The 41,452-nt window shown below is 71.2% G+C and carries 34 protein-coding genes (1 of these 34 running past the window's edge); 6 read left to right on the top strand and 28 right to left on the bottom strand.

The window, feature by feature from the left end; translation table 11 throughout:
• Positions 1 to 280: 280 nt before the first annotated feature.
• The 15 genes from AB0J02_RS27965 to AB0J02_RS27895 all read right to left on the bottom strand — a co-directional run bounded on the left by AB0J02_RS27965 (position 281) and on the right by AB0J02_RS27895 (position 19,667).
• Positions 281 to 1,051 (bottom strand): ATP-binding cassette domain-containing protein, encoded by a 771-nt coding sequence (locus AB0J02_RS27965; RefSeq protein ID WP_363196534.1) that lies wholly within the window; start codon positions 1,049 to 1,051, stop codon positions 281 to 283.
• Entirely contained in the window at positions 1,048 to 1,854 is an 807-nt protein-coding gene (locus tag AB0J02_RS27960; protein WP_363196533.1) for an ABC transporter ATP-binding protein, read from the bottom strand. Before AB0J02_RS27960 ends, AB0J02_RS27965 begins: the two co-directional genes overlap by 4 nt.
• The gene (locus AB0J02_RS27955) at positions 1,851 to 2,678 is read right to left on the bottom strand and encodes an ABC transporter permease (RefSeq protein WP_363196532.1); all 828 of its coding nucleotides are present in this window, start codon (positions 2,676 to 2,678) and stop codon (positions 1,851 to 1,853) included. Before AB0J02_RS27955 ends, AB0J02_RS27960 begins: the two co-directional genes overlap by 4 nt.
• Positions 2,675 to 3,643, bottom strand: a complete 969-nt coding sequence (locus AB0J02_RS27950) for an ABC transporter permease (RefSeq protein ID WP_363196531.1) — start codon at positions 3,641 to 3,643, stop codon at positions 2,675 to 2,677. Before AB0J02_RS27950 ends, AB0J02_RS27955 begins: the two co-directional genes overlap by 4 nt.
• Positions 3,644 to 3,650: 7 nt before the next feature.
• Entirely contained in the window at positions 3,651 to 5,171 is a 1,521-nt protein-coding gene (locus AB0J02_RS27945) for an ABC transporter substrate-binding protein (protein ID WP_363196530.1), read from the bottom strand.
• A gap of 34 nt (positions 5,172 to 5,205) precedes the next feature.
• On the bottom strand, positions 5,206 to 5,934 hold the full coding sequence (locus AB0J02_RS27940; RefSeq protein ID WP_363196529.1) for a DUF1684 domain-containing protein: 729 nt from the start codon (positions 5,932 to 5,934) through the stop codon (positions 5,206 to 5,208).
• A gap of 132 nt (positions 5,935 to 6,066) precedes the next feature.
• Entirely contained in the window at positions 6,067 to 6,915 is an 849-nt protein-coding gene (locus AB0J02_RS27935) for a GNAT family N-acetyltransferase (RefSeq protein WP_363196528.1), read from the bottom strand.
• A 325-nt stretch (positions 6,916 to 7,240) separates the two neighbouring features.
• Positions 7,241 to 8,398: a flavodoxin-dependent (E)-4-hydroxy-3-methylbut-2-enyl-diphosphate synthase gene (gene ispG / locus AB0J02_RS27930; RefSeq protein WP_363196527.1), complete on the bottom strand. Its 1,158-nt coding sequence runs from the start codon at positions 8,396 to 8,398 to the stop codon at positions 7,241 to 7,243.
• Positions 8,399 to 8,747: 349 nt separating this feature from the next.
• Complete coding sequence (locus tag AB0J02_RS27925; protein ID WP_363196526.1) at positions 8,748 to 10,049, bottom strand: site-2 protease family protein; 1,302 nt, start codon at positions 10,047 to 10,049, stop codon at positions 8,748 to 8,750.
• Positions 10,046 to 11,317 carry a 1-deoxy-D-xylulose-5-phosphate reductoisomerase gene (gene dxr / locus AB0J02_RS27920; protein ID WP_363196525.1) on the bottom strand — a complete coding sequence of 424 codons (1,272 nt, stop codon included), beginning with the start codon at positions 11,315 to 11,317 and terminating at the stop codon, positions 10,046 to 10,048. The genes AB0J02_RS27925 and dxr overlap by 4 nt, the downstream gene beginning before the upstream one ends.
• 79 nt (positions 11,318 to 11,396) lie before the next feature.
• Positions 11,397 to 11,762 carry a hypothetical protein gene (locus tag AB0J02_RS27915; RefSeq protein WP_363196524.1) on the bottom strand — a complete coding sequence of 122 codons (366 nt, stop codon included), beginning with the start codon at positions 11,760 to 11,762 and terminating at the stop codon, positions 11,397 to 11,399.
• Between the two features lie 73 nt (positions 11,763 to 11,835).
• A complete protein-coding gene (locus tag AB0J02_RS27910; RefSeq protein WP_363196523.1) occupies positions 11,836 to 13,776 on the bottom strand; it encodes an acyl-CoA dehydrogenase family protein in 1,941 nt (646 codons plus the stop codon).
• Between the two features lie 196 nt (positions 13,777 to 13,972).
• Complete coding sequence (locus AB0J02_RS27905) at positions 13,973 to 15,418, bottom strand: aldehyde dehydrogenase family protein (protein WP_363196522.1); 1,446 nt, start codon at positions 15,416 to 15,418, stop codon at positions 13,973 to 13,975.
• Between the two features lie 319 nt (positions 15,419 to 15,737).
• A complete protein-coding gene (locus AB0J02_RS27900; RefSeq protein WP_363196521.1) occupies positions 15,738 to 17,411 on the bottom strand; it encodes a PucR family transcriptional regulator in 1,674 nt (557 codons plus the stop codon).
• Between the two features lie 141 nt (positions 17,412 to 17,552).
• Positions 17,553 to 19,667, bottom strand: a complete 2,115-nt coding sequence (locus AB0J02_RS27895) for an ATP-binding protein (RefSeq protein WP_363196520.1) — start codon at positions 19,665 to 19,667, stop codon at positions 17,553 to 17,555.
• 261 nt (positions 19,668 to 19,928) lie between these two features.
• Between AB0J02_RS27895 and gabT the strand changes: the two genes are divergently transcribed.
• Together gabT and AB0J02_RS27885 are read left to right on the top strand one after the other, a co-directional pair.
• Positions 19,929 to 21,263 (top strand): 4-aminobutyrate--2-oxoglutarate transaminase, encoded by a 1,335-nt coding sequence (gene gabT, locus AB0J02_RS27890; RefSeq protein ID WP_363196519.1) that lies wholly within the window; start codon positions 19,929 to 19,931, stop codon positions 21,261 to 21,263.
• Positions 21,264 to 21,697: 434 nt separating this feature from the next.
• Positions 21,698 to 22,243 carry a phosphatase PAP2 family protein gene (locus tag AB0J02_RS27885; protein ID WP_363196518.1) on the top strand — a complete coding sequence of 182 codons (546 nt, stop codon included), beginning with the start codon at positions 21,698 to 21,700 and terminating at the stop codon, positions 22,241 to 22,243.
• On the opposite strand, the gene AB0J02_RS27880 is transcribed toward AB0J02_RS27885, so the two are convergent.
• Both AB0J02_RS27880 and AB0J02_RS27875 read right to left on the bottom strand, forming a co-directional pair.
• Positions 22,197 to 24,029 (bottom strand): glycoside hydrolase family 18 protein, encoded by a 1,833-nt coding sequence (locus AB0J02_RS27880; protein WP_363196517.1) that lies wholly within the window; start codon positions 24,027 to 24,029, stop codon positions 22,197 to 22,199. The genes AB0J02_RS27885 and AB0J02_RS27880 overlap by 47 nt on opposite strands.
• A 121-nt stretch (positions 24,030 to 24,150) precedes the next feature.
• Positions 24,151 to 24,609, bottom strand: a complete 459-nt coding sequence (locus AB0J02_RS27875; RefSeq protein WP_363196516.1) for a hypothetical protein — start codon at positions 24,607 to 24,609, stop codon at positions 24,151 to 24,153.
• A 124-nt stretch (positions 24,610 to 24,733) separates the two neighbouring features.
• Here AB0J02_RS27875 and AB0J02_RS27870 point away from each other — a divergent pair, with 124 nt between their 5' ends.
• Positions 24,734 to 25,108 carry a DUF4440 domain-containing protein gene (locus AB0J02_RS27870; RefSeq protein ID WP_363196515.1) on the top strand — a complete coding sequence of 125 codons (375 nt, stop codon included), beginning with the start codon at positions 24,734 to 24,736 and terminating at the stop codon, positions 25,106 to 25,108.
• A 12-nt stretch (positions 25,109 to 25,120) separates the two neighbouring features.
• Here AB0J02_RS27870 and AB0J02_RS27865 read toward each other — a convergent pair whose 3' ends face one another.
• The 6 genes from AB0J02_RS27865 to AB0J02_RS27840 form a co-directional block, all read right to left on the bottom strand.
• Positions 25,121 to 26,557, bottom strand: a complete 1,437-nt coding sequence (locus tag AB0J02_RS27865) for an FAD-binding oxidoreductase (RefSeq protein ID WP_363196514.1) — start codon at positions 26,555 to 26,557, stop codon at positions 25,121 to 25,123.
• A 40-nt stretch (positions 26,558 to 26,597) separates the two neighbouring features.
• On the bottom strand, positions 26,598 to 27,389 hold the full coding sequence (locus AB0J02_RS27860; protein WP_363196513.1) for an ABC transporter permease: 792 nt from the start codon (positions 27,387 to 27,389) through the stop codon (positions 26,598 to 26,600).
• On the bottom strand, positions 27,389 to 28,306 hold the full coding sequence (locus tag AB0J02_RS27855; protein WP_363196512.1) for an ABC transporter permease: 918 nt from the start codon (positions 28,304 to 28,306) through the stop codon (positions 27,389 to 27,391). The genes AB0J02_RS27860 and AB0J02_RS27855 overlap by 1 nt, the downstream gene beginning before the upstream one ends.
• The gene (locus tag AB0J02_RS27850) at positions 28,303 to 29,460 is read right to left on the bottom strand and encodes an ABC transporter ATP-binding protein (RefSeq protein ID WP_363196511.1); all 1,158 of its coding nucleotides are present in this window, start codon (positions 29,458 to 29,460) and stop codon (positions 28,303 to 28,305) included. Before AB0J02_RS27850 ends, AB0J02_RS27855 begins: the two co-directional genes overlap by 4 nt.
• Positions 29,461 to 29,517: 57 nt before the next feature.
• Positions 29,518 to 30,777, bottom strand: a complete 1,260-nt coding sequence (locus AB0J02_RS27845; protein WP_363196510.1) for a spermidine/putrescine ABC transporter substrate-binding protein — start codon at positions 30,775 to 30,777, stop codon at positions 29,518 to 29,520.
• A 95-nt stretch (positions 30,778 to 30,872) separates the two neighbouring features.
• Positions 30,873 to 32,426 carry a gamma-aminobutyraldehyde dehydrogenase gene (locus tag AB0J02_RS27840; protein ID WP_363196509.1) on the bottom strand — a complete coding sequence of 518 codons (1,554 nt, stop codon included), beginning with the start codon at positions 32,424 to 32,426 and terminating at the stop codon, positions 30,873 to 30,875.
• Positions 32,427 to 32,643: 217 nt separating this feature from the next.
• On the opposite strand from AB0J02_RS27840, the gene AB0J02_RS27835 reads away from it, so the two are divergent.
• Entirely contained in the window at positions 32,644 to 33,207 is a 564-nt protein-coding gene (locus tag AB0J02_RS27835; protein WP_363196508.1) for an NADAR family protein, read from the top strand.
• A 68-nt stretch (positions 33,208 to 33,275) separates the two neighbouring features.
• On the opposite strand, the gene AB0J02_RS27830 is transcribed toward AB0J02_RS27835, so the two are convergent.
• Positions 33,276 to 33,941, bottom strand: a complete 666-nt coding sequence (locus AB0J02_RS27830) for a DUF4190 domain-containing protein (RefSeq protein ID WP_363196507.1) — start codon at positions 33,939 to 33,941, stop codon at positions 33,276 to 33,278.
• Between the two features lie 136 nt (positions 33,942 to 34,077).
• Here AB0J02_RS27830 and AB0J02_RS27825 point away from each other — a divergent pair, with 136 nt between their 5' ends.
• Both AB0J02_RS27825 and AB0J02_RS27820 read left to right on the top strand, forming a co-directional pair.
• Positions 34,078 to 35,142: an adenosine deaminase gene (locus AB0J02_RS27825; RefSeq protein WP_363196573.1), complete on the top strand. Its 1,065-nt coding sequence runs from the start codon at positions 34,078 to 34,080 to the stop codon at positions 35,140 to 35,142.
• A gap of 39 nt (positions 35,143 to 35,181) precedes the next feature.
• Complete coding sequence (locus AB0J02_RS27820; protein ID WP_363196506.1) at positions 35,182 to 35,874, top strand: glycerophosphodiester phosphodiesterase; 693 nt, start codon at positions 35,182 to 35,184, stop codon at positions 35,872 to 35,874.
• Positions 35,875 to 35,990: 116 nt separating this feature from the next.
• Here AB0J02_RS27820 and AB0J02_RS27815 read toward each other — a convergent pair whose 3' ends face one another.
• From AB0J02_RS27815 to AB0J02_RS27800, 4 genes are all read right to left on the bottom strand, one after another.
• On the bottom strand, positions 35,991 to 37,193 hold the full coding sequence (locus AB0J02_RS27815; protein ID WP_363196505.1) for a spermidine/putrescine ABC transporter substrate-binding protein: 1,203 nt from the start codon (positions 37,191 to 37,193) through the stop codon (positions 35,991 to 35,993).
• 96 nt (positions 37,194 to 37,289) lie between these two features.
• Positions 37,290 to 39,881: an MXAN_6230/SCO0854 family RING domain-containing protein gene (locus tag AB0J02_RS27810; protein ID WP_363196504.1), complete on the bottom strand. Its 2,592-nt coding sequence runs from the start codon at positions 39,879 to 39,881 to the stop codon at positions 37,290 to 37,292.
• Between the two features lie 152 nt (positions 39,882 to 40,033).
• Positions 40,034 to 40,525 (bottom strand): DUF1990 domain-containing protein, encoded by a 492-nt coding sequence (locus tag AB0J02_RS27805; RefSeq protein ID WP_363196503.1) that lies wholly within the window; start codon positions 40,523 to 40,525, stop codon positions 40,034 to 40,036.
• Positions 40,522 to 41,452 carry the 3' portion of a gamma-aminobutyraldehyde dehydrogenase gene (locus AB0J02_RS27800; RefSeq protein WP_363196502.1) on the bottom strand. It continues 512 nt past the right edge of the window, so 931 of the gene's 1,443 nt are visible here — the last part of the coding sequence; its start codon lies beyond the right edge, outside the window; its stop codon occupies positions 40,522 to 40,524. The genes AB0J02_RS27805 and AB0J02_RS27800 overlap by 4 nt, the downstream gene beginning before the upstream one ends.

The raw sequence follows: 41,452 nt of genomic DNA, 5'->3' as shown, positions 1-41,452 counted from the left end.
TGATCGGCGACGCCGCATGCACCGGTGGCAGGACACCGGGCCGATGGGCGCAAGGGCGCACCGGGATCAGCCCTGTGCCGGAAGGGGCGGGCATACGCCCTGATCGGCGACGCCGGACGCACGGGTGACGGGACACCGGGCCGATGGGCGCAAGGCCCGGGGGCGCACCGAGATCAGCCCTGTGCCAGCAGCCGCGCGCATACGCCCTGATCCGCGACGCCGGACGCACCGGTGGCAGGACACCGGGCCGATGGGCGCAGGGTGCCGGGGCGTCCCGGGATCAGCCCTGTGCCGGTAGGCGCGGGACGCTTGCCAGTAGGCGGCGTGTGTAGGTGTGCTCGGGGGTGCCGAGGACCGCCGTGGTGTCTCCCGCTTCGACGACCCGGCCGCGCTCCAGAACGACGGTGCGCTCGCAGAGGGCGGCCACCACCGACAGGTCGTGGGAGACCATCACGACCGTCAGGCCCGCCGTCTCCTTCAGCTCGGCCAGCAGATCGACGACCTTCACACGGGTCGTGACGTCGAGTGCGGAGACCGGTTCGTCGGCGAGGAGCACCCGTGGGTCGCAGACCGTGGCCCGCGCGATGGCGATGCGCTGGCGCTGGCCGCCGGAGAACTCGTGCGGGTAGCGGTCCGCGGCGTCCGCCGGTAGCCCCACCCGGCGCAGCGCCTCGGCGACGCGCCGCGCGGCGTCCTCGCCGGTGGCGACGCCGAGGGAGCCGAGGGGTTCGGCCACGATGCGGCGGACCCGTTGGCGCGGGTCCAGTGAGGCGTACGGGTCCTGGAAGACGCACTGGACGCCGCGCCGGAACGCCTTCATCTGCGCCCGGTCGCGCAGCCGCAGCGCGTCCCCGTCGAAGCGCACCGTGCCGTCGGTGGGCCGGGCGAGGCCGAGCAGCATCCGCAGCAGCGTCGTCTTGCCGGCTCCGGACTCGCCGACGAGGGCCAGGCTCCGCCCGGCCTCCACGGCGACGGAGACGTCCCGGACGACCGGTGCCGCGCTCCCCCGGTACGCGTACGACACCGCGTCGAGCTCCAGGATCGGAGTCATCGCGCACCTCCCAGGTCGAGCGCCGATTCCAGTTGCCGTGCGCTGTCCACCAGCGCCTTGGTGTAGGCCTCGCGAGGAGCCCGTACGACGTCGGCGACGGCGCCCGTCTCGACCGCGCGGCCGTCCTTCATGACGAGCACCCGGTCCGTCACGCGCGAGACGACCGCGAGGTCGTGGCTGACGAACAGCACCGCCATGCCGCGCTCGCGCACGAGCCCGTCGATCAGGTCGAGCATCTCGGCCTGCACGGTCACGTCCAGGGCCGTCGTCGGTTCGTCGGCGATCAGCAGCGCCGGGTCGCAGGCGAGCGCCATGGCGAGCGCGACCCGCTGGCGCTGGCCGCCGGAGATCTCGTGCGGGAAGGCGCGGGCGATGCGGTCCGGGTCGGGCAGCCGCACCTGGTCGAGCAGGGCGGTCACCGCGGACCGCAGCGCCGCGCCCTTCAACTGCCGCCGCCTGCGCAGCGGTTCGGCGATCTGGCGGCCCACCCGCATCAGCGGGTCGAGTGCGGTCAGCGGCTCCTGGAAGACGACGGCCGCGCTCCGGCCGCGTACGCCCACCAGGGTCCGCTCGCTCGCGCCGACGATCTGCGTGCCGTCCAGCTCGACACTCCCCGTCACCGTCATGCCGTGGGGAAGCAGCCCGAGCACGGCGAGCGTGGTCAGGGATTTGCCGGAGCCGGATTCGCCGATGAGGCCGAGCCGTTCGCCGCGCGCGATCCCGAAGCCGAGCTCCGAGACGAGCGCGCGCCCTTCGGCGGTGCGGATCGTCAGGCCGGACACCGAGAGCAGGGGTTCGTTCACAGCGCCGCCCTCCCCTTCCGCGCGGTCGGGTCGAGGACGTCGCGCAGCCCGTCCGCGATCAGGTTCACGCCGATGACCAGGAGGACGAGCAGCGCGCCCGGCGCGAGCGCGCCCGCCGGGGCGGTCGTGAACGTCGCCTGGGCCTCCTGGAGCATGCGGCCCCACGAGGCGTTCGGCGGGGGTGCGCCAAGGCCCAGGTAGGACAGGCTCGCCTCGGCCAGGACGGCGAGGCCGAACTGGAGTGCCAGGTTGACCGCGAGGGTCGGCCAGATGTTGGGCAGCACGTGCCCGGCGACGACCCGCGCCCAGGATGTGCCCGAGGTGCGGGAGGCGGTGATGTAGTCCTGCGCCAGGACACGCTTGACCAGGATCCGGGTCAGCCGGGCCACGACGGCGCTCTGCGCGAGGCCGATCGCGAGGATCGCGGAGCCGAGTGTCGCCGAGCGCGCGGCGACGATCAGCATGGCGAGCAGCAGCGTCGGGAACGCGATGAGGATGTCGAGGAGCGCGGAGAGCGTGTCGTCGAACCAGCCCTGCGCGAACGCCGCGAGGACGCCGAGGGCCACGCCGAGCAGCGCCGCGACGGCCACCGCTCCGAGTCCGGCCTGCAGGGCGATCCGGGAGCCGGTCATGAGCTGGGTGAACAGGTCGCGGCCGAGTTTGTCGGTGCCGAGCAGATGCCCGCCGCCGGGCCCGGCGAGCCGCCCGCCGGACGTGTCGTCGCTGTCGTAGGGCAGCCAGAAGAGCGAGACGAGCGCCAGGAGGACCACGAGGCCCGCCAGCACACCGCCCGTCCACAGGGTGACGGATGACTTGCGCTTCATCGGACGCCCCCTCCGGACAGCCGGCCGCGCAGCCGCGGGTCCACGATCCGCTGGACGAGGTCCGCCACGAACCCGATGATCAGCACTCCGAACGTCGATACGAACAGGACGCCCTGGATCACCGGGTAGTCGTGCTGCGCGATCCCGGTCGCGAGCATCGAGCCGAGGCCGGGCAGGGCGTAGACGGATTCGACGACGACCGCGCCGAGCAGTGTGGAGGCCAGTTCGATGCCGAGCACCGAGATGACCGGCACGGACGCGTTGCGCAGCCCGTGCCGCCACATGGCCCGGCCGAACGACGAGCCGAGCGCCCGCGCCGTGCGCAGGTACTCGCTGTCGAGGACGTCGAGGGTGGCCGACCGTACGTAGCGGATCAGGGACGCCGACATCACCAGGGCCACCGTCACGACCGGCAGGACGAGCGAGCGGATCGCCTCGCCCGGGGTGGACCAGGCGTCCTGCGGGAAGCCGCCGGAGGGCAGCCAGCCGGCGTTGAGCGCGAAGACCGCGATGAGGATCATGCCGAGCCAGAACACCGGGACGGCGATGCCGAGTTGGGAGACGCCGCTGAGCAGCGCCCCGTACCAGGTGTTCTTCTTGTACGCGGCCACGAACCCGGCCGGTACCGCGACGAGCACGGCGAGCACGAACGCCGAGAGGGTCAGCGGCACCGTCACGTCCAGGCGCTGCGAGACCTCGGGGCCGACGGGCAGCGAGCTGACGAACGACGTGCCGAGGTCGCCGCTCGCCAACTGCCCGATCCAGTGCGTGAACTGCTGCGGCAGCGGCTGATCGGAGCCGATGGAGTGCCGGGCCGCGGCGATCTGCTCCGGCGAGGCGCCCACCGAGGTGAGCGCGTTCGCCGGGTCGCCGGGCAGCATCCGCAGGAGCACGAACAGCACGATGCTCGCGAGGACGAGGGAGACCAGCAGGAACACCAGTCTTCGCAGGAGGTACCTGACCATGGGAGGGTCAGCTGCTCTTCTTGATGTCGTACGCGAAGAACTGCGAGTTGAGGCCGTTGAGCGGGTAGCCCGACAGCTTCGTGTTCGCGACGACGATCTGCGGATACAGGTACAGCCAGTCGCTGGCCGCGTCCTCGGCGGTCTTGCGGTTGACCTTCTTCAGGAGGTCGGTCTGCGCCTGCGTGCTGGAGGCCTCCTCGGCCTGCTCGACCCACTTCTGGACCTGCTTGTCGTCGTAGCCCCAGTAGAAGTCGGGGTTGCCGTACCAGACGAGGTCGCGGTCGTTGACGTGCTCCTGGAGCGTCGCCGTGAAGTCGTGGTTCTTGTAGACCTTCGTGTACCACTCGTCGGGCGTGATCGTGTTGATCTTGACGGTGATGCCGACCTTGGCGAGCTGCGACTTGATGAAGGTGGCGGCGGTGGGGTGCGGGTCGTAGTTCGGGGTGTCCAGCGTGAAGCTGAACCCGTCCTCGTATCCCGCGTCCTTGAGCAGCTTCTTGGCCTTCGTCACGTCGTACGCGTTGACCTTGGTCAGGTCCTCGTACCAGGGGTCGGTGGGCGGCACCATCGACCCGATCTCCTTGCCGTAACCGCCCCAGACGGCTTCGAGGAGCTTCTTGTCGTCGATGGCGGCGGAGACCGCCTGGCGCACCTTGACGTTCGTGAACGGCTTGGCCTTGTCGTTGAAGGCGAGCAGCAGCTTGGTCGTCGAGTCGCCGTCGTTGACCTTGTAGTTCTGGTTGGACTTGAACTGGTCGAGGGCGTCCGGCGACTGCTCGCTCGTGACGACGTCCACGGCGTTCGTCAGGAGCGCGTTGTTGAGGGCGGTCGCGTCCTTGTAGTAGTGGAAGATCGCCTGCTTGTTCTTGGCGGCGGAGCCCCAGTAGCCGCTGAACCGGTCGAGGCTGAGCGCCGAGCCGCGTGTCCACTTGTTCAGCTTGTACGGGCCCGTGCCGTCTTCCGTCGTCTTCAGGTTCTTCGCGTCGGAGTTGATGATCCAGACGTAGGAGAGGTTGTAGACGAAGGAGATCGACTTCTTCGACAGCGTGACCTTGACGGTCTTCGCGTCCGGGGTGGCGATGTCCTTGATGACTTCAAGGTTCGCCTTGCGCGCGGACTGCGAGTCCTTCGCGATCACCTTCTCCAGGCTGTACTTGACGTCCTCGCTGCTCAGGACCTTGCCGCTGTGGAACTTGACGCCGTCGCGGAGCGTGAAGGTGTATGTGAGCCCATCGTCGCTGACCTTGTAGTCCTGGGCGAGGAGCTTGTCGACCTTGCCGTCGTCGGTGAGCCGGAAGAGGCCTTCGTAGACGTTGCCGTTGAGGGCCTCGGTGACGCCCTGGCCGCCGCCGGCGGTGTTGTCGAGGTTCTGGGGCTCGTAGAGCGAGCCTATGTTGACGGCGGCGTTCTTGTCGTAACCGCCGTTGCCGGAGGCGGAGTTGGCGCCGCCACCGCCGCAGGCGGTGAGGGTGACCGCGAGGGCGACGGTGAGCACGCCGACAGCGAGAGGCTTCTTGGGAAGGTTCATCGGGGGCCTTACGCGAGATGGTGCGGGGAGGGGATCAGTGGGCGGTGCCGGCGGCGCCGTCGCGGAGGACCGGGAGCTTCTCGCCGGCCTCGACGGGCAGGTGGAAGCGGTTCTGCCGCGGCGGCATCGGACAGTTGTACTGATCGGAGAAGCCGCACGGGGGCACGAAGGCCCGGTTGAAGTCGAGGCGTACGCGGCCCTCCCCGGTGTGCTCCACGAAGAGGAAGCGTCCGGCGCCGTAGGTGGAGTCGCCGTTGGTGGGGTCGCCGAAGACGAGCAGCAGGGTGCCGTCGTCGTCGAAGGCGGACAGCGTGTAGGCGATGCCGTCCACAGTGAGGGCGATGTCGCCGGGGACGACCTTCTCGCGGGTGCCGCCGTTGTCCCGGAGGTGCTCGAAGGCCACGAGGCGGGCGCCCTCGACGGGCGTGTACGTGGCGTCGAGGACCCACTTCGGGTCGTACGGGAAGGCGTCGACGCGCTCGAAGTCCTGGATGGCCGGGGAGTTCGCGTCCCAGAGGCGCAGGCCGTGCTCCGGCTCGCCGGTGACCAGGTCGGTGCGCTCCAGGGTGGTGACCGTCACCGTGTCCGGCTGCCCGGCGCGGGCGGCTTCCAGGTCGGGGAGTTCACCGGCGGGCAGCCAACGGGTCTCGACGAGGGCGAGGTTCCCGGTGGGGGCGGTGAGGGAGCGGTACCGCTCGGCACGCCAGGCCTCCCAGCGCCCCTGAGGGTCGTCGGACAGGGCGGCTTCGCCGGAAACAGACATCGTCGGGCACCTACATTCCGTGAACCTTAAACCAAAGCTCTCCCTTTATGGTTCATAAGACTCACTAATGTCAAACGGTGCTAAAGAGATGAGACGGGGCCCACATGCCCCGCACAGAGAAGCGGGAGCGTCCTAGAACAGGACGCTCATGAACGCCCCGACCTCTTCGAACCCCACGCGCCGGTACGCGGCGCGGGCCGGGGTGTTGAAGTCGTTGACGTAGAGGCTGACGACGGGCGCGACATCGGCCAGCGCGTAGCGCAGCACGGCGGCCATGCCGGGGGCGGCGAGGCCGCGGCCGCGGTACTCCGGGGCGACCCAGACGCCCTGGATCTGGCAGGCCTTGTCGGTCGCGGCACCGATCTCCGCCTTGAAGACGACCTTGCCGTCCTCGTCGAGGCGGGCGAAGGAGCGGCCGGAACCGACCAGTTCGGCCACCCGCGCCTGGTAGAGCAGCCCACCGTCACCGGCCAGCGGGGAGACGCCGACCTCCTCGGTGAACATCGCCACGCACGCCGGCATGATCGCGTCCATCTCGTCCTTGCGGATCCGGCGCACATACGGGTCCGGGGCGACTGCGGCGGACATCCGGTCGGTCACCATCAGCGGCTGGTTCGGACGCACGTCGCGGGCGGGCCCCCAGCTCCCCTCCAGCAGCCGCCACAGCTGGGCGGTCGGCTCGGCGGGCCCGACGATCGACGAACAGCGCCGGCCCGCTCGCCGCGCGCGGTCGGCGAAGCCGCGGACGGCCCGGTCGGTGGCGCAGATCGGCACCAGGTTGGCGCCCGCGTAGCACAACGACTGCAGCATGCCGTCCTCGTACCAGCCCCACATCTCGCCGCCCAGCCGCCACGGGTCCAGGCCCGCGATGCGGACGCGGGCCGTCACGAAGGCATTGGTGACCGGCTCGCGGTCGAGTACGGCGAGCGCGGCGTCGAGGTCACTCGGTTCGAGGACCCGGGTGGTGGTCTGAGTCAACACGTGCGGGTGGGCCTTCACCTGATGGGTGGCTGATCTCCGCACTGTACCTGCCGGTCGTATGAGCCGCCTCCGCCTCTGCGGGCCCCTTCCGCGCCGTCGTCTGCCCCGTCGCTCCTCGTCGCGCGGCCGCGGGCCGGTGGGGGCTGGTCGCGCAGTTCCCCGCTCCCCTGAGATGCCGCACGCAGTGCGCGTCTCAGGGGCGCGGGGCTGTGACATCCGCGGCTCCGCCGTGTGGGCGCGACCAGCCACGACGAGAGGCGCGCCCGCCCGCCGGGAAGAACCCGGCGGACGAGCGCGCGAAGAGTCGGACAGGCCCGAGCCGATGTCAGCCCGCGACGGCCACGGACGGCTCGCCGGAGGCCACGCCGTCCTTCTCCATCTGCTCGGCGATCTTCATCGCCTCTTCGATGAGGGTCTCCACGATCTTCGACTCGGGGACGGTCTTGATGACCTCGCCCTTGACGAAGATCTGGCCCTTGCCGTTGCCGGAGGCGACGCCGAGGTCGGCCTCACGGGCCTCGCCCGGACCGTTCACGACGCAGCCCATGACGGCCACGCGCAGCGGGACCTCCATGCCGTCGAGACCGGCGGTGACCTCTTCGGCCAGCTTGTAGACGTCGACCTGGGCGCGGCCGCAGGAGGGGCAGGAGACGATCTCCAGGCGGCGCGGGCGCAGGCCCAGCGACTCCAGGATCTGGTTGCCGACCTTGATCTCCTCGACCGGCGGGGCCGAGAGCGAGACGCGGATGGTGTCGCCGATGCCCTCGGAGAGCAGCGCGCCGAACGCGACGGCGGACTTGATGGTGCCCTGGAAGGCGGGGCCGGCCTCGGTGACGCCGAGGTGCAGCGGGTAGTCGCACTTCTCGGCGAGCAGCCGGTAGGCGTTGACCATCACGACCGGGTCGTTGTGCTTGACCGAGATCTTGATGTCGCGGAAGTCGTGCTCCTCGAAGAGGCCCGCCTCCCACAGCGCCGACTCGGCGAGTGCCTCGGGGGTCGCCTTGCCGTACTTCTGGAGCAGGCGGCGGTCCAGCGAGCCCGCGTTCACCCCGATCCGGATCGGGGTGCCGTGGTCCTTCGCCGCCTTGGCGATCTCCCGGACCTTGTCGTCGAACTGCTTGATGTTGCCCGGGTTCACCCGGACCGCGGCGCAGCCCGCCTCGATGGCGGCGAAGACGTACTTCGGCTGGAAGTGGATGTCCGCGATCACCGGGATCTGCGACTTCCTGGCAATGACGGACAGCGCGTCGGCGTCGTCCTGCGTGGGGCAGGCCACGCGCACGATCTGGCAGCCGGACGCCGTCAGCTCGGCGATCTGCTGCAGCGTCGCGCCGATGTCGGACGTACGCGTCGTCGTCATCGACTGCACCGAGACCGGAGCGTCGCCGCCGACGGCAACCGTGCCGACCTGGATCTGCCGGCTCTTGCGCCGCTCGGCGAGCTTGATCGGTACGTCCGGCATGCCGAGTGAAATCGCAGTCATCTGCTGTGCAACCCCAAGGTATGGATAGATTCCAAGGCTTTCGAGATTACGTCACCGGGCGAGACCGGAGCACACCGAGGATCTGATGCAAGGGGAAACCACCCCTTGGAGGCATACGCAGCAGCCGCGCGTCCAGGACGCGTGCACTCTCAGGGCGACAGAATCGCCGTCTCCCGTCATACGACAGCGAGACCCGCAGAGGTGGCAACTGCCGATACCTGACAGGGGGTCGTACATGGCCTGTGGGGACCATGGGCACGTCGACGAAGCGCGGGCCGGGACGACGACCGGGGCTTCACCACGATGAGTGATGAAGCCCCAGTCGGTTCTCGATTGCCCCGTACTTCCGCTAACTCAGGCGCACCGGATTAACAACGTCCGCGATCAGCACGAGGATCGTGAAGCAGACGAAGATTCCGGCCACCACGTACGCGACCGGCATGAGCTTCGCCACGTCGAAGGGGCCCGGGTCGGGGCGGCGGAACACCCGGGCCAGGTTGCGCCGGAGCGCCTCCCAGAGGGCGCCCGCGATGTGGCCGCCGTCGAGCGGGAGCAGCGGCAGCATGTTGAACAGGAAGAGGGAGAGGTTGAAGCCGGCGACCAGCATCAGCGACATCGCCACCTTCTGGGAGGCCGGGATGTCGAGTCCGGCGATGTCGCCGCCGACGCGGGCCGCTCCGACCACGCCCATCGGGGAGTCCTGGTCGCGCGGGCCGTCACCGAACGCGGCGTCCCACAGGGCCGGGATCTTCGCCGGGAGGGCGACGATGGAGTCGACGGCGTCGCCGACCCGGTCGGTCATCCAGGTCACGGAGTCGCCGAAGTCCTGGTGCACGACTCCGGTGGCGGCGGTGAAGCCGAGGAAGCCGGCCTTGACGTAGCCGTCGGTGATCTGGCCGCTGGAGTCCTTCTTCGCCACCTGGTTCGTGGCGATCTTCGCGTGCAGCGTCAGCCGCTGCCCGTCGCGCTCGACGACGATCGGAACCGTCTTGCCGGCGCTCTCCCGGATCTCGTCGGACAGGGTGTTCCACTTGTCCGTCGCGACCCCGCCGAACGAGACGATCTTGTCCTTGGCCTGCAGCCCCGCGGCCTTGGCCGGGGACTGCGGGTCGGACGCCTTGCAGGTGTCCCGGTCGGCGCTGGCCTGGATGACACACGGAGAGACGGCCTCGACCACGTTCATCTGCTGGGTCACGCCGAAGCCCATCAGGACCGTGAAGAAGAGGCCGACCGCGAGGATCAGGTTCATGAAGGGGCCGGCGAACATCACGATGACGCGCTTCCAGGGCTTGCGCGTGTAGAAGAGGCGGGTCTCGTCGCCGGGCTGCACCTCCTCGAAGGCGGCCGCGCGGGCGTCCTCCACCATGGAGCGGAACGGTGAGGTCGAGCGGGCCTCGATCCTGCCGTCCGCGCCGGGCGGGAACATGCCGATCATGCGAATGTAGCCGCCGAGCGGGATCGCCTTGACGCCGTACTCGGTCTCGCCCTTCTTGCGCGAGAAAAGGGTGGGCCCGAAGCCGACCATGTACTGCGGGACGCGGATGCCGAAAAGCTTCGCCGTCGAAAGGTGGCCCAGCTCGTGCCAGGCGATGGAGACGAGCAGCCCCACCACGAAGACGACTACGCCGAGGATCATCATCAAGGTCGTCATGCACGAGCCTCCGCGGTCGTCATCTCGGTCGTCGCCGTCACTTCACGGGCCCGGGCGCGCGCCCAGGTCTCCGCTTCGAGGACGTCCTCGACGGTCAGCGAAGTTCCCGTTTCCGGTGTGCCGTGTTCCTCCACGACCCGGGTGACGGTCTCCATGATGCCGTTGAACGGCAGGGCGCCCTTCAGGAAGGCGTCCACGCACTCCTCGTTCGCGGCATTGAACACCGCCGGGGCCGTGCCCGCGAGCTCCCCCACGTGCCGGGCCAGGCCCACCGACGGGAACGCCTCGGTGTCGAGCGGGAAGAACTCCCAGCTCGACGCCTTCGTCCAGTCGAACGCGGGCGCCGCGTCCGGGATCCGCTCGGGCCAGCCGAGTCCGATCGCGATGGGGCCGCGCATGTCGGGCGGGGTCGCCTGGAGGATCGAGGACCCGTCGACGTACTCCACCATGGAGTGCACGTAGGACTGGGGGTGCACGACGACCTCGATGCGGTCGAAGGGGATGTCGTAGAGCAGGTGCGCCTCGATGACCTCCAGGCCCTTGTTGACCAGGGTCGCCGAGTTCACGGTGATGACCGGGCCCATCGCCCAGGTCGGGTGCGCGAGCGCGTCCTGGACCGTGACGTCCGCGAGGTCCGCCTTCGTACGTCCGCGGAAGGGGCCGCCGGACGCGGTGACCACGAGCTTGCGGACGTCGGCGCGGGTGCCGGCGGCGAGCGCCTGGAAGAGGGCCGCGTGCTCGGAGTCGACCGGGATGATCTGGCCGGGCTTGGCGAGCCCCTTCACCAGGGGGCCGCCGACGATCAGCGACTCCTTGTTGGCGAGGGCGAGGGTGCGGCCCGCTCCGAGGGCGGCGAGGGTGGGCGCCAGGCCGATCGACCCCGTGATGCCGTTGAGGACGGTGTGGCAGTCGCCGCGGCCGGCGATCTCGGTGGCGGCGTCCGGCCCCGCGAGGATCTCCGGGAGCGGCTCCCCCGGCCCGTACCGCGCGGCGAGCGCCTCGCGCAGCGCGGGTACGACGTCTGCGCGGGCGACGGCGACGGTGCGTACGCGCAGCTGGTGCGCCTGCTCGGCCAGCAGGGCGACCCGGCCCCCGGCGGCGCTGAGTGCGGTGACGCGGAACCGGTCCGGGTTGCGCAGCACGAGGTCGATGGCCTGCGTGCCGATCGAGCCCGTCGAGCCCAGCACGGCGATGTCCCTGGGGGCGTCACCGGGGGCGGGGTCGAAGACGAGGTGCGGGTCGGCGAGCGGCGATGGGCTGTCGGTCATCCCCCTATTGTTGCCTGGCCTTGCTGTGAGGCCGACAGGGTGCCCCCGGATGCCCCCGTACGGGTTCGGGGGTGTGGGGTCAGCGGGTCATCGAGCGGACGTAATGGCTGAGATTGGCGCTGACCATGCCGCGTACGTAGAGGGCCGCGCCGGTGACCAGTACGGGGACGGAGACCGCGAGGACGGCCAGGAGAGTGGGCCAGGGGACGACCGAGCAGGGGTTGAGGATGCGGTCCTCGTAGCCGAGCTCGATCCGTTCGAAGAGCGGGGCGCCACAGTCCGGGTCGGCGCCGAGGACCGCCCACGGCAGGAGGAGTCTGAGCACGACGTAGAGCCAGAGCAGGCCGCCGATCCAGAGCAGGAGCAGGCCCCGGCCGCGCAGGCGCTGGGTCTCGGCGAGGAAGTGGCGTTCCAGATCTGTGCGGTACTTCGCCTCGTCGCGCATGCGGGCCCCCGGTGTCGTGTGACGGATCCGCCGGACTCTACCGGCGGATCCGTCGGCCGCGACGGGGTGGTGATCAGCGGATCGGGCGGTGCACGTCCTCCCGCCGGCCGGGGCCGGGCGTGGCGTCGGCGATCCAGGGGCCTTCGCCGCTCGGGTCGACGACGCCCTGCTCCAGCCAGGTGTACGTACCGCCGAGGACGCCCTTGACGACCTTGTGGTCGAGGTCGTCGGTGTTGGTCCACAGGCGGTCGAAGAGCGCGTCGGCGCGGATGCGGGCCTGGCGGCAGAAGATGTCGGCGAGCTGGTAGGCCTCGCGGCCGTACTCCTCGGTGGTGCGCAGGAGTTCGGCGCGTACGCAGGCCGCGCTGATGGCGAAGAGTTCGGCGCCGATGTCGACGATGCGGCCGAGGAAGCCCTGCTTGGTCTCCATGCGGCCCTGCCAGCGGGACATGGCGTAGAACGTCGAGCGGGCCAGCTTGCGGGCCGAGCGTTCGACGTAGCGCAGATGGCCGGAGAGGTCCGGGTGGCCGGCCGGGTGGAACTCGGCGTAGGAGCGCGGGAGTTGGCCGGGCCCGGTGACCAGCTTCGGCAGCCACTTGGCGTAGAAGCCGCCGGCCTTGGCGCCCGCCTTCGCCTTGTCCGAGAGGGACTTGTCCGGGTCGATCAGGTCGCCGGCCACGGAGAGGTGGGCGTCGACGGCCTCGCGGGCGATCAGCAGATGCATGATCTCGGTCGAACCCTCGAAGATGCGGTTGATCCGCATGTCGCGCAGCATCTGCTCGGCGGGCACGGCGCGTTCGCCGCGGGCCGCGAGGGACTCGGCGGTCTCGAAGCCGCGGCCGCCGCGGATCTGGACGAGTTCGTCGGCCATCAGCCAGCCCATCTCGGAGCCGTACAGCTTGGCGAGGGCGGCCTCGATCCGGATGTCGTTGCGGTCCTCGTCGGCCATCTGGGAGGAGAGGTCGACGACCGCCTCCAGGGCGAACGTCGTCGCCGCGATGAAGGAGATCTTCGCGCCGACCGCCTCGTGGAACGCGACCGGCTTGCCCCACTGTTCGCGCGCCGACGACCACTCGCGGGCGATCTTCAGGCACCACTTGCCGGCGCCCACGCACATCGCGGGCAGCGACAGGCGGCCGGTGTTGAGCGTGGTGAGGGCGATCTTGAGGCCGGCGCCCTCCGGCCCGATCCGGTTCGCCGCGGGGACCCGGACCCGGTGGAAGCGGGTGACACCGTTCTCCAGGCCGCGCAGGCCCATGAAGGCGTTGCGGTTCTCGACGGTGACGCCTTCCGCCGCGGCCTCCACGACGAACGCGGTGATGCCGCCCCGGTGCTTCTCGGACTTCGGTACCCGCGCCATGACGACGAGGAGATCCGCGACGACCCCGTTGGTCGTCCACAGCTTCACCCCGTCGATGACGTAGTCGTCGCCGTCCGGGACGGCCGCCGTGGCCAGACGCGCGGGGTCGGAGCCCACGTCGGGTTCGGTCAGCAGGAAGGCGCTGATGTCCGTGCGCGCGCACCGCGGCAGGAACGCGTCCTTCTGCTCCTGCGTGCCGAACATCTTCAGCGGCTGCGGTACGCCGATCGACTGATGGGCCGAGAGCAGTGCGCCGATGGCCGGGCTCGCCGAACCGACCAGGGCGAGCGCCTTGTTGTAGTAGACCTGCGTCAGGCCCAGGCCGCCGTACTTCGTGTCGATCTTCATGCCGAGCGCGCCGAGCTCCCTGAGCCCGTTGACCGTCTCGTCGGGGATCTTCGCCTCGCGCTCGATGCGGGCCGAGTCGATCTTCGTCTCGCAGAAGTCGCGCAGCTGGGCGAGGAAGGCCTCGCCGCGCCGCGCGTCCTCGTCGGCCGGCATCGGGTGCGGATGGATGAGGTCGAGCCGGAACCGGCCGAGGAACAGTTCCTTGGCGAAGCTGGGCTTGCGCCAGTCCTGTTCACGGGCGGCCTCGGCGACCTGCCGGGCCTCCCGTTCGGAAACCTTGGCCCGGGGCTGGGGTGTTGCGGACATGAGGTTCACCTCGCCGCGCGTCGGTGCACCGGGCCGGCCCGTTACCGACTGGTGCTACTCGATCGTATGTACCCGATTCCGGGCATGTCGGCCAGCCTTTGCGCACGCCGCCTTGCGCACCCCGCCGTCACGGAGCGACGGCCGGAGCCCCCGCACAGTGGGCTCCGGCCGTGTGCCGGGGTCGTGACCCGGCTGCCTACAGGGCGAGACCGGTGAGGACGAGGACGCGCTCGTACGTGTAGTCGTCCATCGCGTACCGCACGCCCTCGCGGCCGACGCCGGACTGCTTGGCGCCGCCGTACGGCATCTGGTCGGCGCGGTAGGAGGGCGCGTCGCCGACGACGACACCGCCGACCTCCAGGGCGCGGTGGGCGCGGAACGCGGTCTGCAGGTCGTGCGTGAACACCCCTGCCTGGAGGCCGTACTTGGAGGAGTTGACCTCCTCGAAGGCGGCGGCCTCGCCGTCCACCTTCTTGACCGTGAGGACCGGCCCGAAGACCTCCTCGCGGGAGATCGTCACATCGGCCGGTACGTCGGCCAGGACGGTCGGCGCGTACGTCGCGCCGTCGCGCTTCCCGCCCGCGAGCAGGGAGGCGCCGGCGTCCACGGCCTCGGTCACCCATGCCTCCACGCGCTTGGCGGCGTCCTCGCTCACCAGCGGGCCCACGTCGGTGGCGTCGTCGGCCGGGTCGCCGGTGACCTGCGCCTCGACCGCGGCGACGATCTTCGGGAGCAGCCGGTCGTAGACGGCGGCGTCGGCGATGACCCGCTGCACCGAGATGCAGGACTGGCCACCCTGGTAGTTGGAGAAGGTGGCGATGCGGCCCGCCGCCCAGTCCAGGTCCGCCTCGGAGTCGTAGTCGGCGAGGACGACGGCCGCGCCGTTGCCGCCGAGCTCCAGCGTGCAGTGCTTGCGGGGCACGCTGTCCATGATCGCGTAGCCGACCGGTCCGGAACCCGTGAAGGAGATGACGGGCAGCCGCTCGTCCTGGACGAGGGCGGGCATCGCCTCGTTCGGGACGGTGAGGACCGACCAGGACCCTGCGGGCAGCTCCGTCTCCGCGAGCAGCTCGCCGAGCACGAGGGAGGAGAGCGGGGTCGCCGGGGCCGGCTTGAGGATGATCGGGGCGCCGACCGCGATGGCCGGGGCGACCTTGTGGGCGCTCAGGTTCAGCGGGAAGTTGAACGGCGCGATGCCGAGGACGACACCCTTGGGGATGCGGCGGGTCAGGGCGAGGCGGCCGGTGCCGCCCTGGTCGGTGTCGAGGCGCTGGGCGTCACCGCTGTTCCAGCGGCGGGCCTCCTCGGCGGCGAACCGGAACACGGACACGGCCCGGCCGACCTCGCCGCGGGCCCACTTGATCGGCTTGCCGTTCTCCGCGGAGATCAGCCGGGCGATCTCCTCGGTCCGCTCGGTGAGCCGGTCCGCGACGTGGTTCAGGGCCTTGGCGCGGACGTGCGCCGGGGTCGCGGCGAACTCCTCGCGCACCGCGTGCGCGGCGGCGACGGCCTCCTCGACCTGGGCCTCGGTCGGCACGCTGACGGTGCCGACGAGACGGCCGTCGTAGGAGTTGGTGACGTCGAAGGTGGCGTCCCCGGTGGCCCGGCGGCCGGCGAGCCAGAAGGCGTGGGTGGCGGTCATGAGTCTCTACCGGCCTTTCCGTGTACGTGGACTTGTTCCGGGGTTCACGTTAAGCGGGGCCGGGCGGGTGGCGATTTGGCCGGGGTGGAGTGCTGTGGGGGTCGCCGTTCGCCGGATTGGCCCAGGCGTCGTCGGTGATTGCTGTGCGTCGGCCGCTGCGGGCCGGTGGGGACTTCTCGCTCAGGGGCTCCGCGCGACGCAACGCGCCCTCATGGGCTGCGGCGAAGCCGCATGCCCCAGGGGCGCGGGGAACTGCGCCACCGGCCCCCACCGGCCCGCGGCCGCCGACGAACCAACACCGGCAACGGCGACCAGGCGCCTACGACCCGGTCGCCTTCAGCGCCAGCCACAGCTCCATCCGGACATCCGGGTCGTCCAGGGACCGGCCCAGGATCTCCTCGACCCTGCGCATCCGGTACCGCAACGTATGCCGGTGCACTCCCAGATCCGCCGCGGCCGCGTCCCACTGACCGTGCCGCGACAACCACGCCCGCAGCGAGGCGACCAGGTCACCGCGGCCCGTCGCGTCGTGGTCCCGCAGCGCCCGGAGCAACCCGTCCGCGAACGCCCGCACCGCGTCGTTGCCGAGCAGCGGCAGCACCGAACCGGCCACGACGTCCTCGTGCTCGACGAGGACCCGGCCGCGCCGGCGTGCAACGGACAGCGCCTGCTCGGCCTGCTTGAAGGCAGTCGCGGCGGCGATCGGCCCGGACGGCGCGGAGAACCCGATGACCAGTTCGTCCTCGGCCGAGCCGTCCGCCCGGGTCGCCTCCAGCACCTCGGCGTACTGCCCGCACGCCTCCGCCGCGGCTCCCCCGTCGACCACGAGCAGCACGGTCCGCTCGCCGTGCGGGACGACCAGGACGGCCTCGCCCGCGCGCGCGGCCGCAGACTCGACAACGTCGGCGAGGACGGCCAGCGGATCGCCGGACGCGCCGCCCGCCCCGGTGACCGCCTCCGCGAGCAGCAACGCCGTCCCGGCTCCGGAAGAGGTTCCGGCCGACGTCATCGCCGAGAGCCCGGCCGCGGCGGCGACACCCGACGGCGGCGGTGCCCCGGCCTCCGCGGCCACCATCCGGAACGGCGCGTCCAGGAGCGCCCCGTACAGATCACCGGCGACGGCCCGTGCGTGGTCGGGCTCGCCCGCGAGCAGCATCCGCAGGACGGCCGCGCCGATCCGCTGCTCGGCGGCGTACAGCGCGCGGGATCGCTCGGTCGTCAGCGTGAGCAGGGCGATCGCGGAGTGCAGCGCGTACCGCTCGGCGGTGCCGAGGGCGGCCGCGGTGCCCACGGCGAGGGCGGCGCGCGCCCGGCGCCCGGTGCCGATGGAGTGCAGTTCGACGCGGTCGTCGGCGCCGCCCGCCACGACGGCGCTGGCGGGCGCGGGGCGCTCCCGCAGCCGCTCGACGTCGGCGGTCAGCCGGGCGGCCCTGCGGCCCGCCCACTCGGGGGCGGTGGCGACGACGGCGCCCGACGCGTCGTACAGCGCGGCCCATCCGTCGACCTGCGCGGCGAGCACCGCGAGCAGCCCCTCGGGCCCTTCGCTCAGGGCCTGTTTGGTCAGCTCGCGCTGCGCGGCGAACCCGGAGGTGACGGCCCGGTACTGGTCGGCGGCGATGGCCGCGGAGACCGCTTTGCTGATGGCGATGAAGGGCGTGCGCGGCGGCACCGCGAGCAGCGGGAGACCCTCGTCCTTCGCCGCCTTGACGAGTGCTTCCGGTACGTCGTCGTAGTTGACGCCGACCGCGAAGCCGAGCCCGACCACGCCCGCGCCGGCCAGCCGCTTCACGTACCGCCGCATCTCGCCGGGGTCCTCGGCGTCCAGCTTCAGGGCGGTGATCAGCAGCAGTTCGCCGCCCTCCATGTAGGGGACGGGGTCGGCGAGTTCGCTCACGTGGGCCCAGCGGACCGGGGTGTCCAGGCGGTCCTCGCCCGCGCGCACGGTGAGTTTGAGCGCCGAGTGGTGGACGAGCGAGGCGAGCGTGGGCGGCATGGGGCCTTCAGGTGAGCCGGAGGTACGTGGGGGGTGTACCGCAAGTGTGAAGCTTTTGGCCGGTCCGTATGAACGACCAGTGCCGATTGTGCCTCACCGTACGTACTCCGCACGCCGCCCCGGGCGATTCTCAGCTCACCTTCAGGTGCGCAGCTCCACGAGCAGCGGCGGCGCGTGCTCCCCGCGCACGGTGGTGAGCGAGAGCACGGCGTGGCCCGGCGGGACGGCGTGGGCGAGGTCGGAGGCGGACCAGCGTTCGCGTTCGACCTGGCGGACGGTGACGGCGCGGGCGGTCGGGGCGCGCCCGGTGATCACCCGGCGCACGGCGTGCAGCGCCTTGCCCGCCGGGGTCTCGGCGATGATCTGCCGGTCGGTGACGTCGCGGGCCTCGGTCCACTCCTTGCCCCACACCTCGGCGAAGTCCTGCCCGTCCCACGGGGTGAGCCCGGAGAGCGCCATCCGGCAGCCGACGGAGCCGAGCAGCGGGCCGCGCAGCGGGCGCGGCGCGTCGTCGAGGGTGCGCAGCGTCAGCACGGCGCCGGCGTTGGCCGAGCGCAGCCGCTGGATGCCGCGGACGGCCTGGGGCGTGACGACCCCGGTGGCATCGTCGAACACCAGGCACGCGAAGAGCGAGCGGTCCTCGCGCACGGCCACGCTCGTCATGAACTGTGCGAGCAGGAGCCGCGCCAGGATCCGCGAGGCGTCCGCGTGCCCGCGCTCGGGCAGGTCGATCCGGACCCGGACGGGATGGTCGAGGGTGCGCAGCGAGAAGGGCCGGGTGGCGCCCGAGGTGTCGAAGAACGCCGCGAACGCGGGCCGGTCGAGCAGCGCGATCCGGTCGGCGAGCACCGCGCCGACGTCGCCCGGGTGCCCCAACTGGCGTTCGCGGGCGTCGAGTTCGCGCAGCATCGCGCCGTGCCCGGCCTCGGTGAGCGCCTTGCGCAGCTCGGCGAGGGCCGTGGGCACCCCGTCGAGCAGCTGACGCAGCTCGGGCACGGAGGGGAAGCGCCGGTGGACGGTGTAGTAGGGGCCGAGGAGCTGGGCGAGGACGGTGGTGGCCCGGCGGCTGTCACCGCCCGGGTGCGGGTCGGCGAGGTCTCCGACGAGCCCCTCGGCGAGCATGGCGGCGGCCTCGTCCGGGTCCGTGCTGCCCCCGTACAGGTCGAGGTCGTAGACGGAGTCGGGCTGCCCCACTTGGACGACGACGTCGTACGTGTCCGGCGAGCCGAGCCCCGCGCCGGCCGCCCCGACGACGACCACGGCGGCCCGCCCGGCGAGCGCGCCCAGGCACAGCGACTCCGCCAGCGGCCACACGACGCTGCCGGTCTTGCCCGCGCCGGGCGGCCCGACGGCGAGCAGCGACGTGCCGAGCAGATCGGGGCCGAGGGCGAGGCCCGCGCCCCGGTACGCGTACGGGTTGCGGGTGTCGTCGGCGGCCGTGCCGATCCTGACCTGGGCGGTCGCGAGGTCGTGGCGGGCGGCGCGCGCGGGCAGGTCGCGGGTCCCCGAGGGGTGCGGGCAGGCGGCCGCGCCGTCCCTGACGACGGCGGCGGAGAACGAGGCGAGGGGGTGCCGGCCGCGCTTGACGCCCTGCCAGGCGCGGGTGATCCGGGCGTGGTCGACGTCGCGCATCAGCCCGGCGCGGGCGTCGGCCGCGAGCCGCTCGGCGGCGTCGACGGCCCCGGCCTCGCGCAGCTGGGGCCAGTGGACGGGGTCCTTCTCCGGGGTGGGCGGGCGCTCGGGCTGGACGGGCGCGGCCGCGTGCCAGGCGGGGTAGCCGAAGCGGCGCCAGACCTCGCCCCAGCGGCCGAGCCGGCCGACCCCGACCGCGATCCCGACCCCGAACACCGCGTAGTAGAGGTAGACGACGACGACCGAGGCGAACGAGTGCGGGGACGCCCAGGAGTCCGGGATCATCGCGTACAGCGGCAGCAGCCACCAGCCGCCCAGATACCCGTTCCACAGCAGCGACCACACGAGCCAGCCCACCAGGAACGCGATGAGCGCGCCGCTGAGCAGCTGCCGCGTCGGGGTGCGCTCGGGCTCCTCAGCCGCCCGCGGCCGGTGCCCGAAGCGCCATACGCCCGGCGCGGCGGCGGGCCGTGGTGTGCGCAGCCAGGTCAGGAAGGTGGTCCCCGCGGAGACGCTCTGCTCACCCGGTGCGTGGGCGGGGCGCGGCGGCGGCACCGCCCCGCCGGAGGAAAGACCGCGTTCCCCGGCGGAGCCGTTGGTGCCCTGCTTGCCCTCGCTGCTCATGGCGTTCCCCCTGACCTGCCGGTCCGTCCGTACTCAGCACGTGAATCCGGCCTCAATCTAGTGCCCGTGCCAAGGGAGTTCACCGCTTACGCGCCTCGCCGCTCCGTACGGGGCGTCACCCGCATGTGTCCATCACGGACAACACGCCCGCGCGACCTCACCCCGATGGAGCATGACCGGCCCCGGACGTCGCACCTAACCTGCGAGAACACCCCCGCCCAACCCGGCGAAACCGGGACCGGAACAGAACTGGAGCCCCGCATGAGCGACATCCCGCAGGAGCGCCGCGTCGTCACCGCCATCCCCGGCCCGAAGTCGCAGGAGCTGCAGGCCCGCCGCCTTGCGGCCGTCGCGGCCGGCGTGGGTTCCACGCTGCCCGTGTTCACCGCCCGGGTGGACCGCGGCATCATCGAGGACGTCGACGGCAACCGCCTGATCGACTTCGGCTCCGGCATCGCGGTCACCTCGGTCGGCGCCAGCGCCGAGGCGGTCGTGCGCCGGGCCTCGGCCCAGCTCCAGGACTTCACCCACACCTGTTTCATGGTCACGCCGTACGAGGGCTATGTCGCCGTCGCCGAGGCGCTGGCCGAGCTGACGCCGGGCGACCACGCCAAGAAGTCGGCCCTGTTCAACTCGGGCGCCGAGGCCGTCGAGAACGCGGTCAAGATCGCCCGTGCCCACACCAAGCGCCAGGCGGTCGTCGTCTTCGACCACGGCTACCACGGCCGTACGAACCTGACGATGGCGCTGACCTCGAAGAACATGCCGTACAAGCACGGCTTCGGCCCGTTCGCCCCCGAGGTCTACCGGGTGCCGGTGGCGTACGGCTACCGCTGGCCGACCGGCGCGGAGAACGCCGGTCCCGAGGCCGCCGCCCAGGCGATCGACCAGATCACCAAGCAGGTCGGCGCGGACAACGTCGCCGCGATCATCATCGAGCCGGTGCTCGGCGAGGGCGGCTTCATCGAGCCCGCCAAGGGCTTCCTGCCCGCGGTGCGGCAGTTCGCCGCCGACAACGGCATCGTCTTCGTCGCGGACGAGATCCAGTCCGGCTTCTGCCGCACCGGCCAGTGGTTCGCCTGCGAGGACGAGGGCATCGTCCCGGACCTGATCACCACCGCCAAGGGCATCGCGGGCGGCCTTCCGCTCGCCGCCGTCACGGGCCGCGCCGAGATCATGGACGCCGCGCACGCGGGCGGCCTCGGCGGCACCTACGGCGGCAACCCGGTGGCCTGTGCCGGTGCGCTCGGCGCCATCGAGACGATGAAGGAGCTCGACCTCAACGCCCGCGCGAAGGAGATCGAGCGGACGATGAAGGCCCGGCTGTCGGTCATGGCGGAGAAGTTCTCCGTCATCGGCGACGTGCGCGGCCGCGGCGGCATGATCGCCATCGAGCTGGTGAAGGACCCCGCCACCAAGGAGCCGCACCCGGAGGCGACGGCGGCGCTCGCCAAGGCCTGTCACGCCGAGGGTCTGCTCGTCCTCACCTGCGGCACCTACGGCAACGTGCTGCGCTTCCTGCCCCCGCTGGTGATCGGTCAGGACCTGCTGAACGAGGGCCTCGACATCATCGAGAACGCGTTCGCCGCGCTGTGACCACGGACGGCCCAGCGGCGCGGTTGAACGGGTAACCATTCCGTGACCTGCGGTGACGGTCGGGCCGTGTGAAGAAGGTGTGCGGGCACGATGGCAGGTTGGCCAACCGGCTGTCGCGCCGCCCGTTCCCTGCCGTACGGTTTCTGCAGATGAGAGAAACACCTCGCCCACAGGGGACTGTGGGCGATACCGGGTCGGAGCCTCCCCAGCACCGCCCTGGTCGTGCCCTCGCGCACACACCCGGAGCTTCCGGCTCCGGAACTCCTCACCGATCGGACGGTCGCCCGCCCCAAACCCCCCGGGGCGCGCGGCACGCCGATCAGTTCGGCCGGCTCGGAACCACCCCCCCTGTTCCGGGCCGGCCGACCATTTTTCCCACCCTTCTCGCGGGACTCGCGCTCCTCCTGTTCACCGTTCTCACCTGGCAGGTGGCGGTGGACGGCCCGCTCCTCGGCCCCGACGAGCGCCTCGGCACCGCGATCCGCACGAGCGCGATCCCGGCGGGCCCGGCCGAGTTCTTCGCCGACCTCGGCAACATGACGGTGGCCCTGCCGGTCCTGGCGCTCACCCTCGCCTACGTCACCTGGCGCACCCGGCACTGGCTCGCCGCCGTCACGGCGATCGTCACCATGGCCCTGGTCCCGGCCCTCGTCGCCCCGCTCCAGTCCTGGCTCGCCCGCCCCGGCCCGCCGCCGATGGCCCCGGAGACCGGCTTCTACCCGTCGGGCCACACGGCGACGGCCGCGGTCGCGTACGGGCTGTGCGTCCTGCTGCTGCGGGAGGCGCACCGCGCACGTGCAGCGGCCTACGGCTGCGTCGTGGTGAACGCGGCCGTAGGCCTGGGGCTCGTCCGGCAGGGGTATCACTGGCCGGTGGACGTGATCGGGAGCTGGTGCCTGGCGGCGCTGCTGCTGTACTGCGCCGCGTATGCGATCAGCCGAAGTACGCGTCGAAGTTCTTCTGGAACTCCCAGTTGTTGAAGCGGTCCCAGTTCACCGACCACGTCATCAGTCCGCGCAGCCCCGGCCAGGTGCCGTGCGGGGTGTACGAGCCGCAGTCGGTCTTCTTCGTGAGGCAGTTCAGCGCCTTGTTCGTCTCGGCCGGGGAGACGTATCCGTTGCCCGCGTTCGTCGAGGCGGGCATGCCGATGGCTATCTGGTCGGGGCGCAGCGGCGGGAAGACGTTGTTCGCGTCGCCGGCGACCGGGAAGCCCGTGAGCAGCATGTCGGTCATCGCGATGTGGAAGTCGGCGCCGCCCATGGAGTGGTACTGGTTGTCGAGGCCCATGATCGGGCCCGAGTTGTAGTCCTGGACGTGCAGGAGCGTCAGGTCGTCGCGGAGCGCGTGGATGACCGGGAGGTAGGCGCCGCAGCGCGGGTCCTGGCCGCCCCACTTGCCGGTGCCGTAGAACTGGTAGCCGTTCTGGACGAAGAAGGTCTCCGGGGCCATGGACAGGACGAACTTGGCGCCGTACTTGGCTTTGAGGGTCTTGAGCGCCGAGATCAGGTTCACGATGACCGGAGTCGTCGGATTCTTGAAGTCCGTGTCGTTCGTGTTCAGGGACAGGGAGTGGCCCTCGAAGTCGACGTCCAGACCGTCGAGACCGTACTCGTCGATGATCTTCGAGACCGAGGAGACGAAGGTGTCGCGGGCCGCCGTCGTGGTCAGCTGGACCTGGCCGTTCTGGCCGCCGATGGAGATCAGGACCTTCTTGCCCGCCGCCTGCTTCGCCTTGACGGCCGCCTTGAACTCGGCGTCCGACTCGACCCCGGGGCACTCCGTGGCCGGGCAGCGGTCGAAGCGGATGTCGCCGGAGGTCGTCGACGTGGGCTCACCGAAGGCGAGGTCGATGACGTCCCAGCTGTCGGGGACGTCGGCGAGGCGGGTGTAGCCCGCGCCGTTGGCGAAGCTCGCGTGGAGGTAGCCGACCAGGGCGTGCGTCGGGAGGTCGGCCGAGCCGCCTCCGCTGTCGGAGCCCTTCGCGGTCGTCGCCGTGACCGTCGCGGACTTCGGGGATTCGCCCGCGTCGTTGACCGCTGTCACCTGGTAGCTGTACGCGGTGGAGGGCGTGAGGCCGGTGACCGTCGTCGAAGTGCCGGTCAGGGTGCGGGACTTGATGCCGTTCGCGTAGAGCGCGTAACTCGTCGCGCCGGGCACGGCCTTCCAGGAGAGGGCGACGCTCGTGGACGTGACCGTGCCGGTCGCCAGGCCGGTCGGGGCGGTGGGCGGGACGGGGGCCTCGGTGCCGGGGCCGAGGAGGGTGATGTCGTCCGCGTTGTAGGCCGGGGTGCCGTACCAGCCGTGGGTGTAGATCGTGACCTTGGTGGTGGCCGGGCCCGTGCGGAACGTCGTCGTCAACTGCTGCCAGTCCGGGGCCGACGCGGTCCACGTCGACACGTCGGTGGTGCCGGTGCCGCTCGCGCCGAGGTAGACGTAGCTGCCGCGGACGTAGCCGGACAGGGTGTAGGCCGAGTCCGGTTTGACGGTCACGGTCTGCGCGCACTGGGCGTTGTCGGCCGCGGTCGGGGTGGCGCGCAGGGACGACGTGCCGGTGTGCGTCGGCGAGTTGACGGTCACACCGGTGTTCGCCGTACAGGTCCAGCCGTCGAGGGACGACTCGAAGCCGCCGTTCCTCGCCAGGTCGGCGTCGGCCGCGTCGGCCGTCGTGGCGGACAGGGCGGTGAGGCCGGTCGCGGCGAGCGCGGTGGCCGTGAGCGCGGTGAGCACTCTGCGCCGTATACGGGTGAGAGGTCTGGGACGGTCCATGGGTGCCTCCGGGCAGGGCGAAGGAACGGAGCGGGGGGAACAGGCACGGTGGAGAACGGGCACGGTGAAGTGCGCCCAACTTGGTCCAGACCAATCCGGTTGTCAAGACTCTGAGCTGCCCCTACTCGCCGGTGGCCCTGGCCAGTTGGGCCGCCGCCTCGTGCATCGCCAGTTCCAGCAGGCCCGGATCGGTGAGCGTGCCGGAGCCGTCCGGTGGCACCAGCCAGCGGACGCCGCCGTTGGAGCGGCCCGGGTAGGGCACCACGATCCAGGTGCCGCGGCCCGCACTGCGCACCCCCGTGCCGAGCCAGCGGGCAGCCGTGCCCGCCGGCACGAAGAAACCCATGCGGGCGTCGCCGAAGTCCGCGAGGACCGGTCCTGGGCGGTCGATGACGCGGGTGAGGACGTCGAGCGTGGGATAGCCCAACTCCCCCGGCAGGATCAGTACGTCCCACTGTTTACCCGCGGGCAGCAGCGCCACCCCGAGCGGATTGCGCTCCCACTCCCAGCGGCACGCCTCCGGATCCGGCGCCACCGCCACAAGCCATTCGACCGCCGACTTAGCCCCCGAGCCAGTCATGGCGGGACCTCCCTCTTCACTCAGACGCTGATGGTCACGAGCGAGAGGGCCCGGAGCCCCGGGCATTACGCGACTCCGCGATATTTCTTGGTGGTGAACCGGGTCACACCGCTACCGTCCCGGTATGGCGACCGACGACGAACGGCAGCAGATCCAGGCGGCGGTCGACGGCGAGCTGCGGCTCCTCGACCCGGCCGTGCGCGCCTCCGACGAGCTGGTGACCGCGCTGCTCGACCCGGAGTTCTTCGAGTTCGGGACCTCGGGGCGGCGCTGGGACCGGGAGTCGATCCTGGAGGCGACGGGTTCGGTGTCCGTGCACCCCGAACACCCGGTACAGGTGACGAAGATGGCGGGCACGCTGCTCGCGCCCGGGGTCGTGCACCTCACCTACCACGCGGACCACCAGGGCCGCCGGGTCAATCGCAGCTCCCTGTGGCGCCGCCATCCCGAGGCCGGGTGGCGGCTGTACTTCCATCAGGGAACGCTCAGCGATGCATAGAGGGGACCGGTGTCAGCTGTCGAACCCGAGGCCCAGGGTGTCCATCGCCTTCAGCCACAGGTTGCGGCGGCCGCCGTTGTCGTCGGCGCGGGCCAGTGACCACTTGGTGAGCGCGATGCCGGTGTACGCGAACGGTTCCGGCGGGAACGGCAGCGGCTTCGTGCGGACCATCTCCAGTTCCGTACGCTCCGTGCGCTCGCCCGACAGCAGGTCGAGCATCACGTCCGCGCCGAACCGGGTCGCGCCGACCCCGAGGCCGGTGTACCCGGCGGCGTAGGCGACGCGGCCGCCGTGCGCGGTGCCGAAGAACGCCGAGAAGCGGGTGCACGTGTCGATGGCGCCGCCCCACGCGTGGGTGAAGCGCACGCCCTCCAGCTGCGGGAAACAGGTGAAGAAGTGGCCCGCGAGCTTCGCGTACGTCTCGGGGCGGTGGTCGTGCTCCTCGCGTACGCGGCCGCCGTACGGGTAGATCGCGTCGTAGCCGCCCCAGAGGACGCGGTTGTCCGCGGACAGCCGGAAGTAGTGGAACTGGTTGGCCGAGTCGCCGAGTCCCTGGCGGTTCTTCCAGCCGATGGACTCCAGCTGGGCGGCGGTCAGGGGTTCGGTCATCAGCGCGTAGTCGTAGACCGGGACCGTGTACGAACGCACCCGCTTGACCAGCGACGGGAAGACGTTCGTGCCGAGCGCGGCGTGCTGGGCGAAGATCCGGCCGTACGGGGTGCGGACCGCCAACCCGGCGCCGTTCGAGGCGAGTCGGGTGGCGGGCGTGTGCTCGTAGACGCGTACGCCGAGGTCGAGACAGGCCTGTTTGAGACCCCACGCGAGCTTCGCCGGGTGCAGCATGGCGACGCCGTCGCGGTCGTACAGGGCGCCGAGGAAGGTCGGGGACGCGACCTGTTCGCGGACCTGGTCCGCGTCCAGCAGCTCAAGCCCGTCGGCCAGGCCGGCCTCGCTCAACTCGGCGTGGAATGCGCGCAGTTCGGCCAGCTGGTGCGGCTGCGTCGCCACGTCCAGCTCGCCGGTGCGCTCGAAGTCGCAGTCGATGGAGTAGCGGGCGACCGCCGCCTCGATCGCGTCGAGGTTGGCGGCGCCCAGCTCCTCCAGCTTCCTGATCTCCGCGGGCCAGCGGGCGAGCCCGTTGGCCGTGCCGTGCGTGAGGGACGCGGCGCAGAATCCGCCGTTGCGTCCGGAGGCGGCCCAGCCGATCTCGCGGCCCTCGACGAGGACGACGTCACGGCCCGGATCCCGCTCCTTGGCGAGCAGCGCCGTCCACAAGCCGCTGTAGCCGCCGCCGACGACCAGCAGGTCGCAGCGCTCGTCGCCGGTGAGGGCGGGCCGGGCCCCGGGCCTGCCGGGGTCGTCCAGCCAGTAGGGGACGGGCTTGGCGTCGGAGAGCGACGCGGTCCAGCGATCATTGCGTTCCGTGCGGTTCATGGCGCCAGCGGCCATGATTCCAACTCCCTCAAAGCACTCGCAAAACTGAAAGGACTCAGGAAACCGATTTGTTCTTTCGCTTGCCGACCATCATTCCGGCCAGCACGCACAGTACGGCGACGAGGAACATGGCCGTACCGATGACATTGATCTGCACGGGCGTACCGCGCTGCGCCGAACCCCACACGAACATGGGGAAGGTGACGGTGGAGCCCGCGTTGAAATTCGTGATGATGAAATCGTCGAAGGAGAGCGCGAAGGCGAGCAGCGCGCCCGCCGCGATGCCGGGCGCCGCGATCGGCAGCGTCACGCGGACGAAGGTCTGGACGGGTCCCGCGTACAGGTCCTGCGCGGCCTGCTCCAGCCTCGGGTCCATCGACATCACGCGCGCCTTCACGGCCGTCACCACGAAGCTGAGGCAGAACATGATGTGGGCGATGAGGATCGTCCAGAAGCCCAGCTGGGCGCCCATGTTGAGGAAGAGCGTGAGCAGCGAGGCGGCCATCACGACCTCGGGCATCGCCATGGGCAGGAAGATGAGCGAGTTCACCGCGCCCCGCGCCCGGAACCGGTAGCGCACGAGCGCGAAGGCGATCATCGTGCCGAGGATGGTCGCGCCGATGGTCGCCCAGACCGCGATCTGCAGGCTCAGCGAGAGCGAGCCGCACATGTCGGCGACGCCGCACGGGTTCTTCCAGGCGTCGAGCGAGAACTGCTGCCACTCGTAATTGAAGCGGCCTTTGGGCTTGTTGAAGGAGAACACCGTGACGACGACGTTCGGGAGGAGCAGGTAGGCGAGCGTGATGAGGCCCGCTATCACCACGAGGTTCTTCCGCAGCCAGCGCATCAGACGAGGTCCTCCGTTCCGGCACGGCGAATGTAGACGGTGACCATGACGAGAATGGCCGCCATGAGAATGAAGGAGAGGGCCGCTGCCGTCGGGTAGTCGAGGATGCGAAGGAACTGCGTCTGGATGACGTTGCCGACCATGCGGGTGTCGGTGGAGCCGAGCAGGTCCGCGTTGACGTAGTCGCCGGCCGCCGGGATGAAGGTGAGCAGGGTGCCGGAGACGACGCCGGGCATCGACAGCGGGAAGGTCACCTTGCGGAAGGTGGTCGCGGGTGAGGCGTAGAGGTCGCCCGCCGCTTCGTGCAGGCGGCCGTCGATGCGCTCAAGGGACGTGTACAGCGGCAGGATCATGAACGGCAGGAAGTTGTAGGTGAGTCCGCACACCACCGCGAGCGGGGTGGCGAGCACCCGGTCCCCTTCGGTCATCCCGAGCCAGGTCGTGACGTCGAGGAGATGCAGGGTGTTGAGGGCGCCGACGACCGGCCCGCCGTCCGCGAGGATCGTCTTCCAGGCGAGCGTACGGATGAGGAAGCTGGTGAAGAACGGCGCGATGACCAGGATCAGCACGACGTTGCGCCAGCGGCCCGCGCGGAACGCGATGAGGTAGGCCAGCGGGTAGCCGAGGAGCAGGCACAGGATCGTGGCGCAGCCCGCGTACAGGACGGAGCGCAGGAACTGCGGGTAGTAGTCGGCGAGCGCGTCCCAGTAGGTCGCGAAGTGCCAGGTGACCTTGAAGCCGTCTTCGAGGGACCCCTGCTGTACGGAGGTCGAGGCCTGGTAGACCATCGGCAGGGCGAAGAAGACGACCAGCCAGAGGATGCCGGGGAGCAGCAGCCAGTACGGGACGAGGCGGCCGCGCCGCCGGACCTTGCGCGGTGTCCGGGTCGCGGGCGGGGCCTCGGTGATCGTGCTCATGCGGCCGCCTCCTCCGAGACCTTCTCCACGCCCGCTTCGGCGTCCTGCGCGGCGTCGAGCCCGAAGGTGTGCGCCGGGTTCCAGTGCAGGACGACCTCGGCGCCGGGCACCAGGCGGGTGTCGCGCTCGATGTTCTGGGCGTAGACCTCGAACTCGTCGCAGAGCGGGCTGTCGATGACGTACTGCGTGGAGACGCCGATGAAGCTGGAGTCGGCGATGCGGCCGGTGATGCGGTTGCGGCCGTCGGGGATCGCGGCCGCGTCGTCGGCGTGGGTGAGCGATATCTTCTCGGGCCGTACGCCGAGCAGTACCTTGCCGCCCGGGGCGGTGGCGGCGGAACATCGCGCGGTGGGCAGGACGAGCTTGCCGTCGCCCGCCTTCAGCGTCAGATCGTCTCCGGCGCGGCCGGCGATCTCGGCCTCGATGAAGTTCGAGGTGCCGAGGAAGTTGGCGACGAAGGTGGAGCCCGGGTTCTCGTACAGGTCGGTGGGGGCGCCGAGTTGCTCGACGCGGCCCCGGTTCATCACGGCGACGGTGTCGGCCATCGTCATGGCCTCCTCCTGGTCGTGCGTGACGTGGATGAAGGTGATGCCGACCTCGGTCTGGATGCGCTTGAGCTCCAGCTGCATCTGGCGGCGCAGCTTGAGGTCGAGGGCGCCGAGCGGCTCGTCGAGCAGGAGCACCTTGGGGTGGTTGATGAGGGCGCGGGCCACGGCGACGCGCTGCTGCTGGCCGCCGGAGAGCTGCTGCGGCTTCTTGCGGGTGTGCTCACCGAGCTGCACCAGGTCGAGCATCTCCTCGACCTGCTTCTTCACCGATTTGATGCCGCGGCGGCGCAGGCCGAAGGCGACGTTCTCGAAGACGTCGAGGTGCGGGAAGAGCGCGTAGGACTGGAAGACGGTGTTCACCGGCCGCTTGTAGGGCGGCAGCGCGGTGACGTCCTGGTCGCCGAGGTGAACCGTTCCTGTCGTCGGTTCCTCCAGGCCGGCGATCATGCGCAGCGTGGTCGTCTTGCCGCAGCCGGAGGCGCCGAGCAGCGCGAAGAACGAGCCCTGCGGGACGGTGAGGTCCAGCGGCTGGACGGCCGCGAATCCGTTGTCGTACGTCTTGCTGATCCCGGTGAGACGGACGTCGCCGCCGTGGTCGGTCGTCATGGTGTGAGTCCAAGGAGTCTGGGGGCGGGGGCGGTTGGGGGCGCGGACGGAACCGGCTCAGCCGCCGGTGAGCTGGGCGAACTTCTCCTCGAACGCCGTCTCTTCCTTCGCGGTGAGCGAGCGGAAGCTGTGCGCCCTGGCCGCCATCGCCTTGTCGGGGACGATCAGGGGGTCGTTCGCGACGTCCTTGTCGATCTTTGCGAGTTCCGGTTTGACGACGCCGGTGTCGAGCGGGGTGACGTAGTTGATCCAGGCGGCGAGTTCGGCGCCGACGGCCGGCTCGTAGTAGTAGTCCATGAGCTTCTCGGCGTTCGTCTTGTGACGGGCCCTGTTCGGGACCAGCATGTTGTCGGTCGACGAGATGTAACCGGCGTCCGGGATCGCGAACTTGACGTCCGGGTTGTCCGCCTGGAGCTGCACCACGTCACCGGCCCAGGCGAGGCAGGCCGCCAGGTCGCCCTTGCTGAGGTCGGCTATGTAGTCGTTGCCGGTGAAGCGGCGGACCTGGTTCTTGTCGACGGCCTTCTGCAGCCGGGCGATCGCCGCGTCGAAGTCGTCGGCCTCGAAGTCGCGCGGGTCCTTGCCGAGGTCGAGCAGGGTCATGCCGATGGTGTCGCGCATCTCGGAGAGCAGGCCGACCCGGCCCTTCAGCTTCGGGTCGTCCAGGAGCTGCGAGACCGACGTGATCTCCTTCCCGCCCGTGGCCTTCGTGTTGTACGCGATGACCGTGGCGATGCCCTGCCAGGGGTAGGAGTAGGCGCGGCCCGGGTCCCAGTCGGGGTCGCGGAACTGGCCGGACAGGTTGGTGTACGCGTGCGGCAGGTTGGCCGGGTCGAGCTTCTGCACCCAGCCGTAGCGGATGAGACGGGCGGCGAGCCAGTCGGTGAGCACGATGATGTCGCGGCCGGTGTCCTGGCCCGCCGCGAGCTGCGGCTTGATCTTGCCGAAGAACTCGACGTTGTCGTTGATGTCCTCGGTGTACTTGACCTGGATCCCGGTGCGCTTGGTGAACGCCTCCAGGCTCGGCCGGTGCTTCTCGTCGTCGCTCATGTCGATGTACTCGGTCCAGTTGGAGAAGTTGATCTCCTTCTCCTTGGCCGAGTGGTCCTCGGACGAGACGCCGCCCCCGGACTTGCTCGCGGCCGGGATGCCGCAGGCGCTCAGCGTCCCGAGCCCGCCGACGGCGAGCGCGCCGCCCGTCGAGACGCGGAGCAGGGAACGGCGGGACAGCGCGGCCCTGGCCCTGACGTTGCTGAGACTGCGCCGTACAGCGGCCGCTTGGGCTGGGGACAGGCGGTCGGGCTCGTACTGCTCCATGCGCGTGGTGCCCTTTCGGGAGTCCCTTACGGGAGTCGCTTACGGGAGGTCGTTCACGAGAAGACGCTTACGAGAAGGCGCTTACGAGGAGGCGCTTACGGGCGGGCCCCGAAGACCGTGCGGTGCCAGTCCTTCCTGGCGACCGCGGTGTTGTCGAACATGACGTGCTTGATCTGCGTGTACTCCTCGAAGGAGTACGCGGACATGTCCTTGCCGAAGCCGGACGCCTTGTACCCGCCGTGCGGCATCTCGCTGAGGATCGGGATGTGGTCGTTGATCCAGACGCAGCCCGCCTTGATCTCGCGGGTGGCGCGGTTCGCGCGGAACACGTCCCGGGACCAGGCGGATGCGGCGAGCCCGTAGGGGGTGTCGTTGGCGAGCCGGATTCCCTCCTCGTCGCTGTCGAAGGGCAGCACGACCAGGACGGGCCCGAAGATCTCGGACTGCACGACCTCGCTGTCCTGCGCGGCGTCGGCGATGAGCGTGGGCTCGTAGTAGGCGCCGCGGGCGAGTTCGCCCTGCGGAGCCTCGCCGCCGGTGACCACGCGCGCGTAGCCGCGCGCCCGGTCGACGAAGGCCGCGACGCGGTCGCGCTGGGCGTGCGAGATGAGCGGCCCGAGGTCGGTGCCGGGGTCGAACGGGTCGCCGAGCCGGACCGTCCGCATCAGGTCCGCGACGCCGGACACGAAGGCGTCGTAGAGCGGCCGTTGCACGTACGCGCGCGTGGCGGCGGTGCAGTCCTGCCCGGTGTTGATGAGGGCGCCCGCGACGGCGCCGTGCACGGCGGCCTCCAGGTCGGCGTCGTCGAAGACGACGAACGGGGCCTTGCCGCCGAGCTCCAGGTGCAGCCGCTTCACCGTGGCGGTGGCGATCTCGGCGACGCGCTTGCCGACGCCGGTGGAGCCGGTGAAGGAGGTCATGGCGACGTCCGGGTGCCCGACCAGGTGCTCGCCCGCGTCAAGGCCCGCCCCCGAGACGACGTTGACGACGCCGTCGGGGATCCCGGCCTCGGTCGCGGCCTGCGCGAAGAGCAGCGAGGTGAACGGCGTCAGCTCGGCGGGCTTGAGGACGATGGTGTTCCCGGCGGCGATGGCCGGCAGCACCTTCCAGGCGGCCATCTGCAGCGGGTAGTTCCAGGGGGCGATGGAGCCGACGACACCGATCGCCTCGCGGCGTACGTAGGAGGTGTGGTCCCCGCTGTACTCCCCGGCGGACTGGCCTTGCAGGTGACGGGCGGCGCCCGCGAAGAACGCGGTGTTGTCGACGGTCCCGGGGACGTCGAACTCGCGGCTCAGCCGGATGGGCTTGCCGCACTGCAGCGACTCCAGGCGCGCGAGCTCCTCGGCCCGCTCGGCCAGCACCCCCGCGAACCGGTGCATCGCGTCGGACCTCTCGCCCGGTGTCGCGCCCGACCAGCCGGGGAAGGCCGCGCGGGCGGCGGCGACGGCGGCGTCCACGTCGTCGGGGCCCGCCAGTTCGTACGTGTACGCGTCCTCGCCGGTGGCCGGGTCGACGACGGCGTGGGTCCGGCCCGAGGTGCCCTTGGCCAGGCGTCCGGCGACGAGGTTCGCCCCGTCGGCGAAGCGTTCCTGCGCGGCGGCCGCGACGGACGCGGCCGGGATGGGGTGGGCCGAGGTGGGGTTGTGCATGAGTGCTCGCTCTCGCTCTCCTCCGCCGGTGTCCCGTCCCGCAGGCCCCGGCGTGGCTCCAGCTCGATTTGAGTGACGATCCTGGCAGAGGGTGGGTACTCCAACAAGTGATTCCGTTGTTGCCTTTTGGTTACGCGACGGAATCTGTCGACCAGGTGTCGAGTCGCCTTGAAAAACCCAGGACGGAGTGTCAGTGGTGCGTGCCAGACTCGCGTGCATGGAGATCGACAGCAGGGAAGCACTGGTGGCGGCCCTCGCTGCGGGGACGCGGGTGAAGTATCTGCACTTCTGGGGGCACGCGCCGCGCAAGGACGGTGAGCTGGGCGCGAGTTGCCTGAGCCAGTGGTGGCCGTCGCCGTTCACCGTGGACGGCGTGGAGTACGCGACGGCGGAGCACTGGATGATGGCGGCGAAGGCGCGCCTGTTCGATGACGCGGACGCCGAGCGCCGGGTACGGGAGGCGGGGCATCCGTCCCAGGCCAAGAAGGCCGGCCGGCTGGTGCGCGGCTTCGACGACGCGGTCTGGCGGCGGGAGCGGTTCGGGATCGTCGTCGAGGGCAGCGTCCACAAGTTCGCGGCGGAGCGGGGCCTTCGGGACTTTCTGCTCGGTACGGGCGAGCGCCTGCTCGTGGAGGCGAGCCCCGTGGACCGGATCTGGGGCATCGGCCTGGCGGCGGACGACCCGGCGGCGCAGGACCCGCGCACGTGGCGCGGGCCGAACCTGCTGGGGTTCGCGCTCATGGAGGCGCGGCGGCGGCTCACGGCCGGGGCCGACGCCTGACATGCGGCCGGGCCCGGGGTACTACCCCGGGCCCGGCACACGGTCCTTCGGTCAGCTGTCGGCCGCGATCAGCTGTTGACCACGACCAGCAGCACGATGAACCCGATGCCCACGACCAGGCCGAACGAGCCGCAGATGATCCCGGTCAGCGCCTGCCCGGGGTTGGCCGCCTCGCCGCGCTTGGCCTTGCCCCGGCCGATGATGCCGAAGACGATGCCGAGGATGCCCAGGATGATGGCGAGCGGCCACATCAGGCACAGCACGGCGGAGACGATGCCGGTCACCATCGCGGTGACCCCGATGCCATTGCTCGGCTGCGCCGGCATCCCGCCGGGCCAGCCGTACTGGGGAGGCATGCCGTACGGCGCGGGCTGCTGCGGCGGGTAGGCGTACCCCGGCCCCGGCCCGCCCTGGTAAGCGCCGTACGACGGCAGGCCCGGGCCCGCGGGCGAGACCGGCGGGGGCGGCACGGGTCCGCCCTGCTGCACGGGCGGTGCCCCGTACGGTGCCTGGGGCGGCACCTGTGCCTGCGGGGCCTGCGGCGGGTACGGCGCCTGCGGAGGCTGAGGCGCCTGCGGGGCATGCGGTGCCTTCGGCGCGTGCTGCACCGGCATCGCCGTCACCGTCTGGCTCTCGTGCAAGCCGCGCGCCTGCGGGCCGTTCGGCTGCTGTGCCGCCGCGTCCTGCGGCGCGGCCCAGGGGTCGCTCCCCTGCGGTGTGGTGCCGTCTGCCATGTGCGGCGCCCCCTTCGTTCGTCAGTCCCGACATGCTACGGGGCCCTGGTTCCGGTCCCCCCGGCGGTCGGAACCCCGCCCGCTCGGTGGACCGCGACCGGGGCCCGCATACGATGCGGGGAACCCCGATCAGCCGATCACCCGAGTTCCTGGGGAGGAATCCGTGAGCCAGAGCCTGCAGACCTTCATCGCCGGACTGCCGAAAGCCGAACTCCACGTGCATCACGTGGGCTCCGCCTCACCCAGGATCGTCTCGACGCTCGCGGCCCGGCACCCCGACTCGGCGGTGCCCAGCGACCCCGAGGCCCTCGCGGAGTTCTTCACCTTCCGCGACTTCGCGCACTTCATCACCGTGTACCTGTCCGTGGTCGACCTGATCCGTACGCCGGAGGACGTCCGCCTCCTCACGTACGAGGTGGCCCGCGACATGGCCCGGCAGAACGTGCGCTACGCCGAGCTGACCCTCACCCCGTTCTCCTCCACCCGCCGCGGGATCGACGCCCGCGCGTTCATGGAGGCCATCGAGGACGCCCGCAAGGCCGCCGAGTCGGAGTTCGGCACGGTCCTGCGCTGGTGCTTCGACATCCCCGGCGAGGCCGGCCTGGAGGCGGCCGAGGAGACGACGCGGCTCGCGACGGACGACGCGCTGCGCCCCGAGGGCCTGGTCTCGTTCGGGCTCGGCGGCCCCGAGATCGGTGTGCCCCGGCCGCAGTTCAAGCCGTACTTCGACCGTGCGATCGCGGCGGGCCTGCGCTCCGTACCGCACGCCGGCGAGACGACCGGCCCCGAGACGGTGTGGGACGCCCTGACGTATCTGGGCGCCGAGCGCATCGGCCACGGCACGTCCAGCGCCCAGGACCCGAAGCTGCTCGCGCACCTCGCCGAACACGGGATCCCGCTGGAGGTGTGCCCGACGTCGAACATCGCGACGCGCGCGGTCGCCACCCTCGACGAGCATCCCCTGCGGCAGTTCGTGGACGCGGGCGTGCCCGTCACGATCAACTCGGACGACCCGCCGATGTTCTCCACGGACCTCAACACCGAGTACGCGGTCGCGGCCCGCCTCCTCGATCTCGACGAGCGCGGTCTGGCCGGCCTCGCGAAGAACGCGGTGCACGCCTCCTTCCTCGACGAGCCCGGCAAGGCCCGGATCGCCGCGGAGATCGACACGTACACGGACCGCTGGCTCGCCGACGCGTAAGCACGCGCTCCACACGCTCCACGCCACACAATGGTGGGCATGCGCACCGTGACTGCCGTTGCCCACCGGGGCGATCCCTACCGCGTCCGCGAGAACACCCTCCCTTCCCTGCGCTCGGCGCTGGAAAGGGGCGCGGACGCGGTGGAGATCGACGTACGCCTGACCCGTGACGGCGTTCCCGTACTCCTCCACGACTCGACGCTCAACCGCTTGTGGGAGCACGACCGCCCGCTGTCCGCGCTCTCCGCGGACGAGGTGCGTGGTCTGACGGCGGGCGGCGTCCCCACCCTCGTCGACGCGCTCGCGCACACGGCAGGCAGCCGGGTGATGGTCGATCTGCCCGGCGCCGACGCCACGGCGGTCCGCACGGTCGTCGGTGTCATCCGGGAGTGTGGCGCCGAGGAGCGCGCCTACTACTGCGCGGGTGCCGCGACGATGCTCAAGGTGCGGGCCGCGGACCCGGCCGCCGAGATCGCCCTGACCTGGACGAGTCTGGCCCCGCCGCGCCGCCCGCTGCTCGACGCGGTCCGCCCGCGCTGGCTCAACTACCGTTTCCCGCTGGTGAGTCGGGAGCTGGCGGCCCGTGTCCACCGCGACGGCTGCCTGGTCTCCGCCTGGACACCGGACACACGGCGGTCGATGCGGCGGCTGCTCGACGCGGGAGCGGACTCGATCACGACGAACCGCGTCGACATGCTGATGGACGTGCTGACGGCCCTGCGCGACACCTGAGCGCGGCGGCCGGTCGGGGGTCCGCCGACCGGCGCGGACACCTTCGACCGGCAGCTGGACAGCCTGGCCGCGCTGGTCACCGGCCTGACAGCCACGGGGCGCTGATACCCGAGGCCCTACAGCCCGGCGATCGCGTTCCACCGCTTCGCGAACTCCGTGCGCTCCGACGGCCTGATGTCCCGCGCGATCGCGAGGCGCGAGCGCATCGTGTCGTCGGGGAAGATCAGCGGGTCCTCGGCGAGTTCGGCGGTCTCCTTGTCCTTGGAGGAGGCCAGGACGTCCTTGGCGGCCGGGACCGGGCAGACGTAGTTGACCCAGGCCGCGAGTTCGGCGGCGACCTCGGGCTCGTAGTAGTAGTCGATCAGGCGCTCGGCGTTGGCCTTGTGGTCGGCGAGGTCGGGGATCATCAGGGACTCCGCCCACAGCTCCGCGCCCTCCTCCGGGACGACGAACCCGATGTCCGGGTCGTCGGCCTGCAGCTGGATGACGTCACCGCTGTACGCCTGGCACGCCAGTACGTCGCCGCTGGAGAGATCCTTGATGTAGTCGTTGCCGGTGAAGCGGCGGATGTGCTTCGACTTCACGAGCTTCTCGACCTGGTCGCAGATCGTGTGGAAGTCGTCGGCGGTCCACTTGGTGATGTCGACGCCGTTGCCCTGCATGAGGAGCGCGAAGGATTCGTCGAGGCCGGACAGGAGCGTGACGCGCCCCTTCAGGTCGTCGGACCACAGGTCGGAGACGTGCTGGATCTCGCGGCCGAGCCGGCGCTTGTTGTACGCGATGCCGGTGATGCCGGACTGCCACGGCACGGTGTACTCGCGGCCGGGGTCGAAGGCGGGCGAACGGAGCAGCGGGTCAAGGTACTTGGTGACGTTCGGCTGGCGCGTACGGTCCATCTCCTGGACCCAGCCGAGACGTACGAACCGTGAGCACATCCAGTCGGAGATGACGAGGAGGTCGCGGCCGGTCTTCTGGTGGTTCATCAGCGACGGGCTGATCTTGCCGAAGAACTCGTCGTTGTCGTTGATCTCCTCGGTGTACTCGACCTGGATGCCGGTCCGCTTCTCGAACGCGTCGAGGGTCGGCCGCCGCGACGCGTTGTCGTCGTCCACGTCGATGTAGAGCGGCCAGTTCGCCCAGGTGAGCCGCTTGTCCGCGGCGGAGAGGTCCTGCCCGGCGCGGTCCCCGGGCTTCACATACGCCGCGGGCACCCCGCACCCCGTCGCGAGAGCGCCGACCGCCGCGGCCCCGGCACCACCGCCCAGGGCGCGCAGCAGGGAACGACGGGTGACCTGGGAGGTGACGCGGTTGGCTCGCACGCACGCAGGATGCCGCCGCTGTCCGGTCCCCGGCAATGGACGCTGCGTCGAGCGGGCCGCGCCCCAGCCGACACCCTGTCGACCCGCGACGCCCCCTCAACTCCCGCCCGGGGCCAGCCAACCCACCAGGTCCCCGGCCGTCACGCGGTGCAGCCCGGCCGCGTCGGCCTCGCCCGGGAACAGCCGGTACAGGGTTCCCGAGTCCGCCAGGACATCCGTCAGCTCGGCGTACTCCACGGCGGCGAGGACACGCCGCCCCGGGAGTTCGGCCGGGGCGCACACCTGGTCCGGCTCCCAGCCCTCGCGCACCCGCAGGGCGAACTCGGCGCGGGGTTCGCCCTCGGCCCGGCGGTAGACCCAGTGGGCCGCGCCCCGGCCGCGTACGACGATGTCGCCGTCCGTCCGTGCGGCCGCCGCCCAGCACGCCACGTCCCACAGCGTCGCCCGGTCGCCCGCCTGGAACGCGTCGAGCAGGTCGCGCCCGATGCGGCGCAGGCTGTCCTTGTGCCGCCACACGTTGTGGTTCCCGTCGCCGACCGGCAGCGTCACATCGGCCCACCAGCCGCGCAGGGTCCGCAGGTCGACGACCATCGGCACCAGCGCCTTGGCGTCACCGGCGAGGTCGAAGCGCTGCCGCACGGTGCGCGCGTCGAATCTCCCGCGCGCACCCCGCTCGACCCCCATGAACCCCGCGAAGGCATCGGGGAGCCGGTCGAAGGGCACGTCGTTGTACGCGAGGACGACGGGCACCGCGAACCGCACCCCCACGCCGCGCAGGCGCCCGAGGTCCAGGTCCACGTACTCGGTGGCGCCGTGCGGCGCGGGCGCCGACGTGAGGTCGCCGGAGTGCAGCGCGGCCTCGCCGCCCCACTCCAGGCGGGTGTAGTCGCAGAGCCCGACGAACCGCCACTGGTCGTCGTAGAAGGCGACGGACAGATCCAGGTCGACGCGCTGCCCCTTCGCCTGCTTCCAGTGCAGGAAGAGCCGCAGGCGGCGTCCGTCGCCCGGCGCGGGCAGCCGCAGCGAACTGCCGCGCGGCACCGCCACGAGCGAGGCGGCCGAGGCCCGCTCGGCGTACGGCACCGGCAGATCGGCGAGGCCCGCGTCGAGCACGGCGACGTCGTAGCGGTCGTCCGGCACGTCCATCCGCCGCACCGCCTCGGCCTCGATCAGCTCGGCGGCACGGTCCGCCGCGCGCCGGGGCAGGGGCGGCCGGTGGTCGTCGATCGCGTAGGCCTTCGTGACGCGGCCGCGCGGGAAGAACACCCGCCGGTGCCCGGGGACCGTGCGCACCGCGAGCTTGCCCCAGGCACCCAGGAGCGGCCCGACGCCGGCCCCCGGCAGGGCCTCGCCGAGCGCCTCGGCGAGAAGCTCCGGCGTCCCCGCCGCCACGGACCGGGACAGCAGCACGTCGAGCCGGCGCAGCAGTTCGCCGGGGCGCTCGCGCAGCAGCTCGGTGGCGCGCGGGATGTCCCAGGACGCGAGGGCGCCCTCGACCCCGCCCGCCCAGGTGTCCAGGCGCAGCCGGTCGCCGGCGAGCCGGACGGCGCCGTCGTGCCGCGCGGCCTCCTGCAGCAGAGCGTCGGTGAACTCCCCCTCGTCCGCGAGCTTCAGGCCGCGCAGCACGGCGAAGGCGAGGGCCGCCCGCGGGTGGCGGCGGACGTGCTCGAAGGGGTGCAGTACCTCGCCGACCCGCTTGAACGCACCCGGCCGACGCTGCATGTCCGCGCCCGCCGACCGGAGGTCGAGCCGGTCGACGGCACCGAGCAGCCTGCGCCGCAGCGCCCGCGGCACGCTCCGCAGCCGTACGGGTTCCAGCAGGTCCGGGTCGCCGCCGGAGCGCACGACGAGCAGCCGCAGCACGTCGGTGGCGGTGTCGATGTACCCGTCCAGCGCGTCCGGCTCGTGTTCGGCGAGCAGTGCGAGGACGAGCGCCTTGGATTCGCGTACGGGGATCTCCTGCGGCAGGGCGTGCGAAAGCACGGTGGGATCGCGGGAGTTGAGCAGCAGGACCAGGTCGTCGTGGTCCTGCGGGTCGAGGGGTGTGCGGCGGGCGAGCAGGGCGCGCAGCTCGGCGGCGGCATCATCGTCGGGGGAGGTGCACAGGCCGAGGGTGCGCAGGATGTCGCGGTCGCCCTCGACGGAGGGGACGTCGAGCCAGGGCCGCACCGGTCCGTCGGTGTCGTACCGCGTCTCGCAGACGGGGCACACGTACCAGGTGCAGCAGTCCTCGCAGCACCCGAAGTCGGTCTCGGCCAGACAGGACGCGCACACCAGGTGCGCGCAGGGGGCGACGGCCCGCACCCCGCGGCCCGGGCGGCCGCAGTCCATGCACGGCTGATGCGGCTGCGCGCCGAGCGCGGCGAGGATGTGGCCCGCGTAGAGGCGGTGTGCCCGCTGGTACGGGACGTCCTGCGGGAAGCTCCGGAACAGCGGCGTGTGGTGCCGGTCGGCGCCGGTGAGCGCGGCGACGTCGGCGAGCAGCCGCGTCCCGGTCCGGGCGAGGGCGTCCGCGTCGAGCGCGCCGAGCGCGCGGCGCAGCGGGGCGGTCAAGAGGTGCCCGAGACCGGCGAGTTCGGCTTCCAGTACGACGACTCCGGCGGCGACCGCGGCGGTCGGACCCGCGCCTTCCGTCACGTGCACCTGCTGGCGCCGGCGCAGTATGAGCGCCGCGATCTCCTGGTCCATGTCCCGCTCACCCCCGTGCGTTCACGACAACGCGGGGGCGGGAAGTGGGCGCACTACGATTCTTTTGCAAAGAGAGAAGAGAAGGAAGCACGCCGCGGAGCCGCCCCCGCGCAGCTCACAGTACGGCCGGGCCGGCGCGGGACGCACCGTGTTTACCGGCGGGCCACCGCCCGCAGATACCGCCCGGTCATCCATCCCTGCACAGCCCGCCCGACAGGCCCGGCAGCCCGGGTGTACCAGCGCCCGGGCCGTGAGAACGCCCTGATCCGGAACCAGACGGAGTCGTCGGCGTCCCGTGTCACGACGAACGCCTCCTCGCCGCACTCCGGGTGCCCGGGCAGCGTCCCGTACGCGAAACCGATGCGGTCGGAGTCGCGTACCACCGTCACCACCCGGCAGGGAATGCGCAGCCACAGCAGCCGCATCACGACGTCCGACCCCTTGAGCGCGTCGCCGCCAGGTGTCACCCGAAGGCCGGCTCCGCGCTGCGCCCGCCACGCGAGAACCGCCGCTCCCGCCCGCTCGAAGCACTCCGTGCCCGAGCCGAGCCGGATGCGGCGGTCCAAGTGGGCGTACCCCGACGGCAGTTGGCTGTCCGCCGATGCCGTCAGGGTCGCGCCGACCTCCGGATAGGTGAGGTTCACGCGTCCAGCGACGTCATCACGTGCTTGATGCGCGTGTAGTCGTCGAAGCCGTACCCGGACAGGTCCTTGCCGTAGCCGGACTTCTTGAAGCCGCCGTGCGGCATCTCGGCGACCAGCGGGATGTGCGTGTTGATCCAGACGCAGCCGAAGTCGAGCACCTTGGACATGCGCATCGCGCGCGCGTGGTCCTTGGTCCACACCGAGGAGGCGAGGGCGTAGTCCACGCCGTTGGCCCACTCGGTGGCCTGCGCCTCGTCCGTGAAGGACTGCACGGTGATGACCGGGCCGAAGACCTCGTTCTGGATGATCTCGTCGTCCTGCTTGAGGCCCGAGACGACGGTCGGGGCGTAGAAGTAGCCCTTCTCGCCGACCCGGTGGCCACCGGCCTCGACCTTCGCGTGCGCGGGGAGCCGCTCGATGAACCCGGAGACCTGCTTGAGCTGGTTGGGGTTGTTGAGCGGGCCGTACAGCACGTCTTCGTCGTCCGGCTGGCCGGTCTTGGTGTCGGCGGCGGCCTTGGCGAGCGCGGTCACGAACTCGTCGTGGATCGACTCCTGCACGAGGACGCGCGTGGCGGCCGTACAGTCCTGCCCGGCGTTGAAGTAACCCGCGACCGAGATGTCCTCGACGGCCTTGGCGATGTCGGTGTCCTCGAAGACGACGACCGGGGCCTTGCCGCCCAGCTCCAGGTGGACGCGCTTGAGGTCCTTGGCCGCGGACTCGGCGACCTGCATGCCGGCGCGCACGGAGCCCGTGATGGACGCCATCGCCGGGGTGGGGTGCTCGACCATGGCGCGGCCCGTGTCGCGGTCGCCGCACACCACGTTGAAGACGCCCTTGGGGACGATCGAGCCGATGATCTCGGCCATCAGGACCGTCGAGGCGGGCGTGGTGTCGGACGGCTTCAGCACGACCGTGTTGCCGGCG

This window comes from Streptomyces sp. NPDC050264 (assembly GCF_040655895.1).
GTDB lineage: Bacteria > Actinomycetota > Actinomycetes > Streptomycetales > Streptomycetaceae > Streptomyces.
The sequence above is the reverse complement of the archived record's forward strand: the minus strand, read 5'-3'. Positions and strand labels throughout refer to the sequence as shown.

Bases quoted from the DNA above. Each gene is read 5' to 3' on its own strand.
- AB0J02_RS27965 (WP_363196534.1), bottom strand. From the start codon at position 1,051: ATGACTCCGATCCTGGAGCTCGACGCGGTGTCGTACGCGTACCGGGGG.
- AB0J02_RS27955 (WP_363196532.1), bottom strand. From the start codon at position 2,678: ATGAAGCGCAAGTCATCCGTCACCCTGTGGACGGGCGGTGTGCTGGCG.
- AB0J02_RS27950 (WP_363196531.1), bottom strand. From the start codon at position 3,643: ATGGTCAGGTACCTCCTGCGAAGACTGGTGTTCCTGCTGGTCTCCCTC.
- AB0J02_RS27945 (WP_363196530.1), bottom strand. From the start codon at position 5,171: ATGAACCTTCCCAAGAAGCCTCTCGCTGTCGGCGTGCTCACCGTCGCC.
- AB0J02_RS27940 (WP_363196529.1), bottom strand. From the start codon at position 5,934: ATGTCTGTTTCCGGCGAAGCCGCCCTGTCCGACGACCCTCAGGGGCGC.
- ispG (WP_363196527.1), bottom strand. From the start codon at position 8,398: ATGACTGCGATTTCACTCGGCATGCCGGACGTACCGATCAAGCTCGCC.
- AB0J02_RS27925 (WP_363196526.1), bottom strand. From the start codon at position 10,049: ATGACGACCTTGATGATGATCCTCGGCGTAGTCGTCTTCGTGGTGGGG.
- dxr (WP_363196525.1), bottom strand. From the start codon at position 11,317: ATGACCGACAGCCCATCGCCGCTCGCCGACCCGCACCTCGTCTTCGAC.
- AB0J02_RS27915 (WP_363196524.1), bottom strand. From the start codon at position 11,762: ATGCGCGACGAGGCGAAGTACCGCACAGATCTGGAACGCCACTTCCTC.
- AB0J02_RS27910 (WP_363196523.1), bottom strand. From the start codon at position 13,776: ATGTCCGCAACACCCCAGCCCCGGGCCAAGGTTTCCGAACGGGAGGCC.
- AB0J02_RS27905 (WP_363196522.1), bottom strand. From the start codon at position 15,418: ATGACCGCCACCCACGCCTTCTGGCTCGCCGGCCGCCGGGCCACCGGG.
- AB0J02_RS27900 (WP_363196521.1), bottom strand. From the start codon at position 17,411: ATGCCGCCCACGCTCGCCTCGCTCGTCCACCACTCGGCGCTCAAACTC.
- AB0J02_RS27895 (WP_363196520.1), bottom strand. From the start codon at position 19,667: ATGAGCAGCGAGGGCAAGCAGGGCACCAACGGCTCCGCCGGGGAACGC.
- gabT (WP_363196519.1), top strand. From the start codon at position 19,929: ATGAGCGACATCCCGCAGGAGCGCCGCGTCGTCACCGCCATCCCCGGC.
- AB0J02_RS27880 (WP_363196517.1), bottom strand. From the start codon at position 24,029: ATGGACCGTCCCAGACCTCTCACCCGTATACGGCGCAGAGTGCTCACC.
- AB0J02_RS27875 (WP_363196516.1), bottom strand. From the start codon at position 24,609: ATGACTGGCTCGGGGGCTAAGTCGGCGGTCGAATGGCTTGTGGCGGTG.
- AB0J02_RS27870 (WP_363196515.1), top strand. From the start codon at position 24,734: ATGGCGACCGACGACGAACGGCAGCAGATCCAGGCGGCGGTCGACGGC.
- AB0J02_RS27865 (WP_363196514.1), bottom strand. From the start codon at position 26,557: ATGGCCGCTGGCGCCATGAACCGCACGGAACGCAATGATCGCTGGACC.
- AB0J02_RS27860 (WP_363196513.1), bottom strand. From the start codon at position 27,389: ATGCGCTGGCTGCGGAAGAACCTCGTGGTGATAGCGGGCCTCATCACG.
- AB0J02_RS27855 (WP_363196512.1), bottom strand. From the start codon at position 28,306: ATGAGCACGATCACCGAGGCCCCGCCCGCGACCCGGACACCGCGCAAG.
- AB0J02_RS27850 (WP_363196511.1), bottom strand. From the start codon at position 29,460: ATGACGACCGACCACGGCGGCGACGTCCGTCTCACCGGGATCAGCAAG.
- AB0J02_RS27845 (WP_363196510.1), bottom strand. From the start codon at position 30,777: ATGGAGCAGTACGAGCCCGACCGCCTGTCCCCAGCCCAAGCGGCCGCT.
- AB0J02_RS27840 (WP_363196509.1), bottom strand. From the start codon at position 32,426: ATGCACAACCCCACCTCGGCCCACCCCATCCCGGCCGCGTCCGTCGCG.
- AB0J02_RS27835 (WP_363196508.1), top strand. From the start codon at position 32,644: ATGGAGATCGACAGCAGGGAAGCACTGGTGGCGGCCCTCGCTGCGGGG.
- AB0J02_RS27830 (WP_363196507.1), bottom strand. From the start codon at position 33,941: ATGGCAGACGGCACCACACCGCAGGGGAGCGACCCCTGGGCCGCGCCG.
- AB0J02_RS27820 (WP_363196506.1), top strand. From the start codon at position 35,182: ATGCGCACCGTGACTGCCGTTGCCCACCGGGGCGATCCCTACCGCGTC.
- AB0J02_RS27810 (WP_363196504.1), bottom strand. From the start codon at position 39,881: ATGGACCAGGAGATCGCGGCGCTCATACTGCGCCGGCGCCAGCAGGTG.